This is a genomic window from Streptomyces sp. NPDC015345, assembly GCF_043078805.1.
GTDB lineage: Bacteria > Actinomycetota > Actinomycetes > Streptomycetales > Streptomycetaceae > Streptomyces.
The window spans coordinates 1-56,994 of the sequence record NZ_JBIBTX010000007.1; the positions used below are offsets into that span (position 1 = coordinate 1).

Below are 56,994 nucleotides of genomic sequence, written 5' to 3' on the forward strand. Positions count from 1 at the left end.
AGATCTGGAAGCCCGGTAACGGGTGGAGGTGACTGGTACTAATAGGCCGAGGGCTTGTCCTCAGTTGCTCGCGTCCACTGTGTTGGTTCTGAAACAACGAACAGTTGTGTCGGCTGAACAGCGTCACTATTTAATTGAAGAGTGTGCTTGTTCGCTGCCCTGTTTGAGATCCTGCCCTACAGCGGGATATTTCATAGGGTTTCGGTGGTCATAGCGTGAGGGAAACGCCCGGTTACATTCCGAACCCGGAAGCTAAGCCTCAAAGCGCCGATGGTACTGCAGGGGGGACCCTGTGGGAGAGTAGGACGCCGCCGAACAATTTTTGGAGGACCCCTGGTCCCAGCGTCCACGCTGGGACCAGGGGTCCTTTTGTTTTGTCGAAGCGCGCCGGCACCCCGGCTGCGCGAGAATGACTGCGGTACCGAAGACTAGGAGTCACCGATGTCCACCAACTCTCCCGACGAGCGACCGGACCGCGAGCAGCGCGGCCGGGACGGTGGCGACCGGGGCGGATACCGCGGGGCTCCACGGCGGGACAACGACCGCGGCGGAGACCGTGGCGGCTTCCGGCGCGATGACCGTCGCGACAACGACCGTGGCGGTGACCGCGGCGGCGACCGCGGTGGTTTCCGTCGCGATGACAACCGCGGTGGCGGCTTCCGTGGGCGGGACGACCGCCGTGACGACCGCCGTGACGATCGCCGTGAGGGTGACCGTGACCGGGGTGGGCGTCCGCCGTTCCGCCGCGATGACCGGCCCAGCGGGCCCCGCCGTGATGAGCGCGGTGGCGACCGTGACCGTGGTGGTTTCCGTCGTGACGGTGACCGGCCGGCCTTCCGCCGTGACGACCGTGGCGGCGACCGACGTGACGACCGCCGAGATGATCGCGGTGGTGATCGTGGTGGGTTCCGGCGTGATGACAATCGCGGTGGTAGTTTCCGCGGGCGTGATGAGCGTGACAGTGGTGGGCGTCCGCCGTTCCGTCGTGACGACCGCCCCAGTGGGCCCCGTCGTGACGACCGCCGCGACGACCGGCCCAGCGGGCCTCGCCGTGATGACCGCGGTGGTTTCCGTCGTGACGGTGACCGGCCCGCCTTCCGCCGTGACGACCGTGGCGGCGACCGACGCGACGACCGCCGAGATGATCGCGGTGGCGATCGTGGTGGGTTCCGGCGTGATGACAATCGCGGTGGTGGTTTCCGCGGGCGTGATGAGCGTGACAGTGGTGGGCGTCCGCCGTTCCGTCGTGACGACCGCCGTGACGAGCGCCCCAGTGGGCCCCGTCGTGACGACCGGCCCAGCGGACCCCGTCGTGATGACCGTGGTGGTTTCCGTCGTGACGGTGACCGGCCCGCCTTCCGCCGCGATGACCGTGCCGGCGACCGCCGCGATGACCGTGGCGGCGATCGCGGTGGCTTCCGGCGTGATGATCGGCGTGACGACCGTCGCGACGACCGCGGTGGTGACCGCGGTGGCTTCCGTAGGGACGACAGCCGTGGTGGCGGTTACCGCGGGCGTGACGACCGCGGCGGACCGCGCCGTGACGACAGCCGTGGCGGCGGGCGCCCCGGTGGCTTCCGTGGGCGTGACGACCGGCGTGACGGCGACCGTGGTGGGTACCGCGGTGGGCGTGACGACCGGGACCGTGAGCGCGAGCCCATCAAGCGGCTGCCGATCCCGGACGATGTCACCGGGCACGAGATCGACAAGGACGTACAGCAGGAGCTGCAGAGCCTTCCCAAGGGGCTCGCGGAGGACGTCGCCAGGAACCTGGTGATGGTCGCCAAGCTCCTCGACGAGGACCCCGAGCAGGCCTACGCCTACTCGCGGATCGCCCTGCGGCTGGCCTCCAGGGTCGCTGCCGTGCGCGAGGCCGCCGGCTTCGCCGCGTACGCGAACCAGAAGTACAGCGAGGCGCTCGCCGAGTTCCGGGCCGCGCGGCGGATGACGGGCAGCGTCGAGCTGTGGCCCGTCATGGCGGACTGCGAGCGGGGACTCGGCCGGCCCGAGAAGGCGCTGGAGATGGCCGGTGCGCCCGAGGTGCACAAGCTGGACAAGGCGAGCCAGGTCGAGATGCGGCTCGTCGCCGCCGGTGCCCGTCGTGACATGGACCAGATCGACGCCGCCATCGTCACCCTTCAGAGCCCCGAGCTCGCCTCGAACTCGGTGCAGCCCTGGACCGCGCGGCTGCGCTACGCCTACGCCGACGCGCTCCTCGCGGCCGGACGTGAGGACGAGGCGCGCGAGTGGTTCGCGAAGGTCGTCGAGTCCGACAAGGACGGCAGCACCGACGCGTCGGACCGGCTCGCCGAGATGGACGGTGTCGAGTTCGTCGACGCTCTGGTGGAAGACGACGAGGACGCGGATGTCGAGCAGGTCGCGCGCGCCGAGGCGGTGATGGACGCCAAGGACACCGAGGACGCCGAATACACCAAGGATGCCGAGGACGTCGAGGACGTCGAGGACGTCGAGGACTCCGAGGGCGTCGAGGTCGAGTCCGCCGGCTCGCACGACGCGGAGTCGGATGACGACAAGCACTGATCAGTGAGCACGGACTGATCGGCGGTACGAGAAACGGGCGGGACTCCCTGGAGGGGTCCCGCCCGTTCGTCGTATACGGGGGCGTACGGGGGTGGGTGCGTCAGAAGGCGAGGGCGCGCAGGACCAGGCCCGTGGCCGGCTTCGGGCCGAACGACGTGGACTTGCGGGGCATCGTCACGCCCTGGCGGGCCAGGTCGCGGACGACCTCCTCGCGTACCGGGTGCATCAGTATCGCCGTGCCGCCGTCGCGCTCGGCCTTCTCGACGGTCGCCGCCGTGTCGTGGATGTACGCGATGTGTTCCGGGGCATCCGGGATGCGCCACACATGGTCGAGCAGGGTGGCGTGCAGGACCGTCGCGTCCAGGGTGCGCCAGGCCTCGGGATAGCCGCCCGGGATCGTACGGGCGAGCAGGTCCGGCGAGGGCCGGTCGACGAGGTGGAAGGCGCCGTCACCCGCGAGGACGAAGGCGTTGCTCTTGGCGGCGGCCTCGGTCAGGGCGTCGAGCGCGTCGCCCAGGGAGCCCTCGACGGTGCGTACGCGGAAGGAGTCGCCGAGGGCGGTGAGGGCCTCGGACACCGGCAGCCGGTGGAGGTAGCGGTGGATGGCGCGGACGCGCAGGGGATAGCGGGCGGTGTCGACAAGGAGGACCAGGCCGTAGTCCCAGGCGCTCGGCGAGGGGTGCTCGGCGCGCAGGCGCAGGTTGGTCGCCCAGCGGTGGTGGCCATCCGCGATCAGTGCCTGGTGGGCGGCCAGATCTGACTGGATCTCGGCGATCTCCGCCGGGTCCGTCACGGACCACAGGCGGTGCTGGAAGCCGTCCTCGGTGGTCGTCGAGAGGAGCGGCGCGCGCTCGGCTGTGCGTTCGATGACGGCCATCGCGCCGGAGGCTCCGCCGCCGCTCGTGCTGTCGTTGTCGCTGCGGTAGGTCAGCAGGAGCGGTTCCAGGTTGGCGGAGGTCGCCCGCATGAGGGCGGCGCGGTCCTCGACGACGTGCGGCATGACGTCCTCGTGCGGCAGGACGACGCCTTCCTCGGCCTTGGAGAGGCGGAGCGCGCCGATGATGCCGCGCTGGAGGATCTCGTCGTCCCGCTGTTCGTAGACGTACAGGCTCGGCTCGGCGTCCGGCGCGAGGATGCCTTCGCGGAGCCAGGCGTGCAGGGTGTCCGCCGCCTGCTGGTTGCGGGCGGCCGGGGTGGTGGCCTGCGGCAGGATCAGCCGGACGATGTTGTGCGGGTCGGCGGACTCCAGGTGGAGCAGACCGTCGGGACGTACGACCACGTCGTACGGGGGTGAGGTCACCGCGGCCAGACTGCCGACCTGTTCGGGGACGTAGCGCACGCCCCGGAACGGGATCAGGTCGAGGCCGGCTGCGTCCGTGTGACCCGCTGTGTTCATTGGGGCATCGTATGTGTGTCAGTGGCATGAGCGATGATCGGGGGAGTGGGATCGATCGAGGAGCGATGTGTAATGAGCCAGACCGCAGGCCACGGTGCGGGCGGGAGCGCCAGGACGCGGCCCGAGGGCAGCAGCCGGGCGCTGAGTGAGGCCTATGACACGGCGCTGCTCGATCTGGACGGGGTGGTGTACGCGGGCGGTCACGCCATCGCGTACGCCGTCGAGTCGCTCGGGACCGCGCGTGAGGGCGGGATGCACCTCGCGTACGTGACGAACAACGCGCTGCGCACGCCGGACGCGGTGGCGGAGCATCTGACGGAGCTCGGTATCGAGACGGCCGCGTCGGATGTGATCACTTCGGCGCAGGCCGTGGCCCGCCTGGTGAGTGAGCATGTGCCCGAGGGCGCGCGGGTGTTGGTGATCGGCGGTGAGGGGCTGCGGGTCGCGCTGCGGGAGCGGGGCCTTGAGCCGGTCGAGTCGGCGGACGACGATCCGGCGGCGGTCGTGCAGGGGTACGGCGGGCCGGATCTGGCGTGGGGGCGCTTCGCCGAGGCCAGTTACGCGGTCGCGCGGGGTGTGCCGTGGTTCGCGTCGAACACCGACCTGACGATCCCGAGTGCGCGGGGCATCGCGCCGGGCAATGGCGCGGCGGTGGAGGTCGTACGTATCGCTACGGGCGCCGAGCCGCACGTGGCGGGCAAGCCGCTGCCTCCGATGCACCGGGAGACGATCCTGCGGACGGGGGCCGAGCGGCCGCTGGTCGTGGGCGACCGGCTGGACACGGACATCGAGGGCGCCTTCCACGGCGGGGTGGACTCGCTGCTCGTGCTGACGGGTGTCACGGACGGCGCGCAGCTGGTCGCCGCGCGGCCGGAGCACCGGCCGACGTACGTGGACGCGGATCTGCGCGGCATGCTCACCGGGCAGCCCGAGGTCGCCCCCGTGGAGGGCGGATTCGGCTGCGGCGGCTGGACCGCCGTGGTGCGGGGCGGTGAGCTGGCGCTGGACGGTGAGGGCGGGGTCATGGACGGGCTGCGGGCGCTGTGCGCGGCGGCCTGGACGGAAGCGGGGGGCGGCGTGTGCAAGCTCGATGCGGGCAAGGCGTTGTCGCGGCTCGGGGTGTAGGGCCGGGCGTCCTCAGGGCCTCGGCCCCTGCACCGCCGCCGCTCGCTCAACTCCCGCTCACGGGATAGCGCTCACGGGTTCTCGCCGCGGTCGATCAGTTCGTCCGTCGTCGTGTGCTTGCGCCAGTAGCCCGAGAACGACACCCGCTCGCGGTCGAAGCCCCGCTCGGTGACCAGGTGGCGGCGGACCGCCTTGACTGTCGAGGACTCGCCGGCGATCCAGGCGTAGGGCGTGCCCTCGGGGAGCGCGGCGCCGCGGATCGCGTCCGGGGTGGTGCCCTCCCTGGTGAGCCAGTGGATCTCCGCGTCCGCCTCGGTGGGCAGGGCCTGGCGGTCGGCCAGGTCGTGGACCTCGATCCAGACGCGTGTCGGCAGGGCGGGCGGGAGGGTTTCGAGGATGGCCGCGACCGCCGGGAGCGCCGACTCGTCGGCGGTCAGGAGTAGCCAGTCGGTGTCCCGCGGCGGCCGGAAGTCGTACGCCGCGTTCTCCTCGTCGACCGGGGCGAGGACGCCGACGCGGGCGCCGGGCCGCGCGGTCCGTGCCCAGCTGGTGGCGGGGCCGTCGGCGGGCGAGGGGGCCGCGCCGTGGACGGCGAAGTCGACGATCAGTTCGTCGGGGTCGCGGCGCAGGTCGCGGGTCGTGTACGTACGCATGATGCCGCGCACCGCCGGGTCGAGGGCGCACCACGCGGCGTACCACTCGGAGGCGTCGCCGGTGTCCGTGTCAGGCATCACGGGCTCGTCCTGGCCCGGGTGCGGCAGGAAGATCTTGATGCGCTGGTCCAGGCCGGCGGACGCCATCCGCCGCAGGCCGGGGCCGCCGAAGGCGACGCGGATCATGGCGGGCGTCAGGTGCTCGGCGCGCAGGACCTGGACGTCGAAGTACTGGTACGGGGAGTCGGTCATCGCTTGAGCCTCTTCGACCTCTTGACGGCGGCGGCGAGCGCGTCGCCATGGCGGGCGCACCGCGTCTGCCGGGGGGCGGATCAAGGGCAGTGCGAGGGTAGGCTAACCTAACCCGGTGTTGGTCGACAGTCCCCCAGAACCTCGCGCGCAGACCGCTCCCGCGCCCCCGAAACGCCTTGCGATACGCACGGTCGGGCTGCTCGTCTCGGCGGCCGTCCTCCTGCTCGTCTTCCTCGCGAGCATCGCGGTCGGCGCCAAGTCGATGCCCCTGGACCAGGTGTGGCACGGGCTGTTCCACGACTCGGGGACGTACGGCGACGTGGTCGTGGGGGAGCGGCTCGCGCGCAGCCTGCTCGGGCTGCTCGCCGGCGCCGCCCTCGGCCTGTCCGGCGCCGTCCTCCAGGCGCTCACCCGCAATCCGCTGGCCGACCCCGGGCTCCTCGGCATCAACCTGGGCGCGTCGTCGGCGGTCGTCACCGCCATCAGCTTCTTCGGCGTCACCTCGCTGAGCGGCTATGTGTGGTTCGCCTTCCTCGGGGCGTCGCTCGTCGGTGTCCTGCTCTATCTCCTGGGCGGTGCGCGCGGCGCGACGCCGGTGCGGCTCGCGCTCGCCGGTACCGCGATCAGCGCCGCGCTCTACGGCTATCTCCAGGCCGTCATGATCATGGACGGTGCCGCGCTCAGCAAGATGCGGTTCTGGACGGTCGGTTCGCTGGCCTCCGCCAACATGGAGACCATCCGGCAGGTTCTGCCCTTCCTCGCGGTCGGCACCGTGCTCGCGCTCGGCCTCGCCCGGCCGCTGAACGCCATGGCCATGGGTGACGACACCGCCCGTGCGCTCGGTGCCCACCTGACGCGTACGCGCGCGCTGTCGATGGCGGCGGCGACGCTGCTGTGCGGGGCCGCGACCGCCGCCTGCGGGCCGATCGTGTTCGTCGGCCTGATGGTGCCGCACATCGTGCGCTCCTTCACCGGGCCCGACATGCGCTGGATCCTGCCGTACGCGGCCGTCCTGTCGCCGGTTCTGCTGCTCGGCGCGGACGTCGTCGGACGGATCGTGGCGCGGCCCTCGGAACTCCAGGTGGGGATCGTGACCGCCGTCATCGGCGCACCCGTCTTCATCCTTCTCGTACGACGGCGGAAGTTGGCCCAGCTGTGAAGGCGATACGCACCCGGGGCGGCTACTCCGTCCGGCTCGATGTCCGCACGGCCGTGGTCGTCGCCCTGCTGGTCGTCGCCGCGCTCGCCGCGAGCGTCGTACTGATCGGCACCGGCGACTTCGAGATCCCGGCCGCCGATGTCGTGCGCACCCTGCTCGGCGACGGCAACGCCGGGCAGGAGTTCATCGTCAACGAACTGCGGCTGCCACGGGTCCTCGTCGGGCTCCTGGTGGGCGCGGCCCTCGGACTCGGCGGCGCACTCTTCCAGTCCATCGCCCGCAACCCGCTCGGCAGTCCCGATGTACTCGGCCTCGGGCAGGGGGCGACCGCCGGCGCGCTCACCATGATCGTCCTGTTCCAGGGCAGCGCGGTCGAGGTCGCGGGCGGCGCGCTCGTCGGCGGTCTCGTCACCGGCCTCGCCATCTATCTGCTGGCCTGGAAGCGCGGGGTGCACGGCTACCGGCTCGTCCTGGTCGGCATCGGAGTCTCCGCGTTCATCACGGCCGTCAACGGCTATCTGCTCACCAAGGCGGACTTCGTCGACGCCGCCCGCGCCGTCGTCTGGATGACCGGCTCCCTCGACGGCCGCGACTGGGACCAGGTCCGGCCGCTGCTCGTGCTCTGCGCCGTCCTCGTGCCAGTCGTCCTCGTGTACGGGCGTCCGCTGCGGATGCTGGAGATGGGCGACGACGTCGCGAACGCGCTCGGCGTACGCGTGGAGCGCACCCGCCTCGTCCTGCTCACCGCCTCCGTGCTGCTCACCGCGGCCGCCACCGCCGCCGCGGGTCCGGTCAGCTTCGTGGCGCTCACCGCGCCGCAGCTGGCCCGGCGCCTCACGCGCTCGCCCGGCCCGAACCTCATGCCTGCCATGTTCATGGGCGCCGCCCTGCTGATCGTCGCGGACTTCGCCTCACAGCGGGCCTTCGGCGCCGACCAGTTGCCCGTCGGCGTGGTCACCGGCGTACTCGGCGGCGGCTATCTGCTGTGGCTGCTCGTCACGCAGCGCAAGGCGGGGCGGATATGAGGCCGCGGGTGCCCGCCGGGCCGGGAAGCCCCGCCACGAACATGAACTCGTACCACCCCCCGACCAGGAGCGTGCTGCTGTGAACCGGCTCATCGCCGACGACGTCACCCTCGGCTATGACCAGCGCGTCATCGCGGAGAAGCTGTCCGTCGAGATCCCCGACAACTCCTTCACCGTGATCGTGGGGCCCAACGCCTGCGGCAAGTCCACGCTGCTGCGCGCCCTGTCCCGGATGCTCAAGCCCGCCGCCGGGCGGGTGCTGCTCGACGGGAGCGTCATCCAGTCGATGCCCGCGAAGAAGGTCGCCAAGACGCTCGGGCTGCTGCCGCAGTCGTCCATCGCGCCCGACGGCATCACGGTCGGCGACCTGGTCGCGCGCGGCCGCTACCCCCACCAGGGGCTTCTGCGGCAGTGGTCGAAGGAGGACGAGCGGATCGTCGACGAGTCGATGGACGCGACGGGCGTACGCGAACTCGCCGATCGCTATGTCGACGAACTCTCCGGCGGCCAGCGCCAGCGCGTGTGGATCGCCATGGCGCTCGCCCAGCAGACGCCGCTGCTGCTGCTCGACGAGCCGACGACGTTCCTCGACATCCAGCACCAGCTCGACGTCCTTGACCTCTGCGCCGATCTCCACGAGAAGCAGGGCCGCACCCTCGTCGCCGTCCTGCACGACCTGAACCACGCCGCCCGCTACGCCACCCACCTCATCGCCCTGCGCGACGGCGCGGTGATCGCCGAGGGCGCGCCCGCCGACATCGTCACGGCGGAGCTGGTGGAGCAGACGTTCGGCATCCAGTGCCGGATCATCGACGATCCGGAGAGCGGGACGCCGCTGGTGATCCCCGTGGCCCGGGCGGGGCGCAGCAATTCGACCCAAGCCGCTAAAGCAGCGACCTGAGCTTCAACAGGTCCCGGAAGCCCGCCTCCAGCTTGACCCGGCCCGAGGCCCAGGCCTTCGCGAAGCCGAGCTCGCCGTCCACCAGCGCGACCAGGTCGTCGCCGGTCATCGCCAGGCGGATCTCGGCCTTCTCGCGGGGTGGTCCCGGGCGGGTGCCGAGCACCGTGATCCGGCCGTTCTCGAGCCGGCCGGTGAAGGTGACGTCGAGGTCGGTGAGACGGCAGCTCAGCGAGCGGTTCAGGGCGGCGGCGCCGCGCACGTCGCCGTCGGCGGACGCGAGGGTGTCCGAGAGTCTGTCGAGTGCCGTACGGCACTCCGCCATGGTCGCCATCGTGATCGACGGTACCGCAGCGCTTCGGGGTAGCGTCGTGCCATGAGCGACTCTCACGCGGGCCCCGAAGAGGGAGAGGCGGCAAAGCCGGAGCCTCTGGTTCCGGACGAACCGTCGTACGACCCGGCCGCGCCCGCGCCCCTCGGTGTCGAGCGCACGCCCACCGGTAACGCCGAGGTGGACGCCGGCCTCGCCCGGCTCGGCGACGCCGACCACCTCGCCACGGACGGCCACATCGAGGTGTACGAGGATGTACACCGGGGCCTGCGCGACGCGCTGACCGCGCTCGACCAGCGCCCCGGCCCACCGGCGCCCGCAACAGCGCCCGCATCGTCTGACAACAGGAGCTGAACCGAACGTGGCAGGAGTGGCACGACGCCGCCTCGACGCCGAGCTCGTCCGCCGGAAGCTCGCGCGCTCGCGCGAGCACGCGAGCCAGCTGATCGCCGCCGGCCGCGTCTCGGTCGGCAAGACCGTCGCGACCAAGGCCGCGACCCAGGTGGAGACGGCCGCCCCGATCGTGGTCTCGCAGGACGACAGCGACCCCGACTACGTCTCGCGGGGCGGCCACAAACTCGCGGGCGCCCTCGCCGCGTTCGTGCCGCAGGGGCTGGTCGTCGAGGGGCGGCGCGCGCTCGACGCGGGCGCCTCCACCGGCGGCTTCACGGACGTGCTGCTGCGGGCCGGTGCCGCGCACGTCGTCGCCGTCGACGTAGGGTACGGCCAGCTCGCCTGGTCGCTGCAGAGCGACGACCGGGTCACCGTCAAGGACCGGACGAACGTACGCGAGCTGACGCCCGAGGCGATCGACGGCGTGCCCGTCGACATCGTCGTCGGCGACCTCTCCTTCATCCCGCTCGGCCTGGTGCTGCCCGCCCTCGTGCGGTGCGCGGCCCCCGACGCGGACCTGGTGCTCATGGTCAAGCCGCAGTTCGAGGTCGGCAAGGAACGGCTCGGCAGCGGCGGCGTGGTACGCAGCGCGGAGCTGCGGGCCGATGCCGTGCGTGGCGTCGCGCGGCAGGCGTGGGGGCTCGGCCTCGGGGTACGCGGGGTGACCGCCAGCCCGCTGCCCGGGCCCTCCGGGAACGTCGAGTACTTTCTGTGGCTGCGCGCCGGGGCCGACGAGCTGGACCCGGCGGACGTTGACCGTGCCGTGGCGGAGGGGCCCCGTTGACCGAGAGCCGAGTGACCCAGACCAGAGCGCGTACCGTTTTCCTGCTCGCGCACACCGGACGGCCCGCGGCCATCCGCAGCGCCGAGCTGGTCGTCCAGGGGCTGCTGCGCCATGGCATCGGCGTACGGGTCCTCAAGGCGGAGGCGGCGGACCTGCCACTGCCCTCCGAGGTCGAGTCGGTGCAGGAGGCCACGGCCGACTGCATCGACGACTGCGAGCTGATCGTGGTGCTCGGCGGCGACGGGACGCTGCTGCGCGGCGCCGACTTCGCGCGGGCCTCCGGGGTACCGATGCTCGGCGTCAACCTCGGGCGCGTGGGCTTCCTCGCGGAGGCCGAGCGGGACGACCTCGACCGGGTCGTCGACCGCGTGGTCACCAAGACGTACGAGGTCGAGGAGCGCATGACGATCGACGTCATCGTGCACCGCAACGGCGACATCGTGCACCGCGACTGGGCGCTGAACGAGGCCGCCGTCCAGAAGGTGTCGCCCGAGCGGATGCTCGAAGTCGTCCTGGAGATCGACGGGCGGCCGGTCACCGGCTTCGGCTGCGACGGCATCGTCTGCGCGACGCCGACCGGTTCGACGGCGTACGCGTTCTCGGCGGGCGGGCCCGTGGTGTGGCCGGAGGTGGAGGCGCTGCTCATGGTGCCGATCAGCGCGCACGCCCTGTTCGCCAAGCCGCTGGTGACCTCGCCCGACTCCGTGCTCGCCGTCGAGGTCCAGCCGCACACGCCGCACGGGGTGCTGTGGTGCGACGGGCGGCGGACCGTCGAGCTGCCCGCGGGGGCGCGGGTGGAGGTGCGCAGGGGCGCGGTGCCGGTGCGGCTCGCGCGGCTGCACCACGCGTCGTTCACCGACCGGCTCGTCGCCAAGTTCGCGCTGCCGGTGGCCGGTTGGCGGGGGGCACCCCACTAGTCGTACGGGTGAGGGCGCTACCCCTCGTACAGGTCGTACGCGTCGGGCGGGTGAGGGCGTTATGTCCCTGCGACCACCGAGATCGCCCGCTCGCGCATGACGGCGCGCACCGGGAGCCCGGTGGCCAGCAGGGTCAGCAGCAGCGTGCCCGTCGCGACCCCGGCGGGCACCGGCCACGGCAGGTACGGCAGGGCCGCGCCGAACGCCGTGCTGAGGATCGGCGCCAGCGTGCCCAGGGCGATCGCGCCGCCGAGCAGCAGCGCGGTCCCGGCGACGACCACGGCCTCCCAGGCCGCCATGGCCCGTACCTGGGCGCGCTGACCGCCCACCACCCGCAGCAGCGCCACGTCACGGCGGCGCTCGAAGGAGATCATGGCGAGGGTGTTCGCCGCGGCGATGGCGGCGAAGCCCGCGTACAGCCCCGTGCCCACGTAGTCGAGCCAGACCTCGCCGGGGCTGCCGGCCGAGCCGGTGTGGTGCTGGGCCGTCGTGTGCATGCCGATCTTGGTGAGGCCGAAGCCCACGACCAGGACGAGGGGCACGACCGCGGCGGAGAAGCGGCGGGGCTGCGAGCGGACGTTGAGCATCGCGAGCCGGGCGCTCGGGCCGAACCGGCCGACCAGCGCCGAGACCAGCCAGGCCGCCGGGCCGACGATGCGCGGACCGAGCAGACCGGCACCGACGCAGAAGAGGATGAGCACGAGGAACGCGCCCTCGCTCGCCTCGGCCGCGGGCTGCTTCGACAGGAGCACCGAGACGGCGCAGGCCCCCGCGACCGCGATCACCCCGAGCGGCGCCCGCAGCATGCCGAGACCGCGCCGCCCTGTCGCCGCCTCGGAGAGCGCGCGGGCCGGGCGCAGCAGAGAGAAGCGCAGCGCCGAGAGCAGGGCCGCGAGCGTCGTCGTCACCACGGCCACGCCGACGCACACCGGCAGCGCGAGCCAGCTGAAGCGGAAGTCGGCCTCGGCGGGCAGCAGCCCGTGGGAGACCATGCCCGCGTGCCACCAGCGGGCGCCGAAGCCGCCGAGCACGAAGCCGGCGAGGGAGGCGGGGACGGAAGCGGCGAGGGCCTGCACGGCCACCGCGCGGCGGACCTGGCGGGGCTTGGCACCGATGGAACGGACCAGGGCCAGCTCACGGTGCTGCTGCGCGACGGCGGTGCCCATGGTCGAGACGACCACGAATATCGACATGTAGATGGAGCCGATCAACAAGACGACCGCCATGTCGCCGACGCCGTTCTCCGCGATCTGCCGGCGCGCCGAGGCGGAGAGCCCGGTAGTGCTGCCGGTGCTCGTCGTGGTGAGCATCATCGTCGACGCGCTCACCACGGTCGCCGCGAAGAGCGCGGCGACCGCCGTGCCCATGAATGCCGGGCGGTGCGCGCGCAGCGCCGCCTGTGCCAGTCCTGTCGTCATGTGGATCATGGTCGTGGCGGGGCAGGGGCGGGCACCATGCGGCGGGCCGGTGGATCTTGCTGGGGGTAGCCCCACCCCGGGGTGCGGCGCGCCTTCGCGGGGCCCACTCCCGCGAGTGACAGCGGGCTCGGACTTGCCGCCACCACCTGGGCCTTCACCAAGAGAGCGCAGGGCCCGTCGCACATCGGGCCCGTGACCTCGTAAGGTCGTGTCCGTGTTGGAGGAGATGCGGATACGGTCGCTCGGAGTCATCGACGACGCGGTCGTCGAGCTGTCACCAGGGTTCACCGCCGTGACGGGTGAGACCGGCGCGGGCAAGACGATGGTGGTCACGAGCCTTGGCCTGCTGCTCGGCGGGCGCGCGGATCCCGCCCTGGTGCGGATCGGCGCGAAGTCGGCGGTGGTGGAGGGGCGGCTCGCTGTGCCCGCCGACTCCTCGGCGGCCGTGCGCGCGGAGGAGGCCGGGGCCGAACTGGACGAAGGGGCGCTGCTGATCAGCCGGACCGTCTCGGCGGAAGGGCGCTCCCGGGCGCATCTCGGCGGGCGCTCGGTGCCGGTGGGTCTGCTCTCCGAACTCGCCGATGACCTGGTCGCCGTGCACGGCCAGACCGACCAGCAGGGCCTGCTGAAGCCCGCCAGGCAGCGCGGCGCCCTCGACCGGTACGCGGGCGACGCGGTGGCCGTGCCGCTCGCCAAGTACACGGCCGCGTACCGCAGGCTGCGGGCCGTCACCGCCGAGGTCGAGGAGATCACCACGCGCGCGCGGGAGCGCGCCCAGGAGGCGGATCTGCTGCGCTTCGGCCTCGAAGAGATCGGCGGTGTCGAACCGCGCGCGGGCGAGGACACCGAACTCGCCTCCGAGGCGGAGCGGCTCGGCCACGCGGAGGCCCTCGCCTCCGCCGCCACGTCCGCGCACGCCGCCCTCGCGGGCAACCCCGAGGACCCCGAAGGCATCGATGCCTCGACGCTCGTGGCGGGCGCTTCCCGGGCCCTTGAGGCGGTACGTTCCCACGACCCCGCCCTGTCCGCCCTCGCGGAGCGCCTCGGTGAGATCGGGATCCTGCTGGCCGACGTGGCCCAGGAACTCGCCGGGTACGCCGACGACCTGGACGCCGATCCGCTGCGGCTCGCCGCGGTCGAGGAGCGGCGGGCCGCGCTGACCCAGCTCACCCGGAAGTACGGCGCGGACATCGACGCCGTGCTGGCCTGGGCCGAGGAAGGGGCCGCGCGCCTGACCGAGCTGGAGGGCGACGACGACCGGCTCGACGAACTGGTCGCCGAGCGGGACGCGCTGCGGGCCGAACTGGCGGGGCTGGCGCAGGCGTTGACCGACGCGCGGCAGGAGGCCGCCTCGCGGTTCGCGGCGGCCGTCACCGAAGAGCTCGCCTCGCTGGCGATGCCCCACGCGCGCGTGTCGATCGCCATCAGCAGCACGGAGGTTCCCGAGGGGGCCGACGGAGTCATGATCGGTGGCCGCACGGTCGCGTACGGCCCGGCGGGCGTCGACGAGGTGGAACTCCTCCTCGCCCCACACCCGGGCGCACCGCCCCGGCCCATCGCCAAGGGCGCATCCGGCGGTGAGCTGTCGCGCGTGATGCTCGCCGTCGAGGTGGTCTTCGCGGGCACGGACCCGGTCCCGACGTACCTCTTCGACGAGGTCGACGCGGGCGTCGGCGGCAAGGCGGCGGTCGAGATCGGCCGGCGCCTCGCGCGGCTGGCCAAGTCGGCGCAGGTCGTGGTCGTCACGCACCTTCCGCAGGTCGCGGCGTTCGCCGACCGGCAGCTGCTGGTCGAGAAGACGCACGACGGCATGGTGACCCGCTCCGGGGTCCAGGTCCTGGAGGGCGAGGACCGCGTGCGGGAGTTGTCGCGGATGCTGGCGGGCCAGGAGGACTCGGAGACGGCCCGCGCGCACGCGGAGGAACTGCTGGCGACGGCCAGGGCGGATATGTAGCCGCCCCGCCAGGGGCGCGGGGGGCGTGAGCGGCCGTCGATATGCCGCGGACGCGTCTGGCGGGTGACCGTGCAGACGCGTCCGCGGGTCGTGGGGGCTGAGCGCGCAGTTCCCCGCGCCCCTGAAGGTCGCTTCGACGGCCGCCTCGTAAGTGCGACGCGGGAGCGCACGCCCTGGCCGCCGCCCCGGCCGTGCTCGCGCCGGGCGCGCCGGGGCTGCTGCGCAAGAGGCCCGGCGCGGTCGTCGCCGCCTCCTCCACGGGCGCGGCGGCGGCCGTACTGCCGGACGACCTCGGCGAACGCGCGATGATCGGCGACGCCGGAGCGCACGCCCTGGACGCCGCCCTCGCCACCGCGATCGCCCTGGGCAACGGCCGCGCGGGCCTGGCCGCCCACGCGGCGGCGGTGGTGGTCGCGGCGGTGTGCGGCGACAGGATCTCCCCGGTGGTCGCGGGGGCGTAACGGGAACATGCGCCCCCCGGACACCAGCACGTCGAAGTGCCTGCGCGGGGCGGCGCGGGCCGCCACAATCTCCGTAACGCGCCACCACGCCACCACCCCACGACCTCACCCGTGTGGGTGATACCGCCCACGGAGTTGCCCCACCAGAAGCGGAAGTGACCTTTCAGCTGTGCCGGAACAGCCGTACGGGCTGGCATTCTTGGCGCAGCACCTGCCCGAACCCGCCCGAGCACCGCCCGACGCAGACCCAGGAGTCCCGGCCACGTGAGCCACGTGAGCAGCCACTCGCCGCACGGACAGGCGCCGCTGCACACCGTCCAAGTCCTCGGCGGCGGCAGCGCGGGCAGCAGCGCGCATGTCAGATCGCTGGCCGCGGGCCTCGCCGCCCGGGGCGTGCGGGTCACCGTGTGCGCCCCCGACGAGGCCGCCCGTGTCTACGACTTCACCGGCGCGGGCGCCCGCCACGTCCACGTGCCCCGCAGCGGCGACCCCGTCTCCGTCGCCGCACTCCGCGTGGCCTGCGCCGACGCCGACCTCGTACACGCGCACGGGCTGCACGCCGCCGTCCGCGCCGTCCTCGCGCTGACCGGCCGCCCCACACCGCTCGTCGTCACCTGGCACCACGGCGCGCACGCGGCGGGGGCCCGCGCCCGCGTGCTGCGGCTGCTGGAGCGGCGCGTCGCCAAGGCCGCCTCCGTGGTCCTCGGCGCCTCGTCCGACCTCGTCGACCGGGCCCGCCGCAGAGGAGCCAGGGACGCCCGCCTCGCGGCGGTGGCGCTGCCGGCACCCCACCGCGCCGGCCTCCCGGAAGCCGTCGACGAGGAGCCGGACCGGCTCCTCCACAAGGCCCGCGCCGAACTGGGCGCCGTGGACCGCCCGCTGGTCCTCGCCGTCGGCGCACTGCAACAGGGCCGTGGCTACGACGTGCTCCTGGACGCCACGCGCGCGTGGCGGCACCTGGACCCGCTGCCCCTCCTGGTCGTCGCGGGGGAGGGCCCGGAGCGGGCCGCCCTCCAGCACCGCATCGACACCGAGCAGCTCCCGGTCCGTCTCGTCGGACGGCGCGACGACGTCCCCGAACTCCTCGCCGCCGCCGACCTCGCGGTGCTGCCCAGCAGCGCCGAGCCCCGCCCGGTCCTCGTCCAGGAGGCCCTGCACGCGCGCGTGCCGCTCGTCGCCGCCGCGGCCGGCGGCGTGCCCGACCTGGTCGGCGACGCCGCCGAACTCGTCCCGCACGCGGACGCCCAGGCCCTCGCCACCGCTGTCGTACGCCTGCTCGCCGACCCGGCGCGCAGGGCGGAGCTCAGGGACAGGGGCACGGCCCAGGCCGCCACATGGCCGTCCGAGGACGACACGGTCACCCAAGTCCTCAGCGTGTACGACGAGTTGACGCAACCAGTGCCGTACAGCTGAGCCCGGCACGGGGCCCTTACGTCACATGCCTGCGCGCCCGCAGCGCCAGGCTCAGCGCGAGGACCGTCTGCGGGTCGTCGAGGTCCGTGCCGAGCAGTTCGCTGATCCGGGCGAGGCGGTTATACAGCGTCTGCCGGTTCAGGTGCAGCTCGCGCGCCGTCTCCGCCTTGCGGCCCGCGTGCGCCAGGTACGTCTGGAGGGTGGGCAGCAGCGGCGGCTTGGAGCGCTGGTCGTGGGCGCGCACCGGGCCGATCGCACGGTCCACGAACGCCGCCAGGACCCCGTCCTCGTCGTGGCGGTGCAGCCGCCACAGCAGCAGGTCGATGTCCAGGCGCCGCGCGTCGTACCAGGGCCGGTCGGTCAGGCCCTGCGCGGCCGTCGCCGTCTCCGCCGCGTGCCGCAGGCCCGCCGACGCCGCCGCCCAGCCGCCCGCGACGCCGACCACGACGACCGGCGGCTGCGCCCCCGGCCGCTGCATCCCGGCCCGCTCGACACCGGCCCGCAACGCGGCGGCGACCCGGTCGGCCACCGCCGTACGCTCCGACTCCGACCGCAGGCCGAGCAGCAAAGGCACGCGGCCCTCGACGGGACGTACGCCGAGCAGCACCGGGACGCCCACCGAGGCGAGTTCCTCCGCGACCGCCCGCGCCAGCACCGCCCAGCCGCCCCCGGTCGGCAGCCCGTCCGCGAGCCGCATCACCACCGGAAGCAGCGGGCTCCCGGCCGGGCCCGGCTTGAAGCCGAGGACGCGGGCCTGAGCCGGGGCGTCGTCGGCCGCGATCCGCCCCTCCGCGAGATCGGTCAGGAAGTCGCCCCGGCCGCGCGCCGCGAGCTCCTCCTCCTGGCGGGCCTGCATCAGCACCACCGCGAGGCTGCTCGCCGCCCGCTCCGCCGCGATGCGGTGCACCGGCAGCGGCGCCGACTCCACGGCGAGCAGGACGAGCCGCGCCCGCACCGAGCCGGGGCCCGGCCCGCCGCCCGGCACGTCGACGATGACGGCGCTCGCCGGCGGGCCCTCCCGGTCGATGGGACGCCCCCGGAGCCCCTCCCACACCTGAAGCGGATCCGCGCACTCCGTGCCCGCCCCGGCGGCGTACAGGAGCTGCCCGTCCGCCGTCTCCAGGAACACCGGATTGCCGCTGAACTCCGCGAGGACGGCGAGGACCTGCGGTACGCCGCCCCCGCCGAGCAGCGCCTGAGTGCACCGCCCGTGCACCTCCTCCGCCTGCTGGAGCAGCGCGTAATGGCCGTTGACGATCTCCGTGTGCACCTCTTCGGTGACCGTCACGAACGGCACCTCGCGGTGCAGCTGCACCAGTGGCAGACCAGCCGCCCGCGCCGTCTCCACGATCGCCGCCGGCAGCCGTGCGAAGCGCGGCCCCAGCTCCACGACCAGCGCCGCGATGCCCCGCTCGGCGAGCTTGCGCACGAAGGCCCGCTGTTCGGCCGGGCGCGCCCCGAGCCCGAGCCCCGTGGTGAGCAGCAGCTCGCCGCCCTTGAGCAGCGAGGCGATGTTCGGCACCTCGCCCGCGTGCACCCACCGCACGGTCCGCTGCAACCGGTCCGCGCCCGCGACGACCTCGGGAAGCCCGCCGCGCAGACCGGGAAGTTCCAGCGCGCGCTGCACGGTGATGCCGCCCTGAGTGCCCTGACTGTCCATGGCGCGGACGCTACCGGGGCGCACGTCACCGGAACATCTCCGACCGGTCACAGCGGCGGCTGACGGGCCCCCGCGGGGCGACAACTCGTCGCTTCCGCGCGGGGATTGCGCGACCCCCTGTCGCTTGTGGCGTACGTCACGCCACGGCAGGGTGCCCGCCATGCCAGAGCAACAGAGCACACCCGAGGTCCACCGCCTGAAGGCGAACTCCGTCGGTGTCGTCGGCGTCGTCTTCATGGCGGTCGCCACCGCCGCGCCCATCACCGCCATGACCGGCAACCTCCCGATCGCCGTCGGCGCGGGCAACGGCACCGGCGCACCCGCCGGCTACCTCTTCGCGACGCTCGTCCTGACGGTCTTCTCCGTCGGGTACGTCGCCATGGCCAAGCGGATCACCGCCGCCGGCGCCTTCTACGGCTACATCTCGCACGGCCTCGGCCGCATCGCGGGCATGGCCTCGGGGATGCTCGCGGTCCTCGCGTACATCGTCTTCGAGGCGTCGATCGTCGGCGTCTTCTCGTACTTCGCACAGACCACCGTCGAGGACCAGCTCGGCGTCGACCTGCCGTGGATCGTGTACGCGGCGGCGATGCTCGCGGGCACGGCCGTCCTCGCGTACTTCGACATCAACCTCACGGCGAAGGCCCTCGGTGTGATGCTCGTCGCGGAGATCGCCGTCCTCTTCGCGGTCGCCACGGCAGTGCTGCTCCACGGCGGCGGCCCCGACGGCATACCCGTGGAGCCCATCAACCCCGAGAACGCCTTCACCGGCACCTCCGCAGGGCTCGGCCTGTTCTTCGCCTTCTGGTCGTGGGTCGGCTTCGAGTCGACCGCGATGTACGGCGAAGAGTCGCGTGATCCCAAGCGCGTCATCCCGCGGGCGACCCTCGTCTCGGTCGTCGGCGTCGGCCTCTTCTACATCTACGTCTCCTGGATGACGATCGCCGGAAACGGCCTGAGCGGCTCGGTGAAGGTCTCCCAGTCGACCAGTCCTCTGGACCTGTTCTTCGACCCGGCGCACAGCTTCATCGGCGCCTGGGCGGTCGACACCTTCCAGTGGCTGCTGATCACCGGCTCCTTCGCCTGCGGGATGGCCTTCCACCAGTGCGCGGCGCGCTACCTGTACGCGATCGGGCGCGAGGGGTTCCTGCACCCCGCCCTCGGCCGCACCCACCCCGCGCACGGCTCCCCGTACATCGCCTCGTACGTCCAGTCCGTCATCGCCATCGCCCTGGTGGGCGCCTTCTGGCTGACCGGGCAGGACCCGTACATCCACCTGTACACGCTGCTCGCGATCCTCGGCACGATGGCGATCCTCATCGTGCAGACGCTGTGCTCGTTCGCCGTGATCGGCTACTTCCGGCGCAACCACCCCGAGGACCGGCACTGGTTCAAGACCCTGCTCGCGCCGCTGCTCGGCGGCATCGGCATGATCGCCGTCGTCGTCCTGCTGGTGATCAACATGGATACGGCGGCGGGCTCGGCCGCCGACTCGCTGCTGTTCAAGGCCATTCCCTGGATCGTCGGCCTCGTCTTCCTCGGTGGCCTGGGCCTCGGCCTGTACCTGCGGGCCAGGCATCCGCGGCGCTACGAGATCATCGGCCGCGTCGTCCTGGAGGACGCGGCCGAACGCACGGACGGCGACGGGGATCCCGTCGCCGTCCCGAGCCAAGCGGTCCGCTAGCCCCCGTACGCCCCCGAAGCCGTCAGCCGCAGTGCCGTGTCGATGAGCGGCACGTGGCTGAAGGCCTGCGGGAAGTTGCCCACCTGGCGCTGCGCCGTGGAGTCCCACTCCTCGGCGAGCAGCCCCAGGTCGTTGCGGAGCGCGAGCAGCTTCTCGAAGAGCTTGCGGGCCTCGTCGACCCGGCCGATCATCGCGAGGTCGTCGGCCATCCAGAACGAGCAGGCGAGGAACGCGCCCTCGTCGCCCTCCAGGCCGTCCACGCCCTCGTCGTCACCGGCCGTGGGGTAGCGCAGGATGAAGCCGTCCGGCGTCGACAGCTCCCGCTGGATGGCCTCGATGGTGCCGATCACGCGCTTGTCGTCGGGCGGCAGGAAGCCCATCTGCGGGATCAGCAGCAGCGAGGCGTCCAGCTCCTTTGAGCCGTAGGACTGCGTGAAGGTGTTGCGCTCCGGGTCGTAACCCTTCTCACACACGTCCCGGTGGATGTCGTCGCGCAGCTCGCGCCACTTCTCCAGCGGGCCGTCAGCGTCCCCGGACTCCAGGAGCTTGATGGTCCGATCCACCGCGACCCAGGCCATCACCTTGGAGTGCACGAAGTGGCGGCGCGGCCCGCGCACCTCCCAGATGCCCTCGTCCGGCTCGTCCCAGTGGTCCTCCAGGTAGCGGATCAGCTTGAGCTGGAGCAGCGAGGCGTAGTCGTTGCGGGCCAGGCCCGTCATGTGCGCGAGGTGCAGCGCCTCGGTGACCTCGCCGTACACGTCCAGCTGGAGCTGGTGGGCGGCGCCGTTGCCCGCCCGGACCGGCTGGGAGCCCTCATAGCCCGGCAGCCAGTCCAGCTCCGTCTCGCCCAGCTCGCGCTCGCCGGCGATGCCGTACATGATCTGGAGGTTCTCCGGGTCGCCCGCCACCGCGCGCAGCAGCCACTCGCGCCACGCGCGGGCCTCCTCGCGGTAGCCGGTGCGCAGCAGCGACGACAGGGTGATCGCGGCGTCCCGCAGCCAGGTGAAGCGGTAGTCCCAGTTCCGCGAGCCCCCGATGTCCTCGGGCAGCGAGGTGGTGGGCGCCGCGACGATGCCGCCGGTCGGCGCGTACGTCAGCGCCTTCAGGGTGATCAGCGAACGGATCACGGCCTCGCGGTAGGGGCCGTGGTACGTGCAGTGCTCGACCCAGTCCCGCCAGAAGTCCTCCGTGGCGGTCAGCGCCGCCTCGGGCTCCGGCAGGGCGGGCTGGCTCTTGTGCGAGGGCTGCCACGAGATGGTGAACGCGATCCGCTCACCCGGCGCGACCGTGAAGTCCGAGTACGTCGTCAGGTCCTTGCCGTAGGTCTCGGCCTCGGCGTCCAGCCACACGGAGTCGGGGCCCGCCACGGCCACCGTCCGGTGGTCGACCTTGTGCACCCAGGGCACCACACGCCCGTAACTGAAGCGCATCCGCAGCGCCGAGCGCATCGGCACCCGGCCGCTGACGCCCTCCACGATACGGATCAACTGGGGTGCGTCCGTGTCGCGCGGCGGCATGAAATCGATCACGCGGACGGTGCCGCGCTGGGTGTCCCACTCCGATTCCAGCACCAGGGAGTCGCCGCGATAGGTGCGGCGAGCCGCCGTGGGCGGCTCCTCATCCGGTGCGTACGCGGGCCCGAGGCGCCAGAAGCCGTGCTCCTCGGTGCCCAACAGGCCGGCGAAAACGGCGTGGGAGTCGAAGCGGGGAAGGCACAGCCAGTCGACTGTGCCGTCCCGGCAGACCAGGGCTGCGGTCTGCATGTCTCCGATGAGTGCGTAGTCCTCGATGCGCCCGGCCACGTGCATCTCCAGTCGAACGGCCACGTTCGCCCCGCGGGGCGCTTACTTACTGGTCAGCGGTCAAGTGATCGTTGCCGAGCGCTTGTTCCGGGTGCAAGGCGGGGTGGTGCCGTGTGCCGGATGGGGCTCGGCAGCGAGTGTCCGAGCAGGATACGACGCACGTTGGTGATCTGCGCGCCCCTCCTGGCAACGAGCTGCGGCCGAACGGGTGAGCGGCAGGTGAGAGGCGGTGTCCGTGCGGTTCGTGGGCGTGTGGGTCCTGTGACGGCACCGTGTGCGCCTGATGGCGGAGCGTGGCCGGAGGCATGCTCCTCCCGTCGCTGATACCCTGGTAGCCCGTGAGCCGGTGGTCATAGAACCCCCGAACCGCAGCGACGGCACCTCCCCCGAATCCCTGGTGAGGCCGCCGGTACGCACCTCCAGACCGCGACCACGGGAGCCCCCTCTTGGCCATGCAGACCGCTGCTTCTCGAAACAGCACAGCCACGACGACCAAGCACATCTTCGTCACCGGGGGTGTCGCCTCCTCCCTCGGCAAGGGGCTGACCGCCTCCAGCCTTGGCGCGCTGCTCAAGGCCAGGGGTCTGCGCGTCACCATGCAGAAGCTCGACCCGTACCTGAACGTCGACCCGGGCACGATGAACCCCTTCCAGCACGGTGAGGTGTTCGTCACCAACGACGGCGCCGAGACCGACCTGGACATCGGCCACTACGAGCGCTTCCTCGACGTCGACCTCGACGGCTCGGCCAACGTGACCACCGGCCAGGTCTACTCCCAGGTGATCGCCAAGGAGCGGCGCGGCGAGTACCTCGGCGACACCGTCCAGGTCATCCCGCACATCACCAACGAGATCAAGCACCGCATCCGCCGCATGGCCACCGACGACGTCGACGTCGTCATCACCGAGGTCGGCGGCACGGTCGGCGACATCGAGTCGCTGCCGTTCCTGGAGACCGTCCGCCAGGTCCGCCACGAGGTCGGCCGCGACAACGTCTTCGTGGTGCACATCTCGCTGCTGCCCTACATCGGCCCCTCGGGTGAGCTGAAGACCAAGCCGACCCAGCACTCGGTCGCCGCCCTGCGCAACATCGGCATCCAGCCCGACGCGATCGTGCTGCGCGCCGACCGCGAGGTCCCGACCGCCATCAAGCGCAAGATCTCGCTGATGTGCGACGTCGACGAGGCCGCCGTGGTCGCCGCCATCGACGCCAAGTCGATCTACGACATCCCGAAGGTGCTGCACACCGAGGGCCTCGACGCCTACGTCGTACGCAAGCTCGACCTGCCCTTCCGCGACGTCGACTGGGCCCAGTGGGACGACCTCCTCGACCGCGTGCACAACCCGAAGCACGAGGTCACCGTCGCGCTGGTCGGCAAGTACATCGACCTGCCCGACGCGTACCTGTCGGTGACCGAGGCCATGCGCGCCGGCGGCTTCGCGAACAAGGCCCGCGTCAAGGTCAAGTGGGTCACCTCCGACGACTGCAAGACCCCGGCGGGCGCCAAGAAGCAGCTCGGCGACGTCGACGCGATCCTGATCCCCGGCGGCTTCGGCGAGCGCGGCGTCGACGGCAAGGTCAGCGCCATCCAGTACGCCCGCGAGAACAAGGTGCCGCTGCTCGGCATCTGCCTGGGCCTCCAGTGCATCGTCATCGAGGCGGCCCGCAACCTCGCGGACATCCCGGACGCCAACTCCACCGAGTTCGACGCGGCCACCGCCCACCCGGTGATCTCCACCATGGCCGAGCAGCTCGACATCGTCGCGGGCGAGGGAGACATGGGCGGCACGATGCGCCTGGGCATGTACCCGGCCAAGCTCGCCGAGGGCTCCATCGCCCGTGAGGTGTACGACGGCAAGGAGTACGTGGAGGAGCGGCACCGCCACCGCTACGAGGTGAACAACTCCTACCGCGCCGACCTGGAGAAGAAGGCCGGGATCCTGTTCTCGGGCACCTCCCCGGACGGCAAGCTCGTCGAGTACGTCGAGTACCCGCGCGAGGTGCACCCCTACCTGGTCGCCACCCAGGCGCACCCGGAGCTGCGCTCCCGCCCGACCCGCCCGCACCCGCTCTTCGCGGGCCTGGTGAAGGCGGCCGTCGAGCGGCAGGAGAGCGCGCGCACGGCGGGCGCCGAGCCGGGCAAGTGACACCGGTCGAGTTACGGTTGCCGGGGTACGCGCCTTTCGGGGCGCGTGCCCCGGTTTTCGTTTGCACGTGTGGGAGGACAGCGCGACATGACCATCAAGGACACCGCCGAGGAGTGGCAGGTCACAGCCACCCAGACCCCCTTCGTCGGGAACAAGACCTCGGTGCGCACCGACGACGTGGTCATGCCCGACGGGTCCGTCGTCCACCGCGACTACCAGGTCCACCCCGGCTCGGTGGCCGCCCTCGCGCTCGACGGGGAGGGCCGCGTCCTGGTCATCCGCCAGTACCGCCACCCCGTCCGCCAGAAGCTCTGGGAGATCCCCGCGGGCCTGCTCGACGTCCCCGGCGAGAACCCGCTGCACGCCGCGCAGCGCGAGCTCTACGAGGAGGCGCATGTCAAGGCCGGGGACTGGCGTGTCCTGACCGACGTCTACACCACCCCCGGCGGTTGTGACGAAGCCGTGCGGATCTTCCTCGCGCGCGATCTCGCCGAGGCCGAGGGCGAGCGCTTCGAGGTCTTCGAGGAGGAGGCCGACATGGAGCTCGCCCGGGTCCCGCTCGACGAGCTGGTGCGCGGGGTGCTCGCCGGTGAGCTGCACAACAACTGCCTGGTCGTGGGCGTCCTTTCGCTGTACGCCGCGCTGAACGGCGACGGCGTGGACGCGCTGCGCCCGGCCGAGGCGCCCTGGCCGGCCCGCCCCTTCGAGGCGTAGCACCCGGCAAAACGGTACGGAACAGGGTGACGGCGCACGAACGGCCCCACCGATATGACGATCCGCTGATCCGATCGGGGGACTTGCGGGCGTCGCGCGACCGGGGGCGCCGCAGGGCCTGAACTAGGCTCTGAAAGCGTCCCGCCCAAAGTCCCGGCGGGTTCGTGCGCACGCGGACGGGAGTGACCCGTGACGGATCAGGCGGTCGACACGGACGGTACGGCGGCGGGTGGTGTGGTGCCCTCGCACGCCGGCGCCGATTCGGAGTCGACCGGTGCCCAATTCGTCGGTCGGCTCCGGGAGTTGAAGGAACTGCGCGCCGACATCGACCGGGCGGGGCTCGACACCCTGTCCGGCCGCAAGGCGCCCCGCGCCCGCGTCCTGCTCATCGCGGGCCGCCCCGGCTCCGGCCGCACCGCGCTCGCCGAGGAACTCGTGCGGCAGCTCGCCGCCGACTACCCCGACGGCCTGCTGCGGGCCCGCCTCACGGAGCCCGACGGCACCCGGGTCCCCACGGAACGAACCGCCCGCGAACTCCTCGACGCCCTGGCCGTCCCCGCGCCGCCCGGCGCCTGCGAGGACACCCTGTCCGAACTGCTCAGGGACGCCCTGAAGGAGCGCAGGGCCCTGCTCCTCCTCGACGACGCGGTCGACGCCGAGCAGGTCGACCCGCTGCTTCCTGACACCCCCGACTGCCTGGTCGTCGCCGTCTCCGGGGGCCCGCTCACCGGCATCCCCGACGTCCGGCCGTGCACGCTCGGCGGCCTGGACAAGGCGGCCGCGGTGGAACTGCTCGCCCGCGCCGCCGGGCCCGTACGCATCACGGTGGACCCGCGCGCCGCGGAATCCCTGGTCGAGGCGTGCGAGGCGCACCCGGCGTCCCTCATGCTCGCCGGGGGCTGGCTCTCCGCGCGGCCCAAGGCCGCCGTCGCCGACCTGGCCAAGCAGGTGCACGACCTGGCCGAGGAGACCTCGCCGCTCGCGCGTGTCTTCCGGCAGGCGTACGCCACGCTCTCGGGCCCCTCCGCGCGGATACTGCGACTCCTCTCCCTCGCCCCGGCCGGGCACGTCGACCCGCACACCGCGTCCGCGCTCGCGGGCTGCTCGGTCTCCGGGGCCAAGGCGGCGCTCGGGGACTTCGCCGCCCTCGGGCTCGTCAGGCCCGTGGAGTCCCCGATCCCGCAGTACGAGGTGCCGGGCTGCCTGGTGCCGCTGCTGCGCAACCTCACCGAGACCCTGGACCGCCCGGCCGAGATCCAGCTGGCCCGGGCCCGGATGCTGGAGCGGACGGTGCGGCTGCTCCAGGCCTGCCGGGCGGTCACCGAGACGGACGGCGCCGCCGCCCGCGACAAGCACGAGGGACTGCCGCGCGCCGTCCGCTTCCCCTGCCGCGCCGACGCCGCGCAGTGGCTGCGGATCCGGCAGCCCGCGCTGCTCGCCGCCGCCCGGCTCGCGGTGGCCGACGGCGAGCTGGACACCCTCGCGCGGCGCCTGATGGCGGCTCTGACGAGGGCCCTGGTCGCGCACCGCGGACCCGAGGACGCCGCCCCCGAGCTCTACGGCATCCACCGGCTGGTCCTCGACGTGGCCGAGCGGCGGGACCTGCCGCGCGAGAAGGCCGCCGCGCTGCTGAACCTCGCCGATCTGGACGCGCGCACGGGGCGTACCCACGAGGCGCTGGCGCGCTACCGGGCGGCGCTGGACGCGGGACGGGCGGCTGCCGATCCGTACGCCACCGGACGCGCGATGGAATCCGTGGGCGGTGCCTATCAGGAGCTCGGGGACTGGTCCCGGGCCTGCGACTGGTACGGCCGGGCCCTGGCCCAGCGCCTCGCCCGTGGTGAGCGCGCCGACGCCGCCCGCCTGTACGGCCGCATCGGCGTCGTGCACACCTACGCGGGCCGCTATGGAGAGGCGCTGCGCAACTGGAGCTCGGCGGTCACCGGACACCGCAAGAACGGCGATGTGGCAGCCCAGGCAAGGGCGTTGAGCGAGATGGCGCGCGTGCAGGAGTACGCGGGCCGGCCCGAGGAATCGCTGCGTACCTGCCAGGAAGCCGTCGAGTGGGCACGGCACGCCAAGGACGTACGCCTCCAGGCGGCGCTCCAGCTGCGCCTCGCGGACACCCTGGAGCGGCTCGGTGACCCGGCGGCCGCCCGGCTGCACAGGGGTGCCGCCGAGCGCATGCTGGGAACTGAGCACCAAGAAGCTGTGAGGCTTGAAACAAACGGTGGAGCAGCGCCTTCCGCCTACGAAATCCGTAGTGCATCCGCAGAAGATTGAAGCTTTGAAAGGCTAGACAGCGGGAAATCCTTCATTAGACTGGCTCCGCCGCGTACATCCGTGGTGCCCCCCGTTGTGCCTTCGTGTGCACCGGTCTGGGGTGCATTGCCCGAGATATCCCCTGAGCCAAGGACCGTGATCGACGATGAAGGTCGGCATCCCCCGCGAGGTCAAGAACAACGAGTTCCGGGTGGCCATCACCCCCGCCGGCGTGCACGAGCTGGTGCGCCACGGCCACCAGGTCGTCATCGAGCGGAACGCCGGCGTCGGCTCCTCGATCACGGACGACGAGTACGTCTCGGCCGGTGCCCGGATCCTGGACACCGCCGATGAGGTCTGGGCCGCCGCGGACCTGCTCCTGAAGGTCAAGGAGCCCATCGCGGAGGAGTACCACCGCCTCCGCAAGGACCAGACCCTCTTCACCTACCTGCACCTCGCCGCGTCCAAGGAGTGCACGGACGCGCTCCTGGAGTCGGGCACCACCGCCATCGCGTACGAGACCGTCGAGACCGCGAACCGCGCGCTCCCGCTGCTCGCCCCGATGTCCGAGGTCGCGGGCCGCCTCGCCCCGCAGGTCGGCGCCTACCAGCTGATGGCCGCCAACGGCGGCCGCGGCGTCCTGCCCGGCGGCGTCCCGGGCGTCGCCGCGGGCAAGGCCGTCGTCATCGGCGGCGGCGTCTCCGGCTGGAACGCCGCGCAGATCGCCATCGGCATGGGCTTCCACGTGACCTTGCTCGACAAGGACATCAACAAGCTCAAGGAAGCCGACAAGATCTTCGGCACGAAGATCCAGACCGTCGTCTCCAACGCGTTCGAGCTGGAGAAGGCCTGCCTGGAGGCCGACCTCGTCATCGGTGCCGTCCTCATCCCGGGCGCCAAGGCCCCGAAGCTGGTCACCAACGAGCTGGTCTCCCGCATGAAGCCGGGAAGTGTTCTTGTCGACATCGCGATCGACCAGGGCGGCTGCTTCGAGGACTCGCACCCGACCACGCACGCCGAGCCGACCTTCCCGGTCCACAACTCGGTCTTCTACTGCGTGGCCAACATGCCCGGCGCGGTGCCTAACACCTCCACCTACGCGCTGACCAACGCGACGATGCCGTACATCGTCGAGCTGGCGAACCGCGGCTGGGTCGAGGCCCTGCGCCGCGACCCGGCGCTGGCCCTGGGTCTCAACACCCATGACGGCAAGGTCGTTTACAAGGAGGTCGCCGAGGCCCACGGTCTCGACCACGTCGAGCTGGAGTCGCTCCTCGGCTGACCCACGTGACCGACTTCGGTCGATCACGGACGCTTTCGGCGCCTTCCGTCAACGAAAGTCGTCAATCTCACGCCCACGGCCGGACCTTGAGAGGGGTCCGGCCGTATGCGTATCAGTGTGGACACGCTCAACTCGCCTTGAACGTCGCCCTTTAACCGTTTCGCCCACCCCGGAAACGCGCCGTCGATGAGCCGCGCGCCCTTGACATCGGGGTGTTCCGTTGCCGACACATCGGGGCCGGTCCGGCGGATTGTGTTGCTGCGGAGTGGTGACACGCCATAGAGTCGCCAACCGTCGGCATGGTGCCACGCTGACCTATCGAGAAATTTCCTGGTCACCAAGGAGGTAAGACGACTTGTGAATGAGTCGACATTTGCTCCCGGGGGTGGTCAACCAGGAATGTCTGTGCGGGACCAAGGACCCGTCGGGCTCGAGGCTGTCGGCTCCGTCGCTGTCCGTACCTTCGAAGCCCGGCAGAGCCCCCAGCCGACACAGTCAGCACCCCAGAGCATGGATGGCCATCACGTGAACGCCATGGCCGGCGACCGGAGTGGCGATAACACCCACACCCACCTCGCCGACTACGAGGAACTGCCCCAGGGGCACTTCTACGACCCCGACGCCGAGTACGAGCCCGATCCGGAGTACGCGGCCACGCTCGCGCCGGACGCCGCCCGTCAGCGCCGTGAGCGCATCGGCCCCACGGGACGCCCGCTGCCGTACTTCCCGATCCCGGGTCCGCTGACCGACCACGGTCCGGCGAAGATCATCGCGATGTGCAACCAGAAGGGCGGCGTCGGCAAGACGACGTCGACCATCAACCTGGGCGCGGCCCTCGCGGAGTACGGACGCCGGGTCCTGCTCGTCGACTTCGACCCGCAGGGTGCCCTCTCGGTGGGCCTCGGGGTGAACCCGATGGAGCTGGACCTGACGGTCTACAACCTCCTCATGGAGCGCGGCATGTCCGCCGACGAGGTGCTCCTGAAGACGGCGGTCCCCAACATGGACCTGCTGCCCAGCAACATCGACCTGTCGGCCGCCGAGGTGCAGTTGGTGAGCGAGGTCGCGCGCGAGTCCACGCTCCAGCGGGCGCTGAAGCCGCTGATGCAGGACTACGACTACATCGTGATCGACTGCCAGCCCTCGCTCGGCCTGCTCACGGTGAACGCCCTGACGGCGGCTCACAAGGTGATCGTGCCGCTGGAATGCGAGTTCTTCGCGCTGCGCGGTGTGGCCCTGCTGACGGAGACCATCGAGAAGGTCCAGGAGCGGCTCAACCCCGACCTGGAGCTCGACGGCATCCTCGCGACGATGTACGACTCCCGCACGGTGCACAGCCGTGAGGTGCTCGCGCGCGTGGTCGAGGCCTTCGACGACCACGTCTACCACACGGTCATCGGACGCACGGTCCGCTTCCCGGAGACCACGGTCGCCGGTGAGCCGATCACGACGTACGCCTCCAACTCGGTCGGCGCGGCCGCCTATCGTCAGCTCGCCAGGGAGGTGCTCGCCCGGTGTCACGCCGAGTGAGTCTGCCCGGGGCCGACGAACTGTTCCGCACGACCGGGGGGATGGCTCTCCAGTCGTCGTCCCCGCGGCGCCCGGCGAACGGCGAGGCGAGGGTGCCCGCCCCGGCGGGCGAGAGCGACGAGACGGCGGCCACGGCCGAGAGCGGTACGCAGGGCGACGGCGGTGAGGCGGCCGAACACGCCGCCACCGACGCGGAGTCGGGCTCCGGCGAATCCCGCAGCCGCGGCGCCGGTGACGCGGACAAGAGCGCGGGACGCGGTTCGTCGTCCGCGGCGGCGCAGGAAGGTTCTGCCGCCCAGGGCGGCGGCAAGTCCGGCGGCTCGTCGACCGCGCAGGCGCGGCGCCGGGCACGGGCGGCCAACCGGCGGCCGAGCGGCCGCGAGCGGCACGACGAGAAGATCACCGTGTACGTCTCCGCCGAGGAGCTGATGGACCTCGAACACGCGCGCCTCGTGCTGCGCGGCGAGCACGGCCTCGCGGTCGACCGCGGGCGCATCGTGCGGGAGGCCGTCGCGGTCGTCCTCGCGGACCTGGAGTCGCGGGGGGACGCGAGCATTCTCGTACGACGGCTGCGCGGGCGGTAGGAGTAGCGTTCCCGCCTGATGGCCATGAACGACGACCCCGCGCCGCAGCCCGCCCGCCGACGAGCCCTGGGGCGCGGGCCGGGGGCGGCTTCGGTGGAGCCTGTCGCGGAGCCGGAGCCGGAGCCGGAGCCGGAGCCCGTCGCGGAGCCGGAGCCTGCCGCCGCACCCGGCGACGGGCGGTTCAAGGTTCGGCTCGCGAACTTCGAGGGGCCCTTCGATCTGCTGCTCCAGCTCATCGCCAAGCACAAGATGGACGTCACCGAGGTGGCGCTGTCCAAGGTGACCGATGAGTTCATGGCGCACATCCGGGCCATGGGGCCCGACTGGGATCTCGATCAGACGACCGAGTTCCTGGTGGTCGCCGCCACGCTGCTCGACCTGAAGGCGGCGCGGCTGCTGCCCGCCGCCGAGGTCGAGGACGAGGCCGATCTCGCGCTGCTCGAAGCGCGGGACCTGCTCTTCGCGCGGCTGCTCCAGTACCGCGCGTACAAACAGATCGCGGACATCTTCAGCGGGCGGCTGGAGGAGGAGGGCCGGCGCTATCCGCGCACGGTCGGGCTCGAACCGCACCATGCCGAGCTGCTGCCGGAAGTCGTCATCAGCATCGGCGCCGAGGGGTTCGCCAAGCTCGCCGTGAAGGCGATGCGGCCCCGCGCGAAGCCGCAGGTGTACGTCGACCACATCCACGCCCCGCTGGTGTCCGTACGGGAGCAGGCGGGGCTGGTCGTCGCCCTGCTGCGGGAGCGGGGGGAGATCAGCTTCCAGGTGCTCGTCCAGGACGCGGGGGACACCCTGACCGTCGTCGCGCGCTTCCTGGCCCTGCTGGAGCTCTACCGCGAGAAGGCCGTCGCCCTGGACCAGGAAGACCCCCTGGGAGAGCTGACGGTGCGCTGGACCGGCGGCGACAGCGCCGAGGAGCCGGCCGTGACCGACGAGTTCGACCGGGCCCCCGAGCCGATGGAGGAGAAGGCGTGAGTGCTCAGAGCCCTGCGGGGGACCTGGCCGGCGCGGTCGCGGACCTGGAGCTGCGGCCCGCTCTGGAGGCCGTCCTGATGGTCGTGGACGAGCCGGCCACCGAGGAGCACCTGGCGAGGATTCTCCAGCGGCCGCGGCGCGCGGTCGCCGACGCGCTGCGCGAGCTGGCCGACGAGTACACCGTGCAGAAGCGGGGCTTCGAGCTGCGGCTCGTCGCGGGCGGCTGGCGGTTCTACACCCGGCCCGAGTACGCCGCGGCCGTGGAGGGCTTCGTGCTCGACGGGCAGCAGGCGCGGCTCACCCAGGCGGCCCTGGAGACCCTCGCGGTGGTCGCGTACCGCCAGCCGGTCAGCCGTTCGCGGGTCTCCGCGGTGCGCGGCGTGAACTGCGACGGCGTGATGCGCACGCTCCTCCAAAGGGGTCTGGTGGAGGAGGCGGGCGCGGAACCCGAAACAGGTGCGATCCTGTACAGGACGACGAACTACTTCCTGGAGCGGATGGGCCTGCGCGGCCTGGACGAGCTTCCGGAGCTCGCGCCCTTCCTCCCCGAGGCGGACGCGATCGAGGCCGAGACCCAGGAAGGCGTTCCGTCGTTCGACCCGGACGCACCCGATGCGCCGGGTTACGAGTACCCGCAGGACACAGCCGACCAGACGGAACTTTGATGCGAAGCAGCAACGGCAGGAACAGCAGCGGAAACAACGGCGGGAGCCGTGGTGGCAACAGCGGCGGCCGTGGCAGCAGCGGTGGCCGCGGCAATTACCGGGGTGCCGGTAACAGCCGCGACGACAGGCAGGGCCCCAAGCAGGGCTTCGGCCAGGGAGGCAAGCAGGGCGACAAGCGCGACGACAGGCCGAGCCGGCCGAGCAAGCCGCGCCCCGAGGAGCGTCGCTACGACGTCAACCCCGCCGACGGCGGCCCCGGCCCCCGCAAGGGCCGTGGCGCGGCCGCGCGCGGTGGCGCCAAGGGCGGCCCCCGCACCTCCCAGGGCACCGGCGCCCGCGGCAGCCGTCGCGGCGCACCCGCGACGTCCCGCGAGTTCGACGTCCGCCAGGAGGAGCGCAACCGCGAGCGGTACGCGGACAAGCCCAAGGTGAACATCCCCAAGACCTTCCCCGGCGCCGAGCAGGAGGGCGAGCGGCTCCAGAAGGTCCTGGCCCGCGCGGGCTACGGCTCGCGCCGCGCCTGTGAGGAGCTGGTCGACGAGGCCCGCGTCGAGGTCAACGGCGAGATCGTCCTCGAGCAGGGCCTGCGCGTCGACCCCGAGAAGGACGAGATCAAGGTCGACGGCCTGACGGTGGCCACGCAGTCGTACCAGTTCTTCGCGCTGAACAAGCCCGCCGGTGTCGTCTCCACCATGGAGGACACCGAGGGCCGCCAGTGCCTCGGCGACTACGTGACCAACCGCGAGACGCGGCTCTTCCACGTGGGACGGCTCGACACCGAGACCGAGGGCGTCATCCTGCTCACCAACCACGGTGAGCTCGCGCACCGCCTGACCCACCCCAAGTACGGCGTGAAGAAGGTCTACCTCGCGCACATCGTGGGCCCGATCCCGCGTGACCTGGGCAAGCAGCTCAAGGACGGCATCCAGCTGGAGGACGGCTACGCCCGCGCGGACCACTTCCGCGTCGTCGAGCAGACCGGCAAGAACTACCTCGTCGAGGTCACCCTGCACGAGGGCCGCAAGCACATCGTGCGGCGCATGCTCGCCGAGGCGGGCTTCCCGGTCGACAAGCTGGTGCGGGTGGCCTTCGGGCCGATCACGCTCGGCGACCAGAAGTCCGGCTGGCTGCGGCGCCTGTCGAACACGGAGGTCGGCATGCTGATGAAGGAGGTCGACCTCTAGGCCTTACCGGCCTTCGGGAATCCCTTGCGTGGACCACCCCCCTCTCTTTATAGTCATCGAGACCATAAAGAGAGGGGGTGGTCGTGCATGCAGGGATACGACAAGCACGCCTACGAACCGTTCGCCGTCACCGTCGACCTCGCGGTGTTCACCATCCGCGAGGGCACGCTGCACGTGCTGCTCGTCGAGCGCGGCCAGGAGCCGTACGCGGGGCGCTGGGCGCTGCCCGGCGGGTTCGTGCTGCCCGACGAGTCCGCCGAGAGCGCGGCGCGGCGCGAGCTCGCCGAGGAGACCGGCCTCGCGGACGTCACCGGACTCCACCTGGAGCAGGTGCGCACCTACAGCGAACCGGACCGCGACCCGCGCATGCGGGTCGTCTCCGTCGCGTACGCGGCGCTCGTCGCCGACCCGCCGGAGCCACGCGGGGGAGGCGACGCGGCCCGCGCGGCCTGGCTGCCGTACCGCCCGGCGGCCGACCGCCCGCTCGCCTTCGACCACGACCGGATCCTCGCCGACGCCCACGACCGGATCGGCGCCAAGCTGGAGTACACCGGGCTCGCCACGGCCTTCTGCGCCCCCGAATTCACCCTCGGCGAGCTGCGGCAGGTCTACGAGGCGGTGTGGGGCGCGGAGCTGGACCCCGCCAACTTCCGGCGCAAGGTCGTCGGCACCCCCGGGCTCGTCGAGGCCGTCCCCGGAGCCGCGCGGCTGACCGGCGGCCGGGGAAAGCCCGCGGCGCTCTTCCGCGCGGGCACCGCCACCACCCTCCACCCGCCGCTGCCGCGCCCCACCACGGAGGGACGGACCTCATGAAGCGCGCCGCCACCGGAGCCCTGCTGGGCCTCGCCCTCGGGGACGCGCTGGGTTTCCCCACCGAGTTCAACGACGTGCCGTCGATCCTCGCCAAGTGCGGGCCCTGGCGGGGCATGGAGCTGCCGAAGTCCGCGTACATCACGGACGACACGCAGATGACCCTCGCGCTCGCCCGCGCCCTCAAGGCGGCCGCCGAGCGCGGCCTGTGCGGCCCCGAGCGGTTCGCGCACCTCGCGCGGCGGGAGTTCGTCGCGTGGAACGAGTCGCCGGACAACAACCGCGCCCCGGGCACCACCTGCATCCGGGCCTGCGAGCTGCTCGCCGACGAGAGGAGGGCCTGGCGGGACGCCAGCCAGCTGCACTCCAAGGGGTGCGGTGCCAACATGCGGGTCGCGCCGCTCGGGCTGCTGCCCGGCGCCGACGACGACGTGCGGGCCGGCGCCGCCCAGCTGCAGTCCGCGCTCACCCACGGCCACCCCACCGCGCTCGCCGCGAGCGACCTGACGGCGTACGCGGTGCGGCTGCTGGCCCGGGGCGTGGAGCCGATGGGCCTGGTCGGCCTCCTGCGCTCGTACGCCCTGGAGAACCGCACCCGCTACCGGGAGGCATGGCTCGGCGACCTGTGGACGCGCGCCCAGGCGTCCTCGCCGGAGCGGTTCATCGCCCACGGCTGGGACGAGTGCCTGGCCGTCCTGGAGCGGCTGGAGGGAGCGCTGCGGCATGCCAACCCCGAGACCGACCCCTGCCTGGCCACGGGTGAGGGCTGGATCGCCGAAGAGGCGCTCGCCACCGGGCTGCTCTGCTTCCTGATGTTCGTCGACGAGCCGGTCACCGCGCTCCGCAGGGCGGCCTGCACATCCGGCGACTCGGACTCGATCGCCTGCCTGGCGGGGGCCTTCGCCGGTGCCCACCTCGGCGCCGACGCCTGGCCCGCCGAGTGGGTCGAGCGGGTCGAGCACCGGGACGAGCTGCTGGCGTTCGGGGCGCTCTGGGACACCTGAGCCCGGCGGCCCTGGTCCGGCTCGGCCGGCAGCGGGCTGTCCCGGACCGCCTCCCGAACCTCGGCAGCGAGGCGGTCCATCCAGCAGCCGCCCTCGGTGAGCCCAAGTGGCGACCGGGGGCGAACGAGGCGACATTGTTCCCGAGGCCCCGAACCGGGCCGCCGAGGAGGCCGGAGAGCCGCTCCCGGGCAGGCCGCGAACGACATCGCCCGGACCGCGGACCCCGCTCCGCCCCGGCGAGGTGCGCGGCGCCCGTCTCGGCAGACGGGCGCCGCGCGCTCCCGCCCCGGGCGCTGACTACGCTTGCCGTACAGCAGTCAGACGTACGCGAGCGAGGAGCAGCACTGTGGCGGTACGAGCGGTCCGGGGCGCCGTCCAACTGGAGCGGGACGAGGCCGGGCACATGGGCGAGCAGGTCAGGGCACTGCTCACCGCCATCCTGGAGCGGAACGGACTGACGGACGACGACCTGATCAGCATCTGGTTCACGGCCACGCCCGACCTGCACGCCGACTTCCCCGCGGCGGCCGCACGCGGCATCGGCCTCGCCGACGTACCGCTGATCTGCGCCCAGGAGCTGGACATCGAGGGCGCCATGCCCCGCGTCGTCCGTGTCCTCGCCCACATAGAGACCGACCGCCCCCGCTCCGAGATCGCGCACGTCTACCTCGGCGCCGCCGCCGCACTCCGCAAGGACATCGCCCAGTGAGAACCGCCCTCGTCATCGGCACCGGCCTGATCGGCACCTCCGCCGCCCTGGCCCTCGCCTCCCGCGGCGTCACCGTCCACCTCGCCGACCACGACCCCGCGCAGGCCCGCACCGCCGCCGCGCTCGGCGCGGGTACCGACGAATCCCCTGAGGGACTTGTCGACCTCTGCGTCGTCGCCGTACCGCCCGCGCACGTCGCCGCCACCCTGGCCGACGTGATGCGGCGCGGGGCCGCCCGCGCCTACCTCGACGTGGCGAGCGTCAAGGGTGGCCCACGCCGCGAGCTGCTGGCGCTCGGCCTCGACCTCACCCCGTACATCGGCACGCACCCCATGTCCGGCCGTGAGCGCAGCGGCCCGCTCGCCGCCACCGCCGACCTCTTCGAGGGGCGGCCCTGGGTGCTCACCCCGACCCGCGACACCGACACCGAGGTGCTCAACCTCGCGCTGGAGCTGGTCGCGCTCTGCCGGGCCGTGCCCGTCGTCATGGACGCCGACGCCCACGACCGCGCGGTCGCCCTGGTCTCCCACATGCCGCACCTGGTCTCCAGCATGGTCGCGGCCCGCCTGGAGCACGCCGAGGAGACGGCGGTGCGCCTGTGCGGCCAGGGCATCCGCGACGTCACGCGCATCGCCGCCTCCGACCCCCGGATGTGGATCGACATCCTGTCCGCCAACCCCGGCCCGGTCGCCGACCTCCTGGCGCAGGTCGCGGACGACCTGGACGAGACCGTGACGGCGCTGCGCGCGCTCCAGTCCGCCGACGAGGACAAGCGCGGCCAGGGCGCCGCGGCCGTCGAGAGCATGCTGCGGCGCGGCAACGCGGGCCAGACCCGGGTGCCCGGCAAGCACGGCTCGGCCCCGGCGGCGTACGAGATCGTCGCGGTGCTCATCAACGACCAGCCCGGCCAGCTCGCCCGCATCTTCGGCGACGCGGACCGCGCGGGCGTCAACATCGAGGACGTACGCATCGAACACGCCACCGGCCAGCAGGCGGGTCTGGTGCAGCTCATGGTCGAGCCGAAGGCCGCGCCCGTGCTCAGCGCGGCGCTGCGGGAGCGGGGCTGGTCGATCCGGCAGTAGGCGGCCCGCGGGGGCCCGTGGAAGGGGCTGTCGGGGCCGGGTGCGCGAGCCAGTAACCTTGTGCGGGGCGTGTTCGCGCCCCGCCACCCCGCCCGCGTACCGCGAAAGGTGCCCGCCCCCCGTGGAAACCGCAGCAACCGCCGCCCCGGCAGCAGTGATCGTCGCCATCGACGGGCCCTCCGGCACGGGCAAGTCGAGCACCTCCAAGGCCGTCGCCGCCCAGCTCGGCCTCAGCTACCTGGACACCGGCGCCCAGTACCGCGCGATCACCTGGTGGATGGTGCACAACGGCATCGACCTCACCGACCCCAGCGCGATCGCCGCCGTCGCGGGCAAGCCCGAGATCGTCTCCGGCATAGACCCGGGCGCCCCGACCATCACGGTCGACGGCACGGACGTCGCGGGCCCGATCCGCACCACCGAGGTCACCTCCAAGGTCAGCGCGGTCAGCGCCGTCCCCGAGGTGCGCGCCCGCATCACCGAGCTCCAGCGCGCCATCGCCCGCTCGGCGGAGAAGGGCATCGTCGTCGAGGGCCGCGACATCGGGACGACCGTGCTGCCCGACGCCGACCTGAAGATCTTCCTCACCGCCTCGCCCGAGGCGCGCGCCGCCCGCCGCTCCGGCGAGCTGAAGGGCGCCGACGTCAAGGCGACCCAGGAAGCCCTGATCAAGCGGGACGCGGCCGACTCCAGCCGCAAGACGTCCCCGCTGGCCAAGGCCGACGACGCCGTCGAGGTCGACACCACCGAGCTCACCCTCCAGCAGGTCATCGAGTGCGTCGTCACCCTCGTCGGGGAGAAGCGGGCCGCGAAGTGACCGAAGGAGCTTCAGGGCGCGGCGCCCCCGGACAGGCGGCCTCGGAGCGGGGCGCGGAGGTCGGCCGCCGCATCGGCGTCGGCCTCATGTACGGCCTGTTCAAGCCCCGCGTGCTGGGCTCCTGGCGGGTCCCCGCCCGCGGCCCCGTGATCCTGGCCGTCAACCACGCGCACAATGTGGACGGCCCGATGGTCATGGGCGTCGCGCCCAGGCCGACGCACTTCCTGATCAAGAAGGAAGCGTTCATCGGCCCGCTCGGCCCCTTCCTGGAGGCCATCGGCCAGGTGAAGGTGGACCGCTCGATCGCCGACCGGACGGCCATCACCCGCGCCCTCGGCGTCCTGGAGCAGGGCGGCTGCCTCGGCATCTTCCCGGAGGGCACCCGGGGCGAGGGCGACTTCGCCTCGCTGCGCGCCGGGCTCGCGTACTTCGCCGTCCGGTCCGGCGCCCCGATCGTCCCGGTCGCGGTACTGGGAAGCACCGACAAGCGCGGACGGCTGATAAAGCAGCTGCCCCCGCTGCGCAGCCGGGTCGACGTCGTCTTCGGCGACCCGTTCGAGGCGGGCGACGGCAGCGGCCGCCGCACGCGCAAGGCGCTGGACGAGGCGACCGTGCGCATCCAGGAGCGGCTCTCCGCCCACCTGGAAAACGCCAGGCGCCTGACCGGGCGCTGAGCGAGACTTATCAAGTAGTGCCCCGGTCCGACGTACGGGCCGCTGCACCGATCACCACGATGAACGACGAGGTACGGACTTCATGAGCGACCAGATCCAGCCCGAGGGCGACGGCTTCGCCGAGCACGACCACGGGGCGCTCGGCGACGCCGAGTACGCGCAGTTCATGGAGCTCGCCGCCGAGGAGGGCTTCGACGTCGAGGACGTCGAGGGCGCCATCGAGGAGGCGGGCCACGGCCCGCTGCCCGTCCTCGCCGTCATCGGCCGCCCCAACGTCGGCAAGTCGACTTTGGTGAATCGCATCATCGGCCGCCGCGAGGCCGTCGTGGAGGACCGCCCCGGCGTGACCCGCGACCGCGTCACCTACGAGGCCGAGTGGTCGGGCCGCCGCTTCAAGCTCGTCGACACCGGCGGCTGGGAGCAGGACGTGCTCGGCATCGACGCGTCCGTCGCCGCCCAGGCGGAGTACGCCATCGAGGCCGCGGACGCCGTGGTCTTCGTCGTCGACGCCACGGTCGGCGCCACCGACACCGACGAGGCCGTCGTGCGCCTGCTGCGCAAGGCCGGCAAGCCCGTCGTCCTGTGCGCCAACAAGGTCGACGGCCCCTCCGGCGAGGCCGACGCCACCGCCCTGTGGGCGCTCGGCCTCGGCGAGCCGCACCCCGTCTCCGCGCTGCACGGCCGCGGCACCGGCGACATGCTGGACGCCGTCCTTGAGGCGCTGCCCGAGGCGCCCGAGCAGACCTTCGGCACGGCCATCGGCGGCCCCCGCCGCATCGCGCTCATCGGCCGTCCGAACGTCGGCAAGTCCTCCCTCCTGAACAAGGTGGCGAACGAGGACCGCGTGGTCGTCAACGAGATGGCGGGCACCACCCGTGACCCGGTCGACGAGCTCATCGAGCTGGGCGGCGTCGTCTGGAAGTTCGTCGACACGGCGGGCATCCGCAAGCGCGTCCACCTCCAGCAGGGTGCCGACTACTACGCCTCGCTGCGCACCGCCGCCGCCGTGGAGAAGGCGGAGGTCGCGGTGATCCTCATCGACGCCTCCGAGAGCATCTCGGTCCAGGACCAGCGCATCGTGACCATGGCCGTCGAGGCGGGCCGCGCGATCGTGGTGGCGTACAACAAGTGGGACACCCTCGACGAGGAGCGCCGCTACTACCTGGAGCGGGAGATCGAGACGGAGCTCGCGCAGGTCGCCTGGGCGCCCCGCGTCAACGTCTCCGCGGCCACCGGCCGGCACATGGAGAAGCTCGTCCCGGCGATCGAGACGGCCCTCGCGGGCTGGGAGACGCGCGTGCCGACCGGACGGCTGAACGCGTTCCTGGGCGAGATCGTCGCCTCCCACCCGCACCCGGTGCGCGGCGGCAAGCAGCCCCGCATCCTCTTCGGCACCCAGGCGGGCACGAAGCCGCCGCGCTTCGTCTTCTTCGCGTCGGGCTTCATCGAGGCGGGCTACCGCCGCTTCCTGGAGCGCCGCCTGCGCGAGGAGTTCGGCTTCGAGGGCACGCCGATCCACATCTCGGTGCGGGTGCGCGAGAAGCGCGGCCGCAAGAAGTAGCCGCCAAGTGGGTGTACGCCGCCAAATGGGTGTACGTACGTGAATGCCCGGCCCCCGATTCCAGGGGGCCGGGCATTTCGCTGTGTCCGGGGCTCTCAGAGCTCGCGGCGGGGGGCCGGTGGCAGGGCCGCGGGGGCGTGGTGGTGGCCCGTGGCGTGCGGGTCGTGCTGGCCGTAGCGGCCCAGCTGGAACTGCCCGAAGTACTGCGTGCCGTACGGCCCCGTGCCGAAGGCGGTGAACCCCAGATGCTCCTCGCCGCTGCGGTCGCCCGGCAGGGCCCGGAAGGCCCGGCGGTACTCCGAGTACAGCGTGTCGTAGATCGGTGTGGCCGAGCGCTCGCCCGTGGCGTCCTGCGCGGTGCGCATGGACGGGATCGGGTTCTGATACGCCGGTCGGGAGCGGGAGGGGTCGTATGTGTGCACGTCTGTGCCAACGAAACCGCCGCCCGACGGATGCGGGGGCGGCGTCGCTTTCCGGCTCGGGCAGGAGCGTGACCGGCGCGTTCGCGGCTCGGGAGGCTTGCGCGGGCACCCGGTCGGGTCCGTGTCCGGGCCGGGCGGGTGTCCGCCGCCCGGCCCGGTCAGGTTCCGGCGAGCGGCATCATGGACGCGACGAGCTGTCCGCGGGCCGCGGTCCTGTCCAGGGCGTCCCGCAGCAGGTCCTCGCGCGGCTGGCGGCCGATGGAGCCGGCCGGGGCGGCGAAGAGCAGCACGCTCTGCGTCTTGTTCGCCGCGGCCCGCCACGCCTCGGTGACCTGGAGCGGCTGGTGCGCCTGCCACCAGGCGACGGGGGAACCGCCGGCCGTGCCGGGTTGCAGGACGGCGTGCAGCCGCCCCATGGCGAGCAGTACCGACCAGCCGTGGAGCACGGGCGGGAGGCCGTTGAGGGAGACCACCGGCATGAAGCCCTGCTCGATCAGGAGCGGCAGGAATTCGTCGCCGCTGTCGGTCGCGGTGCCCGGGCGGGCGATGGGCCCGGTGGGCTCCACGACGAGCGCGGGGCGCAGCTCGCCCTCGATGAGGACCAGGCCGCTGGTCACGCCGAGCACGGCCTGGCTGGGGGCGGTGTCGCCGGGTCCCTGGGCGTCCTCGCCGGTGATGGACCGCACGGCTCCCTGGAGCTGCTCCTCGGAGACCGTGACGATCTGGGAGGGCAGGCAGGTGGCGTGGGCGAAGGCGAGCACGGCGGTCTCGTCGCCGATGAACAGGACCGTGCTGGTGCGTTCCTGTTCGGAGTCGCCCGGAGTGCGGCAGGACGTGCAGTCGTAACTGCCCGGGGTGTTCTCTCCGGCGAGCAGCCGGTCGGCTTCTTCGTCGCCGATCTCGGCGCGTACGTCGTCGCTGACGTCGAGCATGCGCGGCACGGGTGGCTCCTCGGGATCGTCACAGGGGGTGCTTGGGGCGGGTGTGCCGAGCCGGGGGGTGCCCGGCTCATGAGAAGACAACGGCGGATCAGTGGCGCAAGTCACGGATGGCGGTGAACGGAATCGAACCATCCACGGCAGAACGTGAGCCGACCGCCGGAATGCGTCACTGCGCATCAACGGGTGTGCCGCACAAGGGAGTTGGACCGGTGGGGTGGGTCATGGATTCAGGGGGTCGCTGGTCGATAAATGCGGATAACAGCGAATGAAGCGGGTGGCCGGATCCCGCCGTTACCGGAGGTAACGCAGAATTGGTCTGGACCACCGATGGGCCTGCCTGGCCCGAGCCTCCGTCCGGGTGGGGTCGCGGCCGCGGCGGCGCGGCATGCCCCGGGGCCGCGCCGTCGCTGCCTAGCGTGACCCGATGCACCTGACGCATTATCTGACGAATCCGACGCCGGCCGCGCGTCTCACGTCCATGAGCGTGGTCGTGGGCGTGGCCCTGGCCGCGGTGGCGCTGCCACCGGCCACCGCCGCCGCGGCTCCGCCGTCGCTGCCTGCGGCCCCGCCCGCGGAGTTCGACTGTTCCACCGCCAAGGGGCCCTGGGACTGCCTCGCCCAGTGCGAGAGCGGCGGCGACTGGCAGACCAACACGGGCAACGGCTACTACGGAGGGCTCCAGTTCTGGCAGCCCACCTGGGAGGCGTACGGCGGGCTCAAGTACGCGCCGCGCGCCGATCTCGCCACCAGGAAGGAACAGATCAAGGTCGCCGAGAAGGTGCTGCGTACGCAGGGCTGGAAGGCCTGGCCCTCCTGCTCCAAGAAGGTCCGTATCGACAGGTTCGACCGGCGTGAACAGGGCGAGCGGGGCGACCGGGGTGATCGGGGCGCCCGGGGCGCGCGGGGGCGGGGCGGACAGGGTGCGCACGTCGTCGCGCGCGGGGAGACGCTGAGCTCGATCGCCCAGCGGTACGGCGTCAAGGGGGGCTGGAAGGCCCTCCACCAGGCCAACGAGGGCGTCGTGGGGAGCAACCCGCACCTGCTCGGCACCGGCGCGCGGCTCGTCATTCCCGGGCGGCGCTGAACTCCGCCGCCTCACCGCTGCGGACCACCGCGCCCCGGCGCAGCTCATGCACCAGGACCGCCGTCCGTCTCGCGCGTCCGCGCCAGGCGGGCGGCAGCCGCTGCTCGGCCACGACCACGCAGGTGTCCGGGCCCGCCAGGCCGGCCAGCAGGGCGTGGCTCCGGGCCGCGACGGGCGGTGACATGCCCTGCGTCGGTTCGTCCACGAGGATCACCGAGGCCCGCGCGAGCAGGGCCCGGGAGAGGGCGAGCATGCGTTGCTCGCCGCCCGAGAGGGTGCCCGCGCGGCGGGCCAGCAGGGGGCGCAGCTCGGGATAGGCGGTCAGGGCGTGGCCGAAGCCGCCGTCGGCGCGGGAGAGCTCCAGGTTCTGCGCGACGGTGAGGGAGGAGAACACCGCCCGGCGGTCCGGTACGAAGCACAGGCCGCGGGCCGCCCGTTCGTGGGCCGGGCTGCGGGTGATGTCACGCCCGTCGTGGAGCACGGCTCCCGAGGAGAGGGGGAGCGTGCCGGCCAGGGCGCGCAGGGCCGTGGTGCGCCCGGAGCCGTTGCGGCCCAGGAGGATGGTGAGGGCGGCGGTGGGCGCGGCCAGCGAGATGCCGTGCAGGGCCTCCAGGGGGCCGTAGCGGACGTGGGCGTCGCGCAGTTCGATGCCCCTCATGCGGCGCCTCTCATTCGACGTGCCCTGCTTCGGGGGCCGCTTCCCGTGCTCTGGTGGTCGTTTCCAGTACGTGGTGCGGTGGGCCGGAGGCGACGATGCGGCCCGCCGCCATCACGTGCACGGTGTCGGCTAGGTCCGCCACCAGGTCGAGGTCGTGCTCGACGACGAGGAGCGCCATGCCGTCGGCCGCCAGGGCGCGCAGGAGGGTGGCCAGGGCGGCCGCCTCGGCGTCGTCCAGGCCGGCGGCAGGCTCGTCCAGGAGCAGGGTGTGGGGCGTGCCGGCGAGGGCTCTGGCGAGTTCGGTGCGGCGCAGCGTGCCGGTGGGGAGGCCGGTCGCGGGGCGGGTGCGGAGGTGCGTGAGGTCCAGGAGGCGGAGCGCGAGGGGAGTGGCCCGGGGCACGGACCCGGGGTTCTGTTCCGCGCCCACCCGGACGTTCTCCGCGATCGTCAGGGACGGGAAGAGCGCCGGTTGCTGGAAGGTGCGGGCCATGCCGAGGCGCGTACGGGCGTGGGCGGGGAGCCTCGTGATGTCGCGCGCGCCGAGTGTGACGCGGCCCGTGTCGGGGCGCAGGGTGCCGGCCAGGCAGTGGAAGAGGGTGCTCTTGCCCGCGCCGTTGGGGCCCACGATCGCGGTGACCCGGCCGCGGGGAACGGTGAGGGTCACGTCGCGCAGGGCGGTGAACCCGTCGTAGGCGAGGGTGAGGTGGTGGGCCGTCAGCGGCGGTGGCCCCCCGGGGCCGCCGAGGCTGCTGGGGGTGGCGGGACGGGGGCGGCGCGGGGGCGTGGCCGGCGGGCGGGGCGCCGGGCGTGGGTGCCCGACGGTCTCCCGGGGCGGGGCCTGCGGGGCGCGGCGGAGGGCGTCGCGGGCGGCCGTGCCGAGGGCGGTGAGGCGGACCGGGCGGTGGAGGCGGCGCGTGGCGGTGCGCAGCGCCTCGTAGGGCCCGCCGGGGAAGCGGCCGATCAGCACCGCGAGGACGCCGACCACCGCCGCGGCGACGCCGCCCCGGGCCCCCGCGTCCAGGCCGACCAGCAGGGCCGCGGCCGCCAGTGCCCCAAGGACGCTGTCCGACCCGAGGACCACCACCGCCGCGAACCAGAGGAGCCCGCGCACGGGGTCGTACGCCCCCGAGTCGAACGCCCGCTGGCCCATCGCGAGCATCCCACCGCCCAGCGCGGCCAGCGCCGCCCCGGTGACGAACGCCCCGAGCTTGAGGGCCCGCACGGGCACCCCCGCGGCCGCGGCTCCCGCCTCGTGGTCCCGCATCGCCGCGAGGGCACGCCCCGTACGGCCTCGTCGCAGCGCGGTGACGACGAGCAACGCCCCGGCCAGGAGCGCGAGTTCGAGGACGTAGTAGGCGCGGTCGCCCGCGAGGCCCGCGGGGCGGTCCACGGTCAGCCCCGAGGTCGCGTACGGCTGGGTGAACACGAAGCGGCTGGCGCCCACGCCGACCGCGAACGTCGCGAGGGCCAGCGCCAGGCCGCGGCGGCTGATCGCGGGCCAGCCGGTGAGCAGGCCCAGCGGCGCGACGAGCAGGACCGCCACGGCCAGGGCCGGCAGGTGCGGGAGTGCGGGCAGGCCGGGGAAGCGGCCCGCCGCGAGGAGGGCGGTGAACAGGGCGCCGAGGCCCGCGTACGCCGCCTGGCCGAGGGAGATCTGGCCGCCGCGGCCCGTGACGATCACCAGGGACAGGAGGATGACCGCGAGCGCCGGGACCTGGACGGCGGTCGTCAGGTCCGTGCCCGCGAAGCCGAGGGGGATGAGGAAGAGGACCGCGGCCACTATCCAGGCGCCCGGCGGGGTCGGCACCCGGGCCGTCGCCGTGCGCGGGAGCGCGTCCTTGGACCCGATGCCGGGCAGGACGAGGGCGGCGAACAGGAGCGCGATCACGAAGAGGTTCGCCCCCGCGGTCTGCACGAGCTGTTCCGCCGGGCCCTGCGGGTGCAGGCGCGTCAACTGGCTCTGCGCCACCCCGAGCCCGAGGGCCACGGTGACCGCGACGGGCAGGCTGCGCATCCCGGCCGCCACCGCCACCGCGACCACCTCCATCACCAGCAGTGGCATGCCGTACGGGTCCAGGCGTACGAAGGGGGCGAGGAGGACGCCGGTGAGGCCCGCCGTGAAGGAGCCGAAGGCCCAGCCCGCCGCGGCCACCCGGTCCGCGTCGACGCCATGGAGCACGGCGAGCCCGCGGTCGTCGACCACCGCGCGCAGCGCGCCGCCGAAGCGGGTCCATCGGGTGACGGCCCCGACGGCCGCCGCGAGGGCGAGGGCCGCCCCCAGCGGAACACATGCGGTGGCCGGGAGCAGGGCGGGGGCGTCGTCGCGCGCGCCCGGGCCCCACAGCAGGGCGGCGCCGCCGACGAGGAGGACGAAGACGCCGAGGGAGGCGACCAGCGTCTGGGCGGGATCGCCGCCGAGGACCGCCAGGGGGCGGAAGACCGCGCGGTCGAGGAGCAGGCCGATGCCGGGTGCGACGACGAGCAGGGTGAGCGCCGCGGCGAGCGGCAGCGGCCAGTGCCATTCCGCCGTCAGCTGGCGCAGGACGTAGGCGCAGACCATGGCGATCGCGCCGTGCGCGAAGTTGAGGACACCGGTGGCGCGGTACGTGACGATCAGGCCGATGCCGGTGAGGGCGGCGGCGCCGCCGACCGAGAGCCCGGCCAGCGTCAGGTCGTAGCTCAGGGACGCCACCGGGTCAGGGTCCCGGGGCCGGTTCGGGGGCGGCCGGCGGGGCGCCCGGCTCCGGGCGCTCCGGTTCGCAGACCGGGCAGGGGGCCAGGGCGCCCGCGGCGAGGATCGTGGCGTCCGCGGGGACCGCCTCCGGCTTGCCCGCGACCAGGGGGCAGTCCGCGCGGTGCCAGAGCGTGCCGCCGGGGACCATGAGGAGCGCGCCGCTGGTGGCCACGGGAGCCTTGGGCCGCTCGTCGTCCTCGGTGGTGCCGGTCGCCACCAGCAGGCCGTACAACTCCTCGACGCGCGCCGCCGCCAGGGCGCTCCTGCCGTGGGTGAGGAGCACCGCGCCCGCCACGATCAGCGCGGCGCCCGGCACCGTGCAGGAGGCGAGGTAGGGCAGCTGCCGCTCGGCGAAGCGTTCCCCCGAGACGCCGTACCAGCCGAGCACGCAGAGCACCGCGCCGCCGGCGAGCGCCGCGAAGGCCGCCCACAGCACGGGGTGCGCGGCGCGCGGCCGGGTCGGGCCGGGCGCACCGGCCGTCCGAACTGTCTGAGCCGCCCGCATCGAGGCCCCCTGGGACACGTCGTCGGTCACATCAGCAACGTCGGTGGGCTGTCCATGTCAGCCGATGGCTTGCACTATGCCTTCTGCGAGCTGACCCTGAAAGCACCGGGCCGTCACGGCCCGGACCGACACCCGGTGGTGAGCCAGATGGTTCTCGGGAGCAACCCCAGGCGGGGCGCGACGCTGGCGGTCGCCGCGGCCCTGCTGCTCGGCCCGGCCGCCGTGGCCTGCGGCGACGACAGCGGGGGCGGTGGCGGTGGCACTCCGCCCGAGCCGTCGGTGGCGAAGACGAGCGGGCCGTCCGACGACACCGAAGGCGCCACCGCGCCCGCCGACCCGGCGGCCGCGGAGAGGGAAGTGCGGGAGAACTGGGAGAAGTTCTTCGACCCCGAGGTTTCGCTGAAGGACAAGGAAGCCGTCCTGGAGAACGGGGCCAAGATGCGCGCCGTCCTGGAGGGCTTCAGCGGCGACGAGCGCGGCAAGCAGGTCGCCGCGGAGGTCGGCGAGGTCGAGTTCATCTCGGCCAAGGAGGCCGACGTCACGTACGCGCTGACCCTGAAGGGTGCCACCGCGCTGCCCGACGCCTCCGGCACGGCCGTCGACCAGGACGGCACCTGGAAGGTGTCGGTCAAGACGCTCTGCGCGCTGGTGAAGCTGAGCGGTAATGCGTCGCCCGGCCCGGGCTGTTGAGGCGCTGCTCGTCGCGGCCCTCCTCGTGGGCGGCGCGGCCTGCGGGTCCCGGCTGCCCGAGAGCGACTTCGAGCGGCGCGGCACGGCGCCCGGGCCCGCGCGGGGCGCGCCGGTCAGGGTCGGCGTCATCACCAGCGCGACCAGCCCGGTGGGCGGCGCCGCCTTCACCGGGCCGCGCGACGGGGCGAAGGCGTACTTCGACCGGCTGAACGAGCGCGGCGGCATCCAGGGCCGCGAGGTGGAGGTGCGCACCTGTGACGACGGCGGCAGCGGCGTCGGCAACAACGACTGCGTGCGTGAGCTCGTCGAGGAGCAGCAGGTCGTCGCGCTGGTGGCCACCGCCGCCCTGGACTACGCGGGCGCCTCCCGGGTCTCCCGCGCGCGGGTGCCCGACATCGGCGGACAGCCGATCGGCTCCGCGTACGACACGTATCCGCACCTGTACGGGATCTACGGCAGCCTCGCCCCGCGCAAGGGCGAGCCCGGCTGGGACGGCGAGCTGTACGGCGGCACCGAGGTCTACCGCTACTTCAAACGGGAGCACGGCGCGCGGACCGCCGCCGTCGTCTCCTACAACCAGGCCGCCTCCGCCGCGTACGCCCGCCTCGTCACGAGGGGCCTGAAGGCGGAGGGCTACAAAGTGGTCACCGAACAGGTCGACTTCGCGCTGCCCAACTTCCGCGCGGCCGCCGCTGATCTGAAGGAGCAGGGCGCCGACCTGGTCTTCGACGCGATGGACACGCACGGCAACGCCCGGCTGTGCGAGGCGATGGACGAGGTCGGGGCGGAGGTCACCGCCAAGGTCACCAACGTGCAGAACTGGACCTCGACCGTCGGCGAGGACTACGAGGACGCGCCGCGCTGCCGCAACGCCCTGTGGGCCACCGGATCGAGCAGGAACTACGAGGACACCAAGCATCCGGCCGTACGGGAGTTCCGCGCGGCCATGAAGGGGAAGACGCTCTCCCAGTGGCAACTGGAGGGGTGGGCCGCCGCCATGTGGTTCACCGACGCGGCGAAGGCCTGCCTGAGCGGAGAGAGTGAGGTCACGCGCGCGTGCGTGGACGGATACATGAACCGGAACGAGCCGTATTCGGCGCGCGGACTGCTCCTGCCCGTGACCTTCGAACAGCGGTCCGAGCCCCCGGCACACCGCAGGACGTGTCTGTCGGTGGCCCGTTGGCGGGACGGGAAAGGCTGGGTCACCCAAGGAGGAGAAATGGCCGAGAACTGCTTCGACGTTCCGCAGCTCCCCTACCAGCCTTGATGGGTGAGGGCGCGGAGAAGTTCCCGTACTTGGCTCTCGATCGCGTATCTGTTTCAAAACAGGATGGTGCTAGCACCCAACCCTTGGCCAAGAATTACCGTCTAACCCTCCGGTAGGCGGGCGAGGGGGACTGTCCGCATGGAAACGCGGGATACGGGGACGCATGCACATCTCTTTCCTGATACACAACGCGTACGGGATCGGAGGGACGATCCGGACGACGTACAACCTGGCGAACACGCTGGCCCAGCAGCATGACGTCGAGATCGTCTCCGTCTTCCGGCACCGCGACGAGCCGGTGTTCGCGCCCGACCAGCGCGTCCGCCTGAGCCACCTCGTGGACACGCGCAAGGACAGCCCGGGCTACGAGGGGGAGGACCCCGAGTATCTGCGGCCCGCCCGGACGTTCCCGAGCGCCGAGGGCCGCTACGACCAGTACAGCGCCCTCACCGACCGGCGCATCGCCGCGCACCTCGCGGCCCTCGACGCGGACGTCGTCGTCGGCACCAGGCCCGGGCTCAACGTGCACATCGCCCGCCAGACCGCGCGCGGCCCGCTGCGCGTCGGCCAGGAGCACCTCACGCTCGACAGCCACTCCAGGGAACTGCGCCGCCAGCTGCGCAGCGTCTACCCGCGCCTCGACGTCCTGACCACGACGACCGAGGCCGACGCGCGCGCCTACACCCGCAAGATGCGGCTGCCCGGCGTCCATGTACAGGCCCTGCCGAACCCCGTGCCCGCGCCCGGCATAGAGCCCGCCGACGGCACCCACAAGTGGGTCGTCGCGGCCGGGCGGCTCGCCCCCGTCAAGCGGTACGACCTGCTGATCAGGGCCTTCGACACGGTGCGGCGCGAGCGCCCCGACTGGCGGCTGCGGATCTACGGCAGCGGCAAGCAGAAGGAGAAGCTGCGCGCCCTGATCGACGAGCTGGGCCTGTACAACCACGTCTTCCTCATGGGCCCCGCCCATCCCATCGAGCCCGAGTGGGCCAAGGGTTCCATCGCCGCCGTCACCTCCAGCCTGGAGTCGTTCGGCATGACGATCGTCGAGGCGATGCGCTGCGGTCTGCCCGTCGTCGCCACCGACTGCCCGCACGGCCCCGGCGAGATCATCGACAACGGCGTCGACGGGCGCCTCGTCGAGGTCGGCAACCCCGACGCCATCGCGGGCGGACTGCTCGAACTGATCAACGACGACTCGCTCCGGCACCGGATGGCGGACGCGGCACTCCAGGACTCGGAGCGCTTCGACCCGGCCGCCATAGCCGAGCGCTACGACGCGATGTTCTCCGGGATGCTCACCCGCGGAAGCTCGCTCGGGGGCCGGCTGCGCGGCTCCCTGCACCGCACGCGCGGCGCGCTGCTCGGGGGCGCGTACGCGGTGCGGGACCTCCGACGCGTCCAGACGAAGGGATCGACCGCATGACGGCCTTGGCCACCTCGCACGCCGAGTCGCACGCCGAGGACGACCACGAGGCGTCCACGGCGCCACGCGCCGACTGCGTCGCCGACTCGGCCGGGGGCCTCACCTTCGACGTGACGGACCCCGGCGAGGCCGGGACGGAGGACGCCGCCCATCTGCTGCTGCGCCGCCGCGACGCCGACTCCGCCGAGGACTACGTCCGGCTGCCGCTCTCCCCGTCGGCCGACGGGCGGCTGCGGGCCGCGCTGCCCAGCACCGTCGAGCTCGCCGAGGGCCGCTGGAACGCGTACGCGCAGGTCGCGGGCGGTGAGCCGCGCCGCCTGAGACCGGGCATGAACGACCTGCGCTCACTGGTCGACCGCGCGCCCAGCGGCAGCCGCGGCCATGTCGCGGTACGCATCCCCTACGCGACGAAGCAGGGCAACCTCTCCGTGCGCAGCTGGCTGCGGGCGCCGCACGCCGAGGCCGGCGAGATCGAGCTGGCGGACGGGGCCATGACCGTCCACGGCCGGATCTACGGCACTTCGCTGACCGACGCCGCGTACGCCGAGGCCGTCCGGCGCGCCGAGCCCGGCCTCGTCCACCGGGCCGAAGTCACCGCCGAGGGGCCGCTGTTCGCCTTCGGGCTGCGCCACGGCCTGCTCGCGGAGAGCGGGCCCGGCCCCTGGGACCTGTGGCTGCTCCCGGCCGGCGAGAGCGGACCGCGCGTGCGCCTGGCCCGGCTCCTGGACGACGTGGCGGACAAGAAGGCGATCTTCACGTATCCGGTGGTGCGCTGCGAGACGGAGCACGGGGTGCTGGAGGCGGGCCCGTACTACACCATCGACAACGACCTGTCCGTCCGCGTGCGCGAGGCCAGGGACGAATAGCTCTCCGGGGGGAACGGCCGCCCCGTAAGGGGCGCGGGGAACTGCGCGATCAGCCACCCACCATCCGCAGACGCCAACCGCCTGCCAACAACGTTCATACGGCGACCGCGGGCCGCCCTCGGCCGCTCGCGCAGTTCCCCGCGCCCCCTGACGGGGGCTGTCCCCAGCCCCCGTCAATGAGGACCGTCGCTGTCCTGAAGGACGGGCACAATCGCGTCCATGTTGGAGACCTCGGCACGACTGCTCCGCCTGCTCTCCCTGTTGCAGGCCCACCGCGAATGGTCCGGCGCGGACCTCGCCGACCGCCTCGGCGTCACCTCGCGCACCGTCCGCCGTGACGTGGACCGGCTGCGCGAGCTCGGCTACCCCGTCAACGCCAGCCCTGGCACCGGCGGCGGCTACCAGCTCGGCGCGGGGGCCGAGCTGCCGCCGCTGCTCCTGGACGACGACGAGGCGGTCGCGGTCGCCGTCGGGCTGCGCACCGCCGCCGGGCACGGCATCGAGGGCATCGGCGAGACCTCGGTACGGGCGCTCACCAAGCTGGAACAGGTGCTGCCGGGCAGGCTGCGCCGCAGGGTGAGCGCCCTGCACGCCTTCACCGTGCCGATGCTGCGCGCCCCGAGTCAGCAGGGCCTGGACCCCGCGCTCCTGACCGAACTCGCGGGCGTCTGCCGGGACTCGGAGCGGCTGCGCTTCGACTACCGTGACCACGGGGGCAGTTCGAGCCGCCGCACCGTGGAGCCGCACCGCCTGGTGTGCACCGAGCGCCGCTGGTACCTCGTGGCGTGGGACCTGGAGCGCGAGGACTGGCGTACGTTCCGCGTGGACCGGCTCACGCCGAAGCCGCCGCACGGGCCGCGCTTCGCGCCGCGCACCCCGCCCGCCGACGACCTGGCCGCGTACGTCTCCCAGGGCGTCTCCACCCGCGCGTTCGCCGCGCAGGCCGTGATCCGCCTCCTCGTGCCCCTGGCGGAAGCCGCCGAGCGGATCTCCCCGGCCGACGGCACCCTGGAGGCCGAGACCGAGCGGAGCTGCCTGCTGCGCACGGGGGCGGCGAGCCTGGACGTGATGGTCTTCCACGTGATGTTCATGGGGCTGGAGTTCGAGGTCGTGGAGCCCGCCGAGCTCACCGACCGGATCGAGACGTTCAGGGACCTCCTGAGCCGGGCCCTGGACCGGGGTGCTCCGTCTGCGGATCCTCGGGGACCCGGTCGTCCGCGGCCGGCGCCGTGAACGCCGCGTCGCCGCGGGAAGGCGACGTCCGGCGAGCCGATCTGAAGCGGCATGATCTCGTTGGCGAAGCCCGCGAACGTCGGCGTCGCGAAGAGCAGCATGATCGTGCCGTGCATGGTGAAGGCCTGGTTGAACTGCTCGTTGCTCATCGGCTGGAGCCCCGGCCGGGCCAGCTCGGCCCGCATCATCAGCCGCCGACTCCGACAGGGGGCGTACGCCGCTTCCGGGCGGCCGGCGCGGGGGGCGCTGGGCCGGAACCATGAATTCCCTATGCGCCGTCACCACCGGTCCTCGGGGCTTGGTTTCCGAAATGCGGAGGGTTCGTAAAGAGGGCGCGCGATTATTCGGGGTGCGCTATTGACGGGGTCGTGGGGGCGGCTTCCCGGTGGTCCGAAGACTTCCGGGAATTACTCCGTCAGACGTACGGAACCGCCCATACGTGTGACGGAGTTCGACCGAAACGCACGTCGTGATCCTGTGACAAAAGCGTGACCGGAGAGGTATCCGTGACGCATGGTGTCCGGCCCCCCGGCCTTCCCCGGCGCCGCCGCGCCGCCTAACGTGGCGTCCATGGCACCTATTCCGACCCCTCCCGCAGAGCCCCGGGACAGCCCGGACCGTTACGTGGGCCTGGCGGCCGAAGCAGCCGAGCGGCAGGCGCGCGAGCACGGCTGGTCCACCGTCAGGTCGCTGCCGCCGGGGGCGATCATCACCATGGAGTACCTCGCGGGGCGGCTCAATTTCGAGATCCAGGAAGGCGTCGTGACACGCTCCTGGAAGGGCTGAGCGCCCGCCACGACGAAGGCCCCGGCTCCTCGACGGAACCGGGGCCTTCGCGATGCGGGGGAGGGCTGTGCGTACCGGCTCCCGCCGTCCGTGGAGGTCAGCCGCCCGCCACCGGACGGGCCGACGCGGTGCCGCGCGTCGCGCGGTCGGAGTGCGGCGGCCTGCGGCTGCCGGCCGGCGTCACCGGAGTGCGCTCCGAGCGGGCCGTGTGCGGGCCGGGCGCGAGGTAGGCCGGGGTCCGCGCCGAGCGGGCCGCGCCGACCGGCTCACGGGCAGGCATCGGCTCCTCCACGACGGGGCGCTGCGGCACCGTCGCGGGGGCACCGACAGGGGCTCCGGCGGGAGCCGCCACGGGCTCGGGCAGCAGCGCGGTCCCGGTGCGGCGGGCGCGCCAGCCCTCGCGGACGCCGAAGATCACGCCCTCGATCCGGGTGATCAGCGGCTCGAACCAGGGCAGCGCGAGAAGGATGAGCAGGCCCGCGGCCCAGCCCAGGAAGACGTCGCTCAGCCAGTGCGTACCGAGGTAGACGGTGGTGAGGCCGACGCTCAGCGAGACCACGGCCGAGACGGCCGAGAGGTAGCGGCGGGTGCGCGGGGTCGAGGCGAGATAGGCCAGGATTCCCCAGGTCACGACGGCGTTGGCGGTGTGGCCGCTGGGGAATATATCGCCGCCGAGCCACATCTCGTTGGAGCCGATCGTGGTCGCGTAGTGCGGACCGAGGCGGCCCATGCCGATCTTGGCGGCGCCGACCGTCACATTGAGCAGGAGCAGCGAGGCACCGAACATCAGCAGCGGGCGCAGGGTGTGCTGGCGCCAGGAGCGCCAGCCGAGCCAGGCCGCGACCATGACGGCCGTGGGGCCGCGCTGGCCGAGGACGACCCAGTAGTCGAGGAAGGCGTGGATCTCCGGCCACTGCTGGTAGGGCCGGAAGAACATGACCTGCCAGTCGAACCGCACCAGCCACGAGGTGGTGAGCACGGCGACGACGATGGCGAGGTAGAAGGCCAGGGTCGCGCTGAAGAGCACGACCCGGTGCCGGCTCATCCTCGGCACATCGAGGTGGGTCGGTCGTTCCGGCTCACGGTCGAGCCGGGCGAAGACCCGGTCAAGACGGGTGAGGTTTCGTTCGGTACGCACCCAATCGACGTTACAGCGGGTGAGTCTGGCACTAGGCCGAATCAGTGGCTTTGTGATGACGATGTGATGTGGGATTCATCTCAGGGCCGTGTTTATTCCGGTGGATTCCCTATTCGGCCTTCATCGCATTGCCCAATTCGTTGATCGTTTTCGATGTCGTTTTATGGGCCTTATGAATTCGTTCACCGGAGGCCGGTGTGGAATTTCCCTGCCGCTCACCGCGGAACCCGAAACGATCATGACGGGATCACGGCGGGCCCGAGCCGTGCAGCCAGAACGCCCCGTACACCGCGCCGGCCACGGCCACACCCCCGAGGACCAGCGCCGACCTGGACGTACGCAGCCGGGCCAGGGCCACCGCGAGGGGCAGCAGCAGCGGGAAGGCGGGCAGCAGAAGGCGCGGCTTCGAGCCGAAGTAGCCCGCCGCGCACAGCGCGAGCGCGACGACGATGCCGGTGTAGAGGAGCAGCGGCAGGGGCTGGCGCTGCCGCACGCCGACGACGTACAGCCAGACCACCAGCGCCACCCCGACGATGAGACCGAGCCCCGCGAGGGCGCCGGGGACGGAGGTGAACTTGTCGCCGATGAAGCGCGCGAAGGCGTAGCCGAAGTCGAAGCCGTTGCCCCAGCCCGCCTGGACGTCGAGATAGCCGAAGAGGCCACCGCCCGTGCGGTGGCCGACCCACAGCACGTACCCCGCGGCGCCGAGCGGCGCCAGGAGGACCCCGAGGAGCATGCGCCGGTCCGCCCGCCGCTCCCGGTACACCCGCACGGCGGCCGTCACCCAGATCGCGGCGACCACCGCGGCGCCCACCGGCCGGGTCAGCCCCGCCAGGGAGGCCAGCAGGCCCGCGAGGATCCAGCCCTCCCTGAGCAGGGCGTACAGCGACCAGGCGGCCAGCGCCGTGAACAGTGACTCGCTGTACGCCATCGACTGCACAATGCCGACCGGGAGCACCGCCCAGAGCGCGACGGCGCAGACCCCGGCCCGGCGCCCGTACAGATGGTCGGCGACCGCGAAGATCCCCGCGGCGGCGAAGAGCGACGCGAGCCAGCTCACCGCCAGCCCCGCGTCGGCGTACGACAAGGGGCTGACCGTCGCGCCGAGCCGCTCAAGCCAGGGCAGGAGCGGGAAGAACGCGAGGTTCGAGTGCACGCTGCCGTCGGGGAGCGTCACCTCCCAGCCGTAGCCGTGCTCGGCGACGCGGGTGTACCAGAGCGAGTCCCAGCGGGCGGCCAGCAGCGTGTGCGGGCTCTTGCCCGCCACCGCGCCCCACACCGCGAGCACCGCGAGACCCAGCGCGCGCACCCCGGCGTACACCGCGAGGGCGGGCGCCGCGCGGCGCAGCGTGAAGCCGGCCGACGGCGGCGAGAGGTGTTGATCAAGATCGGTCACGGGCTCGATTATCGGCCGTGGCGGGAACCGGATGCCCGCCAGGGGCGCCCGGGAGCACGGACCGGGCGTGCGGGGCGTGGCGCACGCCACACCACGTCCGTACAACCATGAGAGGTCCGCCACGCGCCCCAGGGATGAACTCGCGTACTCTGGCCGCTCACTCGCCTTTGTCCGCGCCGCCGGAGCAGCCAGTCCCCATCCCGCAGGCCGCCGAAGCGAGGGACCACTGGGAGGTACGCACATGTCCGGGACGACCACGGCCGCAGCACCGCAGGGCCGTCGGGGATCCGGGGCCGTTTCCGGGGCCAACCGCTGGCTCGTGCTCGTCGTCCTCTGCGTCAGCCTGCTGCTGGTCGCCGTCGACGCCACCGTCCTGCACGTCGCCGTGCCCGCGGTCACCGAGGACCTGCGGCCCGGCGCGATCGAACTGCTGTGGATCGTGGACATCTATCCACTGGTCTGCGCCTCGCTCCTCATCCTCTTCGGCACACTCGGCGACCGCGTCGGCCGCAGACGCGTCCTTCTGTTCGGGTACGCCCTCTTCGGCGTCGCCTCGGCGGTCGCGGCCCTCGCGGACAACGCGCAGGTCCTGATCGCGGCCCGGGCGCTGCTCGGCGTCGGCGGCGCGATGATCATGCCCGCGACGCTGTCGATCCTGCGCCAGGTCTTCCCGGACCGACGCGAGCGGGCCGTCGCCATCGGCATCTGGAGCGCGGTGGCCGCCGTCGGCGCGGCCGTCGGACCCCTGCTCGGCGGATTCCTCCTGGAGCACTTCTGGTGGGGCTCGGTCTTCCTCATAAACATCCCGCTGATGCTGGCCAGCCTGCCCATCGGGCGCTGGCTGCTGCCCGAGTCGACCGGCGAGCGCGACGGACCGTGGGACGTGGTCGGCGCGCTGATGGCCGCGGGCGGACTCTTCGGCGTCGTGCTCGGCGTGAAGCGGCTCGGCGGCGGTGAGTCGCCGCTCGGCGCCACGACGCTGCTCTCCCTGGCCGTGGGCGCCGCCCTGCTCACCGGCTTCGTCCGCAGGCAGCGGCGGCGCAAGCACCCCCTGGTCGACCTGTCGATGTTCCGGCGGCCCGCGTTCAGCACCTCGGTCGGCTGCATCGTGCTCGCCATGCTGGCGCTCGTCGGCCTGGAGCTGATCGCCGCCCAGTACCTCCAGCTGGTCCTCGGCCTCTCCCCGCTGGAGACCGGCCTGCGGCTGCTGCCGCTCACCATCGCCGCGATGGCCGCGGGCCTCGCCGGATCGAAGCTGCTGCACCGCTTCGGGCCGCGCACCATGGTCTGCACGGGGTTCTGCCTCACCGCGGCCGCCGTGGTGGTGCTGACCGGGATGGGCGGCCACGCCAACGACACCCTGCTGCTCACCGGCTTCGTCCTGCTCGGCTTCGGCCTGGAGACCACGCTCTTCGGCGCCTACGAGTCGATGCTCAGCGAGGCGCCGCCCGCGCAGGCCGGCAGCGCCGCGGCGATCGGCGAGACCTCCTACCAGCTGGGCGCGGGCATCGGCATCGCGCTGCTCGGCACGGTCATGAACGCCGCGTACGCGCCGGGGCTCTCCTCGGTGCCGGGCGTCCCGGCGGCGGACAGCGCGGCGGCGAGTCACTCGCTCGGCGAGGCGTACGAAGTGGCCTCGCGGCTCGGCGGCGGTGCGGGCGAGGCCCTGCGCGCCGCGGCCCGCGACTCCTTCGTGCATGGCCTGCACGTGACCCTGCTGGTCAGCGCCGGGCTCCTGCTGCTCGGCGCGCTCGCGGCGCTGAGGCTGCCGCGGGCCATGGAGTGCGGGGCGCCCGCGGACCGGCCCGAGCAGGCAATTCCGGCACCCCGGGACCCCGCGGGTGTGGGCGCGAAGTCCCTGCGCTGAGCCACCCTGGACGCGAGCTCCCACCGCTGAGCCGCCCTGGACGTGCGGGACGCCGCGTCGTAACGTCAGCGCGAGCCATAGCTGACTACCACTGCTAGTTTTGTGCCGCCGGAGG

Annotated in this window: 49 protein-coding genes, 1 rRNA gene and 2 pseudogenes; 37 read left to right on the plus strand and 15 right to left on the minus strand. The window is 72.7% G+C overall.

All coding sequences use genetic code 11. The features are described 5' to 3' along the window. The first annotated feature begins 200 nt into the window (after positions 1-200). Positions 201-317: ribosomal RNA gene (gene rrf, locus ACF062_RS26990) — 5S ribosomal RNA — on the plus strand. A 118-nt stretch (positions 318-435) separates the two neighbouring features. Here the strand turns inward: rrf and ACF062_RS26995 are convergent. Continuing rightward, positions 436-1,698 (minus strand): hypothetical protein, encoded by a 1,263-nt coding sequence (locus ACF062_RS26995; protein WP_392142703.1) that lies wholly within the window; start codon positions 1,696-1,698, stop codon positions 436-438. Between ACF062_RS26995 and ACF062_RS27000 the strand changes: the two genes are divergently transcribed. Further along, on the plus strand, positions 1,669-2,541 hold the full coding sequence (locus tag ACF062_RS27000; protein ID WP_392142675.1) for a hypothetical protein: 873 nt from the start codon (positions 1,669-1,671) through the stop codon (positions 2,539-2,541). The two genes, ACF062_RS26995 and ACF062_RS27000, sit on opposite strands and share 30 nt — an antisense overlap. A gap of 100 nt (positions 2,542-2,641) precedes the next feature. On the opposite strand, the gene ACF062_RS27005 is transcribed toward ACF062_RS27000, so the two are convergent. Continuing rightward, on the minus strand, positions 2,642-3,937 hold the full coding sequence (locus tag ACF062_RS27005) for a DUF1015 domain-containing protein (RefSeq protein WP_392142052.1): 1,296 nt from the start codon (positions 3,935-3,937) through the stop codon (positions 2,642-2,644). 72 nt (positions 3,938-4,009) lie between these two features. Here ACF062_RS27005 and ACF062_RS27010 point away from each other — a divergent pair, with 72 nt between their 5' ends. Further along, positions 4,010-5,062 (plus strand): HAD-IIA family hydrolase, encoded by a 1,053-nt coding sequence (locus ACF062_RS27010; RefSeq protein WP_392142054.1) that lies wholly within the window; start codon positions 4,010-4,012, stop codon positions 5,060-5,062. Positions 5,063-5,133: 71 nt separating this feature from the next. Here ACF062_RS27010 and ACF062_RS27015 read toward each other — a convergent pair whose 3' ends face one another. After that, on the minus strand, positions 5,134-5,967 hold the full coding sequence (locus ACF062_RS27015; protein ID WP_392142056.1) for a siderophore-interacting protein: 834 nt from the start codon (positions 5,965-5,967) through the stop codon (positions 5,134-5,136). A 115-nt stretch (positions 5,968-6,082) separates the two neighbouring features. Here ACF062_RS27015 and ACF062_RS27020 point away from each other — a divergent pair, with 115 nt between their 5' ends. The 3 genes from ACF062_RS27020 (at position 6,083) to ACF062_RS27030 (ending at position 9,052) form a co-directional block, all read left to right on the plus strand. Then, a complete protein-coding gene (locus ACF062_RS27020; protein WP_392142058.1) occupies positions 6,083-7,126 on the plus strand; it encodes a FecCD family ABC transporter permease in 1,044 nt (347 codons plus the stop codon). After that, positions 7,123-8,151 carry a FecCD family ABC transporter permease gene (locus tag ACF062_RS27025; RefSeq protein ID WP_392142060.1) on the plus strand — a complete coding sequence of 343 codons (1,029 nt, stop codon included), beginning with the start codon at positions 7,123-7,125 and terminating at the stop codon, positions 8,149-8,151. Before ACF062_RS27020 ends, ACF062_RS27025 begins: the two co-directional genes overlap by 4 nt. 79 nt (positions 8,152-8,230) lie before the next feature. After that, positions 8,231-9,052: an ABC transporter ATP-binding protein gene (locus ACF062_RS27030; RefSeq protein WP_392142062.1), complete on the plus strand. Its 822-nt coding sequence runs from the start codon at positions 8,231-8,233 to the stop codon at positions 9,050-9,052. Here the strand turns inward: ACF062_RS27030 and ACF062_RS27035 are convergent. After that, a complete protein-coding gene (locus ACF062_RS27035) occupies positions 9,036-9,383 on the minus strand; it encodes an alkyl sulfatase C-terminal domain-containing protein (protein ID WP_392142064.1) in 348 nt (115 codons plus the stop codon). The genes ACF062_RS27030 and ACF062_RS27035 overlap by 17 nt on opposite strands. A 42-nt stretch (positions 9,384-9,425) precedes the next feature. Between ACF062_RS27035 and ACF062_RS27040 the strand changes: the two genes are divergently transcribed. The 3 genes from ACF062_RS27040 to ACF062_RS27050 are packed head-to-tail and all read left to right on the plus strand — an operon-like array spanning position 9,426 to position 11,474. Further along, complete coding sequence (locus ACF062_RS27040; protein ID WP_392142066.1) at positions 9,426-9,734, plus strand: hypothetical protein; 309 nt, start codon at positions 9,426-9,428, stop codon at positions 9,732-9,734. A 7-nt stretch (positions 9,735-9,741) separates the two neighbouring features. Beyond that, entirely contained in the window at positions 9,742-10,557 is an 816-nt protein-coding gene (locus tag ACF062_RS27045) for a TlyA family RNA methyltransferase (protein ID WP_392142068.1), read from the plus strand. Between the two features lie 11 nt (positions 10,558-10,568). Further along, complete coding sequence (locus ACF062_RS27050; RefSeq protein WP_223773841.1) at positions 10,569-11,474, plus strand: NAD kinase; 906 nt, start codon at positions 10,569-10,571, stop codon at positions 11,472-11,474. Between the two features lie 59 nt (positions 11,475-11,533). On the opposite strand, the gene ACF062_RS27055 is transcribed toward ACF062_RS27050, so the two are convergent. Further along, positions 11,534-12,892, minus strand: a complete 1,359-nt coding sequence (locus ACF062_RS27055) for an FtsX-like permease family protein (protein ID WP_392142070.1) — start codon at positions 12,890-12,892, stop codon at positions 11,534-11,536. A gap of 226 nt (positions 12,893-13,118) precedes the next feature. Between ACF062_RS27055 and recN the strand changes: the two genes are divergently transcribed. The 3 genes and pseudogenes from recN (at position 13,119) to ACF062_RS27070 (ending at position 16,720) form a co-directional block, all read left to right on the plus strand. After that, positions 13,119-14,846, plus strand: a complete 1,728-nt coding sequence (gene recN / locus ACF062_RS27060; RefSeq protein ID WP_392142676.1) for a DNA repair protein RecN — start codon at positions 13,119-13,121, stop codon at positions 14,844-14,846. A 179-nt stretch (positions 14,847-15,025) separates the two neighbouring features. After that, a pseudogene (locus ACF062_RS27065) lies at positions 15,026-15,307 on the plus strand (hypothetical protein); the annotation flags it as partial. Positions 15,308-15,571: 264 nt separating this feature from the next. Next, the gene (locus tag ACF062_RS27070; RefSeq protein ID WP_392142072.1) at positions 15,572-16,720 is read left to right on the plus strand and encodes a glycosyltransferase family 4 protein; all 1,149 of its coding nucleotides are present in this window, start codon (positions 15,572-15,574) and stop codon (positions 16,718-16,720) included. 16 nt (positions 16,721-16,736) lie between these two features. Here ACF062_RS27070 and ACF062_RS27075 read toward each other — a convergent pair whose 3' ends face one another. Next, a complete protein-coding gene (locus ACF062_RS27075) occupies positions 16,737-18,380 on the minus strand; it encodes a PucR family transcriptional regulator (RefSeq protein WP_392142073.1) in 1,644 nt (547 codons plus the stop codon). Positions 18,381-18,540: 160 nt separating this feature from the next. Between ACF062_RS27075 and ACF062_RS27080 the strand changes: the two genes are divergently transcribed. Continuing rightward, positions 18,541-20,064 carry an APC family permease gene (locus tag ACF062_RS27080; RefSeq protein WP_392142075.1) on the plus strand — a complete coding sequence of 508 codons (1,524 nt, stop codon included), beginning with the start codon at positions 18,541-18,543 and terminating at the stop codon, positions 20,062-20,064. On the opposite strand, the gene ACF062_RS27085 is transcribed toward ACF062_RS27080, so the two are convergent. Beyond that, positions 20,061-21,890: a glycoside hydrolase family 15 protein gene (locus ACF062_RS27085; protein ID WP_392142077.1), complete on the minus strand. Its 1,830-nt coding sequence runs from the start codon at positions 21,888-21,890 to the stop codon at positions 20,061-20,063. The genes ACF062_RS27080 and ACF062_RS27085 overlap by 4 nt on opposite strands. Positions 21,891-22,318: 428 nt before the next feature. On the opposite strand from ACF062_RS27085, the gene ACF062_RS27090 reads away from it, so the two are divergent. From ACF062_RS27090 to der, 16 genes are all read left to right on the plus strand, one after another. Next, positions 22,319-24,013 (plus strand): CTP synthase, encoded by a 1,695-nt coding sequence (locus ACF062_RS27090; RefSeq protein WP_392142677.1) that lies wholly within the window; start codon positions 22,319-22,321, stop codon positions 24,011-24,013. Positions 24,014-24,100: 87 nt separating this feature from the next. Beyond that, complete coding sequence (locus ACF062_RS27095; protein WP_392142079.1) at positions 24,101-24,727, plus strand: NUDIX domain-containing protein; 627 nt, start codon at positions 24,101-24,103, stop codon at positions 24,725-24,727. 189 nt (positions 24,728-24,916) lie between these two features. Continuing rightward, positions 24,917-27,010 (plus strand): tetratricopeptide repeat protein, encoded by a 2,094-nt coding sequence (locus ACF062_RS27100; protein ID WP_392142081.1) that lies wholly within the window; start codon positions 24,917-24,919, stop codon positions 27,008-27,010. A gap of 145 nt (positions 27,011-27,155) precedes the next feature. Further along, positions 27,156-28,271, plus strand: coding sequence for an alanine dehydrogenase (gene ald, locus ACF062_RS27105; protein ID WP_223773834.1), 1,116 nt, complete (start codon positions 27,156-27,158; stop codon positions 28,269-28,271). A 399-nt stretch (positions 28,272-28,670) separates the two neighbouring features. Beyond that, positions 28,671-29,801, plus strand: a complete 1,131-nt coding sequence (locus ACF062_RS27110; RefSeq protein ID WP_205039437.1) for a ParA family protein — start codon at positions 28,671-28,673, stop codon at positions 29,799-29,801. Then, on the plus strand, positions 29,786-30,385 hold the full coding sequence (locus ACF062_RS27115) for a hypothetical protein (RefSeq protein ID WP_392142084.1): 600 nt from the start codon (positions 29,786-29,788) through the stop codon (positions 30,383-30,385). Before ACF062_RS27110 ends, ACF062_RS27115 begins: the two co-directional genes overlap by 16 nt. Positions 30,386-30,403: 18 nt before the next feature. After that, complete coding sequence (locus tag ACF062_RS27120) at positions 30,404-31,360, plus strand: segregation and condensation protein A (RefSeq protein WP_392142086.1); 957 nt, start codon at positions 30,404-30,406, stop codon at positions 31,358-31,360. Beyond that, a complete protein-coding gene (gene scpB / locus ACF062_RS27125) occupies positions 31,357-32,025 on the plus strand; it encodes an SMC-Scp complex subunit ScpB (RefSeq protein ID WP_392142088.1) in 669 nt (222 codons plus the stop codon). Before ACF062_RS27120 ends, scpB begins: the two co-directional genes overlap by 4 nt. Next, positions 32,025-33,209, plus strand: a complete 1,185-nt coding sequence (locus tag ACF062_RS27130; protein ID WP_223773830.1) for a pseudouridine synthase — start codon at positions 32,025-32,027, stop codon at positions 33,207-33,209. The genes scpB and ACF062_RS27130 overlap by 1 nt, the downstream gene beginning before the upstream one ends. 87 nt (positions 33,210-33,296) lie before the next feature. Beyond that, positions 33,297-34,022 carry an NUDIX domain-containing protein gene (locus ACF062_RS27135; RefSeq protein WP_320591356.1) on the plus strand — a complete coding sequence of 242 codons (726 nt, stop codon included), beginning with the start codon at positions 33,297-33,299 and terminating at the stop codon, positions 34,020-34,022. Beyond that, positions 34,019-35,023 (plus strand): ADP-ribosylglycohydrolase family protein, encoded by a 1,005-nt coding sequence (locus ACF062_RS27140; RefSeq protein WP_392142090.1) that lies wholly within the window; start codon positions 34,019-34,021, stop codon positions 35,021-35,023. Before ACF062_RS27135 ends, ACF062_RS27140 begins: the two co-directional genes overlap by 4 nt. Before the next feature lie 346 nt (positions 35,024-35,369). Continuing rightward, positions 35,370-35,732 carry a chorismate mutase gene (gene aroH, locus ACF062_RS27145; RefSeq protein ID WP_223773826.1) on the plus strand — a complete coding sequence of 121 codons (363 nt, stop codon included), beginning with the start codon at positions 35,370-35,372 and terminating at the stop codon, positions 35,730-35,732. Further along, on the plus strand, positions 35,729-36,814 hold the full coding sequence (locus tag ACF062_RS27150) for a prephenate dehydrogenase (protein WP_392142092.1): 1,086 nt from the start codon (positions 35,729-35,731) through the stop codon (positions 36,812-36,814). Before aroH ends, ACF062_RS27150 begins: the two co-directional genes overlap by 4 nt. Before the next feature lie 121 nt (positions 36,815-36,935). Next, positions 36,936-37,631 (plus strand): (d)CMP kinase, encoded by a 696-nt coding sequence (gene cmk / locus ACF062_RS27155; RefSeq protein ID WP_392142093.1) that lies wholly within the window; start codon positions 36,936-36,938, stop codon positions 37,629-37,631. Then, the gene (locus tag ACF062_RS27160) at positions 37,589-38,305 is read left to right on the plus strand and encodes a lysophospholipid acyltransferase family protein (RefSeq protein WP_392142095.1); all 717 of its coding nucleotides are present in this window, start codon (positions 37,589-37,591) and stop codon (positions 38,303-38,305) included. The genes cmk and ACF062_RS27160 overlap by 43 nt, the downstream gene beginning before the upstream one ends. 82 nt (positions 38,306-38,387) lie before the next feature. Further along, complete coding sequence (der, locus tag ACF062_RS27165) at positions 38,388-39,866, plus strand: ribosome biogenesis GTPase Der (protein ID WP_223773822.1); 1,479 nt, start codon at positions 38,388-38,390, stop codon at positions 39,864-39,866. A 95-nt stretch (positions 39,867-39,961) separates the two neighbouring features. On the opposite strand, the gene ACF062_RS27170 is transcribed toward der, so the two are convergent. Together ACF062_RS27170 and ACF062_RS27175 are read right to left on the minus strand one after the other, a co-directional pair. Beyond that, entirely contained in the window at positions 39,962-40,288 is a 327-nt protein-coding gene (locus ACF062_RS27170; protein ID WP_392142097.1) for a hypothetical protein, read from the minus strand. A gap of 158 nt (positions 40,289-40,446) precedes the next feature. Further along, positions 40,447-41,229 carry a hypothetical protein gene (locus tag ACF062_RS27175; protein WP_392142099.1) on the minus strand — a complete coding sequence of 261 codons (783 nt, stop codon included), beginning with the start codon at positions 41,227-41,229 and terminating at the stop codon, positions 40,447-40,449. 424 nt (positions 41,230-41,653) lie between these two features. Between ACF062_RS27175 and ACF062_RS27180 the strand changes: the two genes are divergently transcribed. After that, positions 41,654-42,313, plus strand: coding sequence for a transglycosylase family protein (locus ACF062_RS27180; RefSeq protein ID WP_392142101.1), 660 nt, complete (start codon positions 41,654-41,656; stop codon positions 42,311-42,313). Here ACF062_RS27180 and ACF062_RS27185 read toward each other — a convergent pair. The 3 genes from ACF062_RS27185 to ACF062_RS27195 are packed head-to-tail and all read right to left on the minus strand — an operon-like array spanning position 42,294 to position 46,210. Further along, complete coding sequence (locus ACF062_RS27185; RefSeq protein WP_392142103.1) at positions 42,294-42,971, minus strand: ABC transporter ATP-binding protein; 678 nt, start codon at positions 42,969-42,971, stop codon at positions 42,294-42,296. The genes ACF062_RS27180 and ACF062_RS27185 overlap by 20 nt on opposite strands. 10 nt (positions 42,972-42,981) lie before the next feature. Continuing rightward, positions 42,982-45,663 carry an ATP-binding cassette domain-containing protein gene (locus ACF062_RS27190; protein WP_392142105.1) on the minus strand — a complete coding sequence of 894 codons (2,682 nt, stop codon included), beginning with the start codon at positions 45,661-45,663 and terminating at the stop codon, positions 42,982-42,984. A gap of 4 nt (positions 45,664-45,667) precedes the next feature. Continuing rightward, a complete protein-coding gene (locus ACF062_RS27195) occupies positions 45,668-46,210 on the minus strand; it encodes a hypothetical protein (protein ID WP_392142678.1) in 543 nt (180 codons plus the stop codon). 147 nt (positions 46,211-46,357) lie between these two features. Between ACF062_RS27195 and ACF062_RS27200 the strand changes: the two genes are divergently transcribed. The 5 genes from ACF062_RS27200 (at position 46,358) to ACF062_RS27220 (ending at position 51,692) form a co-directional block, all read left to right on the plus strand. Further along, entirely contained in the window at positions 46,358-46,900 is a 543-nt protein-coding gene (locus tag ACF062_RS27200) for a hypothetical protein (protein ID WP_392142107.1), read from the plus strand. After that, positions 46,875-48,167 (plus strand): ABC transporter substrate-binding protein, encoded by a 1,293-nt coding sequence (locus ACF062_RS27205; protein WP_392142109.1) that lies wholly within the window; start codon positions 46,875-46,877, stop codon positions 48,165-48,167. The genes ACF062_RS27200 and ACF062_RS27205 overlap by 26 nt, the downstream gene beginning before the upstream one ends. Before the next feature lie 163 nt (positions 48,168-48,330). Then, the gene (locus tag ACF062_RS27210) at positions 48,331-49,593 is read left to right on the plus strand and encodes a glycosyltransferase family 4 protein (RefSeq protein WP_392142111.1); all 1,263 of its coding nucleotides are present in this window, start codon (positions 48,331-48,333) and stop codon (positions 49,591-49,593) included. Further along, complete coding sequence (locus ACF062_RS27215) at positions 49,590-50,459, plus strand: hypothetical protein (protein ID WP_392142113.1); 870 nt, start codon at positions 49,590-49,592, stop codon at positions 50,457-50,459. Before ACF062_RS27210 ends, ACF062_RS27215 begins: the two co-directional genes overlap by 4 nt. Positions 50,460-50,678: 219 nt before the next feature. After that, positions 50,679-51,692, plus strand: a complete 1,014-nt coding sequence (locus ACF062_RS27220) for a helix-turn-helix transcriptional regulator (protein WP_392142114.1) — start codon at positions 50,679-50,681, stop codon at positions 51,690-51,692. An 11-nt stretch (positions 51,693-51,703) separates the two neighbouring features. On the opposite strand, the pseudogene ACF062_RS27225 reads toward ACF062_RS27220, so the two are convergent. Then, positions 51,704-51,883: pseudogene (locus ACF062_RS27225) on the minus strand (cbb3-type cytochrome c oxidase subunit I); the annotation flags it as partial. 379 nt (positions 51,884-52,262) lie between these two features. Between ACF062_RS27225 and ACF062_RS27230 the strand changes: the two are divergent. After that, positions 52,263-52,478 (plus strand): I78 family peptidase inhibitor, encoded by a 216-nt coding sequence (locus tag ACF062_RS27230; RefSeq protein WP_392142116.1) that lies wholly within the window; start codon positions 52,263-52,265, stop codon positions 52,476-52,478. A gap of 97 nt (positions 52,479-52,575) precedes the next feature. Here the strand turns inward: ACF062_RS27230 and ACF062_RS27235 are convergent, their stop codons facing one another. After that, the gene (locus ACF062_RS27235) at positions 52,576-53,616 is read right to left on the minus strand and encodes a phosphatase PAP2 family protein (protein WP_392142118.1); all 1,041 of its coding nucleotides are present in this window, start codon (positions 53,614-53,616) and stop codon (positions 52,576-52,578) included. Between the two features lie 247 nt (positions 53,617-53,863). Then, the gene (locus ACF062_RS27240; protein WP_392142120.1) at positions 53,864-55,012 is read right to left on the minus strand and encodes a glycosyltransferase family 39 protein; all 1,149 of its coding nucleotides are present in this window, start codon (positions 55,010-55,012) and stop codon (positions 53,864-53,866) included. Between the two features lie 241 nt (positions 55,013-55,253). Here ACF062_RS27240 and ACF062_RS27245 point away from each other — a divergent pair, with 241 nt between their 5' ends. Next, the gene (locus ACF062_RS27245; protein WP_392142122.1) at positions 55,254-56,879 is read left to right on the plus strand and encodes an MFS transporter; all 1,626 of its coding nucleotides are present in this window, start codon (positions 55,254-55,256) and stop codon (positions 56,877-56,879) included. The last annotated feature ends 115 nt before the right edge of the window (positions 56,880-56,994 follow it).

Excerpts from the sequence above, each read along its gene's own strand:
- ACF062_RS27120 (WP_392142086.1), top strand. The coding sequence starts at position 30,404 with ATGGCCATGAACGACGACCCCGCGCCGCAGCCCGCCCGCCGACGAGCC.
- ACF062_RS27055 (WP_392142070.1), bottom strand. The coding sequence starts at position 12,892 with ATGACGACAGGACTGGCACAGGCGGCGCTGCGCGCGCACCGCCCGGCA.
- ACF062_RS27010 (WP_392142054.1), top strand. The coding sequence starts at position 4,010 with ATGAGCCAGACCGCAGGCCACGGTGCGGGCGGGAGCGCCAGGACGCGG.
- ACF062_RS27135 (WP_320591356.1), top strand. The coding sequence starts at position 33,297 with ATGCAGGGATACGACAAGCACGCCTACGAACCGTTCGCCGTCACCGTC.
- ACF062_RS27140 (WP_392142090.1), top strand. The coding sequence starts at position 34,019 with ATGAAGCGCGCCGCCACCGGAGCCCTGCTGGGCCTCGCCCTCGGGGAC.
- ACF062_RS27200 (WP_392142107.1), top strand. The coding sequence starts at position 46,358 with ATGGTTCTCGGGAGCAACCCCAGGCGGGGCGCGACGCTGGCGGTCGCC.
- ACF062_RS27080 (WP_392142075.1), top strand. The coding sequence starts at position 18,541 with ATGCCAGAGCAACAGAGCACACCCGAGGTCCACCGCCTGAAGGCGAAC.
- ACF062_RS27245 (WP_392142122.1), top strand. The coding sequence starts at position 55,254 with ATGTCCGGGACGACCACGGCCGCAGCACCGCAGGGCCGTCGGGGATCC.
- ACF062_RS27195 (WP_392142678.1), bottom strand. The coding sequence starts at position 46,210 with ATGCGGGCGGCTCAGACAGTTCGGACGGCCGGTGCGCCCGGCCCGACC.
- ACF062_RS27130 (WP_223773830.1), top strand. The coding sequence starts at position 32,025 with ATGCGAAGCAGCAACGGCAGGAACAGCAGCGGAAACAACGGCGGGAGC.
- ACF062_RS27095 (WP_392142079.1), top strand. The coding sequence starts at position 24,101 with ATGACCATCAAGGACACCGCCGAGGAGTGGCAGGTCACAGCCACCCAG.
- ACF062_RS27090 (WP_392142677.1), top strand. The coding sequence starts at position 22,319 with ATGCAGACCGCTGCTTCTCGAAACAGCACAGCCACGACGACCAAGCAC.
- ACF062_RS27035 (WP_392142064.1), bottom strand. The coding sequence starts at position 9,383 with ATGGCGACCATGGCGGAGTGCCGTACGGCACTCGACAGACTCTCGGAC.
- ACF062_RS27230 (WP_392142116.1), top strand. The coding sequence starts at position 52,263 with ATGGCACCTATTCCGACCCCTCCCGCAGAGCCCCGGGACAGCCCGGAC.
- der (WP_223773822.1), top strand. The coding sequence starts at position 38,388 with ATGAGCGACCAGATCCAGCCCGAGGGCGACGGCTTCGCCGAGCACGAC.
- ACF062_RS27005 (WP_392142052.1), bottom strand. The coding sequence starts at position 3,937 with ATGAACACAGCGGGTCACACGGACGCAGCCGGCCTCGACCTGATCCCG.
- ACF062_RS27205 (WP_392142109.1), top strand. The coding sequence starts at position 46,875 with ATGCGTCGCCCGGCCCGGGCTGTTGAGGCGCTGCTCGTCGCGGCCCTC.
- ACF062_RS27210 (WP_392142111.1), top strand. The coding sequence starts at position 48,331 with ATGCACATCTCTTTCCTGATACACAACGCGTACGGGATCGGAGGGACG.
- ACF062_RS27040 (WP_392142066.1), top strand. The coding sequence starts at position 9,426 with ATGAGCGACTCTCACGCGGGCCCCGAAGAGGGAGAGGCGGCAAAGCCG.
- ACF062_RS27185 (WP_392142103.1), bottom strand. The coding sequence starts at position 42,971 with ATGAGGGGCATCGAACTGCGCGACGCCCACGTCCGCTACGGCCCCCTG.
- ACF062_RS27180 (WP_392142101.1), top strand. The coding sequence starts at position 41,654 with ATGCACCTGACGCATTATCTGACGAATCCGACGCCGGCCGCGCGTCTC.
- ACF062_RS27220 (WP_392142114.1), top strand. The coding sequence starts at position 50,679 with ATGTTGGAGACCTCGGCACGACTGCTCCGCCTGCTCTCCCTGTTGCAG.
- recN (WP_392142676.1), top strand. The coding sequence starts at position 13,119 with ATGCGGATACGGTCGCTCGGAGTCATCGACGACGCGGTCGTCGAGCTG.
- ACF062_RS27215 (WP_392142113.1), top strand. The coding sequence starts at position 49,590 with ATGACGGCCTTGGCCACCTCGCACGCCGAGTCGCACGCCGAGGACGAC.
- ald (WP_223773834.1), top strand. The coding sequence starts at position 27,156 with ATGAAGGTCGGCATCCCCCGCGAGGTCAAGAACAACGAGTTCCGGGTG.
- ACF062_RS27075 (WP_392142073.1), bottom strand. The coding sequence starts at position 18,380 with ATGGACAGTCAGGGCACTCAGGGCGGCATCACCGTGCAGCGCGCGCTG.
- ACF062_RS27015 (WP_392142056.1), bottom strand. The coding sequence starts at position 5,967 with ATGACCGACTCCCCGTACCAGTACTTCGACGTCCAGGTCCTGCGCGCC.
- ACF062_RS27110 (WP_205039437.1), top strand. The coding sequence starts at position 28,671 with ATGTCTGTGCGGGACCAAGGACCCGTCGGGCTCGAGGCTGTCGGCTCC.